The 57,671-nt window shown below is 45.2% G+C and carries 39 protein-coding genes (2 of these 39 cut by a window edge); 19 read left to right on the forward strand and 20 right to left on the reverse strand.

Annotation, left to right across the window (positions count from 1 at the left end; all coding sequences use genetic code 11):
- Window positions 1-76 carry the start of an SGNH/GDSL hydrolase family protein gene (locus P3T48_RS01575; RefSeq protein ID WP_276505365.1) on the reverse strand. The gene continues 1,118 nt to the left of window position 1, outside the view, so 76 of the gene's 1,194 nt are visible here — the first part of the coding sequence; the start codon lies at window positions 74-76; its stop codon lies off the left edge, out of view.
- 499 nt (window positions 77-575) lie between these two features.
- Here P3T48_RS01575 and P3T48_RS01580 point away from each other — a divergent pair, with 499 nt between their 5' ends.
- A complete protein-coding gene (locus P3T48_RS01580) occupies window positions 576-8,474 on the forward strand; it encodes a S8 family serine peptidase (RefSeq protein ID WP_276505366.1) in 7,899 nt (2,632 codons plus the stop codon).
- A 329-nt stretch (window positions 8,475-8,803) separates the two neighbouring features.
- A complete protein-coding gene (locus P3T48_RS01585; RefSeq protein ID WP_276505367.1) occupies window positions 8,804-10,996 on the forward strand; it encodes a M6 family metalloprotease domain-containing protein in 2,193 nt (730 codons plus the stop codon).
- A gap of 154 nt (window positions 10,997-11,150) precedes the next feature.
- Here P3T48_RS01585 and P3T48_RS01590 read toward each other — a convergent pair whose 3' ends face one another.
- Genes P3T48_RS01590 through P3T48_RS01600 form a run of 3 tightly spaced genes read right to left on the reverse strand, consistent with a single transcriptional unit; the run spans window position 11,151 to window position 11,947 of the window.
- On the reverse strand, window positions 11,151-11,435 hold the full coding sequence (locus tag P3T48_RS01590) for a DUF4160 domain-containing protein (RefSeq protein WP_022252858.1): 285 nt from the start codon (window positions 11,433-11,435) through the stop codon (window positions 11,151-11,153).
- The gene (locus P3T48_RS01595) at window positions 11,428-11,667 is read right to left on the reverse strand and encodes a DUF7723 family protein (RefSeq protein ID WP_022252859.1); all 240 of its coding nucleotides are present in this window, start codon (window positions 11,665-11,667) and stop codon (window positions 11,428-11,430) included. The genes P3T48_RS01590 and P3T48_RS01595 overlap by 8 nt, the downstream gene beginning before the upstream one ends.
- Window positions 11,648-11,947 (reverse strand): DUF7724 family protein, encoded by a 300-nt coding sequence (locus P3T48_RS01600; RefSeq protein WP_022252860.1) that lies wholly within the window; start codon window positions 11,945-11,947, stop codon window positions 11,648-11,650. Before P3T48_RS01600 ends, P3T48_RS01595 begins: the two co-directional genes overlap by 20 nt.
- 325 nt (window positions 11,948-12,272) lie before the next feature.
- Here P3T48_RS01600 and P3T48_RS01605 point away from each other — a divergent pair, with 325 nt between their 5' ends.
- Window positions 12,273-12,932 carry an Abi family protein gene (locus P3T48_RS01605; RefSeq protein WP_158464111.1) on the forward strand — a complete coding sequence of 220 codons (660 nt, stop codon included), beginning with the start codon at window positions 12,273-12,275 and terminating at the stop codon, window positions 12,930-12,932.
- 175 nt (window positions 12,933-13,107) lie between these two features.
- Here P3T48_RS01605 and P3T48_RS01610 read toward each other — a convergent pair whose 3' ends face one another.
- From P3T48_RS01610 to P3T48_RS01630, 5 genes are all read right to left on the reverse strand, one after another.
- Window positions 13,108-14,859, reverse strand: a complete 1,752-nt coding sequence (locus P3T48_RS01610) for a C10 family peptidase (RefSeq protein ID WP_276505368.1) — start codon at window positions 14,857-14,859, stop codon at window positions 13,108-13,110.
- 98 nt (window positions 14,860-14,957) lie between these two features.
- Window positions 14,958-15,791 (reverse strand): hypothetical protein, encoded by an 834-nt coding sequence (locus tag P3T48_RS01615; RefSeq protein WP_276505369.1) that lies wholly within the window; start codon window positions 15,789-15,791, stop codon window positions 14,958-14,960.
- 31 nt (window positions 15,792-15,822) lie between these two features.
- Entirely contained in the window at window positions 15,823-17,520 is a 1,698-nt protein-coding gene (locus tag P3T48_RS01620; RefSeq protein WP_276505370.1) for a RagB/SusD family nutrient uptake outer membrane protein, read from the reverse strand.
- Window positions 17,521-17,540: 20 nt separating this feature from the next.
- On the reverse strand, window positions 17,541-20,738 hold the full coding sequence (locus tag P3T48_RS01625) for a SusC/RagA family TonB-linked outer membrane protein (RefSeq protein ID WP_276505371.1): 3,198 nt from the start codon (window positions 20,736-20,738) through the stop codon (window positions 17,541-17,543).
- A 755-nt stretch (window positions 20,739-21,493) separates the two neighbouring features.
- Complete coding sequence (locus tag P3T48_RS01630) at window positions 21,494-22,420, reverse strand: Rpn family recombination-promoting nuclease/putative transposase (protein ID WP_276505372.1); 927 nt, start codon at window positions 22,418-22,420, stop codon at window positions 21,494-21,496.
- A gap of 443 nt (window positions 22,421-22,863) precedes the next feature.
- Here P3T48_RS01630 and P3T48_RS01635 point away from each other — a divergent pair, with 443 nt between their 5' ends.
- The gene (locus P3T48_RS01635; RefSeq protein WP_276505373.1) at window positions 22,864-23,019 is read left to right on the forward strand and encodes a hypothetical protein; all 156 of its coding nucleotides are present in this window, start codon (window positions 22,864-22,866) and stop codon (window positions 23,017-23,019) included.
- Between the two features lie 221 nt (window positions 23,020-23,240).
- Here the strand turns inward: P3T48_RS01635 and P3T48_RS01640 are convergent, their stop codons facing one another.
- The 3 genes from P3T48_RS01640 to P3T48_RS01650 all read right to left on the reverse strand — a co-directional run bounded on the left by P3T48_RS01640 (window position 23,241) and on the right by P3T48_RS01650 (window position 25,576).
- Window positions 23,241-23,495, reverse strand: a complete 255-nt coding sequence (locus tag P3T48_RS01640) for a nucleotidyl transferase AbiEii/AbiGii toxin family protein (protein ID WP_153090270.1) — start codon at window positions 23,493-23,495, stop codon at window positions 23,241-23,243.
- The gene (locus tag P3T48_RS01645) at window positions 23,482-24,246 is read right to left on the reverse strand and encodes a type IV toxin-antitoxin system AbiEi family antitoxin domain-containing protein (RefSeq protein ID WP_276505374.1); all 765 of its coding nucleotides are present in this window, start codon (window positions 24,244-24,246) and stop codon (window positions 23,482-23,484) included. The genes P3T48_RS01640 and P3T48_RS01645 overlap by 14 nt, the downstream gene beginning before the upstream one ends.
- Window positions 24,247-24,592: 346 nt before the next feature.
- A complete protein-coding gene (locus P3T48_RS01650) occupies window positions 24,593-25,576 on the reverse strand; it encodes a tyrosine-type recombinase/integrase (protein ID WP_276505375.1) in 984 nt (327 codons plus the stop codon).
- A 306-nt stretch (window positions 25,577-25,882) separates the two neighbouring features.
- Here P3T48_RS01650 and P3T48_RS01655 point away from each other — a divergent pair, with 306 nt between their 5' ends.
- The 11 genes from P3T48_RS01655 to P3T48_RS01705 all read left to right on the forward strand — a co-directional run bounded on the left by P3T48_RS01655 (window position 25,883) and on the right by P3T48_RS01705 (window position 41,827).
- The gene (locus P3T48_RS01655; protein ID WP_276505376.1) at window positions 25,883-29,116 is read left to right on the forward strand and encodes a SusC/RagA family TonB-linked outer membrane protein; all 3,234 of its coding nucleotides are present in this window, start codon (window positions 25,883-25,885) and stop codon (window positions 29,114-29,116) included.
- Window positions 29,117-29,137: 21 nt separating this feature from the next.
- Window positions 29,138-30,763: a RagB/SusD family nutrient uptake outer membrane protein gene (locus P3T48_RS01660; RefSeq protein ID WP_276505377.1), complete on the forward strand. Its 1,626-nt coding sequence runs from the start codon at window positions 29,138-29,140 to the stop codon at window positions 30,761-30,763.
- 19 nt (window positions 30,764-30,782) lie between these two features.
- Window positions 30,783-32,642, forward strand: a complete 1,860-nt coding sequence (locus P3T48_RS01665) for a hypothetical protein (RefSeq protein WP_276505378.1) — start codon at window positions 30,783-30,785, stop codon at window positions 32,640-32,642.
- A gap of 80 nt (window positions 32,643-32,722) precedes the next feature.
- Complete coding sequence (locus tag P3T48_RS01670) at window positions 32,723-34,456, forward strand: M6 family metalloprotease domain-containing protein (RefSeq protein ID WP_276505379.1); 1,734 nt, start codon at window positions 32,723-32,725, stop codon at window positions 34,454-34,456.
- Window positions 34,457-34,459: 3 nt separating this feature from the next.
- Complete coding sequence (locus P3T48_RS01675; RefSeq protein ID WP_276505380.1) at window positions 34,460-34,924, forward strand: energy transducer TonB; 465 nt, start codon at window positions 34,460-34,462, stop codon at window positions 34,922-34,924.
- Window positions 34,925-35,164: 240 nt separating this feature from the next.
- Window positions 35,165-36,565 (forward strand): hypothetical protein, encoded by a 1,401-nt coding sequence (locus tag P3T48_RS01680; RefSeq protein ID WP_276505381.1) that lies wholly within the window; start codon window positions 35,165-35,167, stop codon window positions 36,563-36,565.
- Window positions 36,566-36,649: 84 nt separating this feature from the next.
- Complete coding sequence (locus P3T48_RS01685) at window positions 36,650-38,740, forward strand: leucine-rich repeat protein (protein WP_276505382.1); 2,091 nt, start codon at window positions 36,650-36,652, stop codon at window positions 38,738-38,740.
- Window positions 38,741-39,019: 279 nt separating this feature from the next.
- Window positions 39,020-39,220, forward strand: coding sequence for a DUF4160 domain-containing protein (locus P3T48_RS01690; RefSeq protein ID WP_228114180.1), 201 nt, complete (start codon window positions 39,020-39,022; stop codon window positions 39,218-39,220).
- Window positions 39,221-39,226: 6 nt separating this feature from the next.
- Window positions 39,227-39,493 (forward strand): DUF2442 domain-containing protein, encoded by a 267-nt coding sequence (locus P3T48_RS01695; RefSeq protein WP_022252574.1) that lies wholly within the window; start codon window positions 39,227-39,229, stop codon window positions 39,491-39,493.
- A 203-nt stretch (window positions 39,494-39,696) separates the two neighbouring features.
- Window positions 39,697-41,085: a DUF5687 family protein gene (locus P3T48_RS01700; protein WP_276505383.1), complete on the forward strand. Its 1,389-nt coding sequence runs from the start codon at window positions 39,697-39,699 to the stop codon at window positions 41,083-41,085.
- A gap of 34 nt (window positions 41,086-41,119) precedes the next feature.
- On the forward strand, window positions 41,120-41,827 hold the full coding sequence (locus tag P3T48_RS01705) for an ABC transporter ATP-binding protein (RefSeq protein ID WP_276505384.1): 708 nt from the start codon (window positions 41,120-41,122) through the stop codon (window positions 41,825-41,827).
- 102 nt (window positions 41,828-41,929) lie between these two features.
- On the opposite strand, the gene P3T48_RS01710 is transcribed toward P3T48_RS01705, so the two are convergent.
- The 4 genes from P3T48_RS01710 to P3T48_RS01725 all read right to left on the reverse strand — a co-directional run bounded on the left by P3T48_RS01710 (window position 41,930) and on the right by P3T48_RS01725 (window position 46,868).
- Window positions 41,930-43,039, reverse strand: a complete 1,110-nt coding sequence (locus tag P3T48_RS01710) for a tetratricopeptide repeat protein (RefSeq protein ID WP_276505385.1) — start codon at window positions 43,037-43,039, stop codon at window positions 41,930-41,932.
- A gap of 14 nt (window positions 43,040-43,053) precedes the next feature.
- Window positions 43,054-44,547 (reverse strand): TlpA family protein disulfide reductase, encoded by a 1,494-nt coding sequence (locus P3T48_RS01715; protein WP_276505386.1) that lies wholly within the window; start codon window positions 44,545-44,547, stop codon window positions 43,054-43,056.
- A 157-nt stretch (window positions 44,548-44,704) separates the two neighbouring features.
- The gene (locus P3T48_RS01720; protein WP_276505387.1) at window positions 44,705-46,318 is read right to left on the reverse strand and encodes a hypothetical protein; all 1,614 of its coding nucleotides are present in this window, start codon (window positions 46,316-46,318) and stop codon (window positions 44,705-44,707) included.
- A 70-nt stretch (window positions 46,319-46,388) separates the two neighbouring features.
- Window positions 46,389-46,868, reverse strand: a complete 480-nt coding sequence (locus tag P3T48_RS01725; protein WP_276505388.1) for a virulence RhuM family protein — start codon at window positions 46,866-46,868, stop codon at window positions 46,389-46,391.
- Window positions 46,869-47,334: 466 nt separating this feature from the next.
- On the opposite strand from P3T48_RS01725, the gene P3T48_RS01730 reads away from it, so the two are divergent.
- Entirely contained in the window at window positions 47,335-49,686 is a 2,352-nt protein-coding gene (locus P3T48_RS01730) for a beta-glucosidase (RefSeq protein ID WP_276505458.1), read from the forward strand.
- A gap of 473 nt (window positions 49,687-50,159) precedes the next feature.
- On the opposite strand, the gene P3T48_RS01735 is transcribed toward P3T48_RS01730, so the two are convergent.
- Window positions 50,160-51,101 (reverse strand): acyltransferase family protein, encoded by a 942-nt coding sequence (locus P3T48_RS01735; protein WP_276505389.1) that lies wholly within the window; start codon window positions 51,099-51,101, stop codon window positions 50,160-50,162.
- A gap of 136 nt (window positions 51,102-51,237) precedes the next feature.
- On the opposite strand from P3T48_RS01735, the gene gpmI reads away from it, so the two are divergent.
- The 3 genes from gpmI to P3T48_RS01750 all read left to right on the forward strand — a co-directional run bounded on the left by gpmI (window position 51,238) and on the right by P3T48_RS01750 (window position 54,202).
- Window positions 51,238-52,761 carry a 2,3-bisphosphoglycerate-independent phosphoglycerate mutase gene (gpmI, locus tag P3T48_RS01740; RefSeq protein WP_276505390.1) on the forward strand — a complete coding sequence of 508 codons (1,524 nt, stop codon included), beginning with the start codon at window positions 51,238-51,240 and terminating at the stop codon, window positions 52,759-52,761.
- Window positions 52,762-52,864: 103 nt separating this feature from the next.
- Complete coding sequence (gene ung, locus P3T48_RS01745; protein WP_276505391.1) at window positions 52,865-53,530, forward strand: uracil-DNA glycosylase; 666 nt, start codon at window positions 52,865-52,867, stop codon at window positions 53,528-53,530.
- A gap of 48 nt (window positions 53,531-53,578) precedes the next feature.
- Window positions 53,579-54,202, forward strand: a complete 624-nt coding sequence (locus P3T48_RS01750) for a DUF3109 family protein (protein WP_276505392.1) — start codon at window positions 53,579-53,581, stop codon at window positions 54,200-54,202.
- Here the strand turns inward: P3T48_RS01750 and P3T48_RS01755 are convergent.
- The 3 genes from P3T48_RS01755 to gyrB all read right to left on the reverse strand — a co-directional run.
- Window positions 54,199-55,131 (reverse strand): alpha-L-rhamnosidase N-terminal domain-containing protein, encoded by a 933-nt coding sequence (locus tag P3T48_RS01755; protein ID WP_276505393.1) that lies wholly within the window; start codon window positions 55,129-55,131, stop codon window positions 54,199-54,201. The two genes, P3T48_RS01750 and P3T48_RS01755, sit on opposite strands and share 4 nt — an antisense overlap.
- Window positions 55,132-55,172: 41 nt before the next feature.
- On the reverse strand, window positions 55,173-57,527 hold the full coding sequence (locus tag P3T48_RS01760; protein WP_276505394.1) for a glycoside hydrolase family 95 protein: 2,355 nt from the start codon (window positions 57,525-57,527) through the stop codon (window positions 55,173-55,175).
- Between the two features lie 71 nt (window positions 57,528-57,598).
- Window positions 57,599-57,671: the final stretch of a DNA topoisomerase (ATP-hydrolyzing) subunit B gene (gene gyrB / locus P3T48_RS01765; protein WP_276505395.1), read on the reverse strand. It continues 1,898 nt past the right edge of the window; the window shows 73 of its 1,971 coding nt (coding positions 1,899-1,971); the start codon falls outside the window, past its right edge; its stop codon occupies window positions 57,599-57,601.

The following is a 57,671-nucleotide window of genomic DNA, read 5'->3' on the forward strand; positions in this document are numbered from 1 at the left end:
TTCCTACCCATGTCTGTGCCGTGGCATTCATGATGAATGCACACAGAAAGCATAATAATGCGAATGTTTTCTTCATAATATTTCTCTCTTTTCTTTTTTCTGCTTTGTTTTTATTTTGCGTGTTATTTTTTGTAAAGGTACGCCTTTTTCTCTTTTCCATGGTGAAGACAACCTATTCTCTAACTTCCTTTAACGAGTTTAACTTCCATTACAGATGATCTTTGTTCGAGGAATTGATTCCTTAATACCTCAGTCATGCGATAACCTCTTAATTTCAGAATAACTAAAAATAATATTTTGTAAGTTAAAGTATGGATAAATGGGGTGGCTGTAAGTTGCAGCCGTAATTAAGTGCAAAATGATGTATTTTTACTGTCTTTTTATACAAAACTGTCAGAAATGCTTGCGTATATCAATTAATTTATTTACTTTTGCACCCGAGAGAAAAAGTTAGTGTCGTACAGACACTCATGAGGGCGTATCAACACTTATCAGATTGTTTCGACACTTATTTACGTATAGCATTATAATATACTATTATTTGTTTTATATTTATTTTTTACAACATTTTCAAGATGACAAGAAGATTACTTTTGTTAGTATGTGCGATGCTGTGTTTAGGCAGTAGCGTACGTATTCAGGCGCAGTCTGTATCTTCTTCTACAGCAACCTCTGCGGATGGTAATTACGTAGAGGGTGTCGTTCGTGTCAAACTCCAGCGCGAGATAGCCGACCGTTTGGTGTCTGCCAAGCTTCCGCTGTCGGTGAAAGGTACGAGCAAGAAGTATGTTCAGACTGGCGTGACCCCGCTCGACAGGGTCAGTCAGAAAGTAAAGGCAGTCTCTATGACCCGTGTTTTCCCTTATGCCGGTAAGGATGAGGCTAAGCACAAGGCAGCAGGACTGGATCTTTGGTACGATGTCCACTACGAGGCATCAGGTATGAAACTGGCACAAGCCCGTAACTTGCTCCGTTCTACAGAGGGTGTGGCTTATGCCCAGCGCATACCGGTTTACAAACCCATAGGCGGTGAGCGTTTCCTGGAGGTTTCGCCAGCTGCAGTGGCAAAGGCAGCCAAGGCTGCTTCTACCATGCCTTTCAACGACCCATTGCTCAATGACCAGTGGCATTACAACAACGATGGTCATATCGCAGGTACCAAGGTGGGTGCCGATGCCAATGTGTTCAAGGCTTGGGAAACTGGTGTTACCGGTTCTAAGGATGTTGTGGTTGCCATCATTGATGGTGGTTTCCAGGTAGATCACCCCGACCTGAAGGACAATGTGTGGATCAACGCAGCCGAGTTGAACGGTGAGCCTGGTGTTGATGATGATAAGGATGGCTTTGTAGATGATATCTACGGCTTCAACTTCGTTATCAATTCAAGCGATATCAACGCTCACTCTCATGGTACTCACGTAGCAGGTACCGTAGGTGCCACCAATAATAATGGTATCGGTGTCTGCGGTGTTGCCGGTGGTAGCGACGGTAAGGGCGGTGTCAAGATGATGGTCTGCCAGGTATTCGACAGCCGTGCCAGCAGTTCTGCAGTAGCTGATTTCGGTCAAGCCATTGTTTATGCAGCCGACCGCGGTGCCAGCATTGCCCAGTGTTCCTGGGGTGCCAGTGTTGCAGACGATGAGGATAAGTCGGTTACCGAAGCTGTTGATTACTTCACCAAGAATGGTGGTGGCGACAAGATGAACGGAGGTCTCTGTATCTTTGCTGCCGGTAACAATGGTGAGGAAGGCAACTATTATCCTGGTTGTCTTGACAAGGTTGTGGCTGTTGGTTCCATGGCTCCTGACGGAAGCGTGGCTTATTATTCCAACCGTGGCAAGTGGGTTGATGTGACAGCCCCTGGTGGTTTGGAAGACAATGGTCAGCAGTATGGCGTATTGAGTACCTTGCCTAACAGTACCTACGGTTATAATGAGGGAACCTCTATGGCATGTCCTCATGTATCTGGTATTGCAGCCTTGATTCTTTCCAAGTATGGTAACAAGCAGTTCTCTAATGAGACTCTCCGCACCTTGCTTACCACTTCTGTAAACGACCTGTATACTCAGAATCCTGAGTACAAGGGCTTGATGGGTTCCGGTTATATCGATGCTTACAAGGCTTTGCAGGGTAAGGAGGGTAGCGTGCCTGAGGCTGTTGCCGACTTCACTGTTACTGCATCTCACGACAATGCTCTCATCGAATGGACGATTCCTGAAACCGAAGAGAAGAGCATCGACCATCATGTGATTTATTATAGCACAGAGGCTTTCACTGCTACAGACGACTTGAACAAGTTGAGCTCAGTATCAGTAGATACCAAGTTTAAGTATTCAGGCGACAAGATGTCTTATGAGTTGGATGGTCTGAAGGCTTCTACCAAGTACTACTTCGCCATTGTGGCTTACAACCGTTGGGGTAAGGCTTCTGCCGTTTCTCCCATCAAGGAGGCTACCACCAATGCAGGTCCTAAGGTTCAGGTAGACCAGAAGAACCTTTCTATGACCGTAGATGCCACCAAGGCTTCCACAGCCGAGGCTTCTTTCAATGTAAAGAATGCAGGTGAGGGCGTGTTGAAGTATCAGCTTACTACTGCTACGACCCGAGCTACTATGTCTACCAGCGGTCGTATCAAGAATCCAAACCCAGGTCAGGTTCTTCCTTTCAGCGGTACAGTCAGCCCAACACTTGTGAAGCGCAATGCTGTGGCTACTTCAAACTATCAGGCTAAGGACTGGCCAGACACTTTGACCTATTCCAACCAGGTGTACAGCTATATCGGTGAAACTGATACCAAGCTGCCAAATGCTTTGGCTCAGTATTTCTATGTAGATAAGGCAACTTATCCTAATGGTTTCAACCTGACCGATCTTCGTATTCAGGGACAGAACGGACAGGATCCTGAGATTGAAATCTACGACGGTTCACGTTCTATCTCTACTGCAAGTTTGATTCAGAAGGTTAATTATGGCTTCTGGGCATACAATTATCCTATTACCCTGAAAGAGCAGATTCACTTTGCTCCTGGTTCAAGCTTCTGGGTAGTGGCTAAGTTCCCTGCTGGCGCCAAGAACCCATTGGCTACAGGCAAGACTTCCCGAACCGATGTTGCCCAGTACAGCTTCTATAGCTCTGATAACGGTACAACCTGGACTCAGTTGAGTGAGGTGCTCAAGGGCACCAGTTTCGAGGCTGTAGCCAGTCAGCTCACATGGGCAGTACAGGCCATCAGCAAGAACCCAGACTGGAGTGAGGTGCTCAACCCTGAGCCTATTAGCGGTGAGGTTCGTCCTAACGAAAGCCAGAAGGTTACTCTGAAGAATGATGGTCAGAAACTGGTGAATGGTACTTACAACTTCAATATCCATGTCAAGAGCAATGAGGCTGTTGATTCCAAGCAGCAGGTTGCTTTGTCTATGACCGTGAAGGGCTATAAGCCTGAACTGCACAGCCAGCAGCTGGTTGACTTCGGTGACTTGCTGGTGGGTCAGACCAAGACCATTGATGTAGAGTTGACCAATAGCGGTTATGGTGTATTTGGTGGTAACTATGGTAGGCTCCAGGCTCCAAAGAACGTGAAGTCTTCATCCGATCAGTTCAATGTGTCAAAGGGTGCCAATAATATTGCAGCCCGCTCTACCGGTACGTTGCCTGTGACGTTCGCTCCTACCACGGAGGGCAACTTCAGCAGTACCATCACCCTGACCGATAAGAATGGTCAGCAGTATTCATTCCTGGTTCGCGGTGTCGCTTCAGTTCCTGCCAAGCAGAGTGTAACTCCTGATGCTTATGATGCAGGCGACCTGAAGGTAGGCGGTGAGGATAAGACTACTACCATCACCATCAGTAACACGGGTAACTATCCTTTGCAGTATGTATTCCCTAAGTTCTCTTCCGAGAAGATAGTAGGTTCTACTGCCAAAGTACATAAGTTTGGTTATACTACCATCTCTAATGTTGCCGGTGATGAATCATTCGAGTACGAGACTGCTCCAGAGTTGGCTGACGAGAAGGACATCACCTCTCAGTTCACTAACGACAACTGGCAGTCGGGTCCTATCAAGGTGGGCTTCAAGTTCCCATTCTATGGCAAGGACTACGAGCAGATTTACGTATCTTCTTATGGTGGTGTCTCCATGCAGCAGATGGATGGCCGTATCTCTTGTATGGTTCCTACTGGCGATTGTGTACAGGGATTGGGCTATATTTCGGCTTATACCAATTCTGGCTGGATGGACATGGGTGCCAACAGTAAGATTACCTATGGTCATAAGAACGGTAAACTCTATATCAAGTTCAAGGATGTGGTAACTCCTGCAACCAATGGTGCCGGCGAGACCACAACCATCAGCTTCCACATGGCTCTTTGCCCTGACGGAAGTGTTGAGGTTTACTACGATGATTATAATCCAGCTGGCGTATTCGGCTCTGGTGGTCACAACTTCGTAGGTGTCAGCGATATTGCTGCTTCCGATCCTTGTATATTTGTTGATGCCAACAAGGTACAGGAGAGCAATGGTGGTCTGGATGCTCCTTATTATGATATCGTTACAGGCAGCGCCATCAAGATTGTGGCTCCTGCCAAGTCTATGATCAAGAGCCTGTCAAGCACTGATGGCTATGTAGGCAATGGTGAAAGCAAGGAAATCAAGGTAACATTGGCAGCCAACGATGAATTGGTGGCAGGACCTCTGACCAACTATCTCACCGTTATCACCAACGATCCAACCAACCCAAGTGCATCTGTCAAGTTGACTGCCAACATCGTTGGCGACAACCTGAAGGCTGAGGCTGCTCTCGATTCTACCAGCGTAGATTTCGGTAAGGTATTCCGCACTTCTGCCCAGCAGCGCACAGTATTGTTGAGCAACAACGGTAAGGATGCTCTCAACGTGACAAGCGTAACTGTCAAGAACGGCAAGTTTACTCTCGCTGAAGAAATGAATGCGGCCTTCTCTGTTCCTGCAGGTCAGGGCAAGGATATCGTTGTGACATTGCCTACTGCCGAGAAGGGTACTGTAGAAGATGTTCTCGTCATCACCTATCAGGATGGTACAACCAAGGAAATCCCATTGAAGGCTGAGGTGATTGGTAATCCTACCTGGAAGAGTAATCCAGAGAGCCTGGAGGTTGAAACTCCTTATGGTACCAATGTAGAAAAGACAATCCAGGTAACCAACGAGGGCGATGAGAATCTTACGTTCTCTGCTGAGCCTGCTTCTTGGTATACAGCTTCCGACCTGGAGGCTACAGGAAAGTCTTCTGTTGATTATGTGTTCAAGTCTAAGCTCGATGGCTTCGATATACCTTATAACTGGGTAGATATCACCAACGACTATACTGAGCACATGCCTTATGCATACTATATTGATAAGACAGACTTCAAGAAGGTGGAACTTCCATTCGAGTTCCCATTCTATGGCAAGAAGTATAAGAGCATGTATATCTACAATACTGGTTTCGTATCTTTCGATGCACCGGTAGAGGATTACAAGCAGTTCCCTGAGCCACCAGCAAGTCTGCCAACAACAGAAACCTTCTATACCAACATCATCTGCCCATTCTGGGGTAACCACTCTATGAATACTCCATCTTCTGATGGTGTATATTATAAGGCAAAGGATGATGAGGTCATTGTAAGCTATAAGAATTATGGCAATACGATGATGCAGGGTATGAACTTTGAGGTGATTCTCCGCAAGGATGGTTCCTTCAAGTTCCAGTACAATGTAGATCCTGATGGATTCCAGTTGGGCGTATTCGGTCTCTGTGGTATCATGGATCATACCGGTACTCGTGGTATTACTCCTGCTGATATGTATATCACCGACGGCAATGCCGTTGAGTTCTCTCCATATAAGAACTATGTAGTGGCTCCAGGTGAGCAGGTTGAAATGCCGGTTGAGCTGAAGGCTAACCAGCTGGCTGATACTTATGATTATGAGTTGAACGTTACAACCAACGATCCTTCTAGTGCAAGCGTTAAGATTCCTGTTAAGCTGAATATCACTGGTGAGGCTCAGGCTGAGTTCCCTGAGATAATCAATGTTGAGCAGCCTGTAGATGAGAACGCAATGGATCCTTCATACTATGAATTCTATGTAGTCAACAAGGGAACCAAGGCATTCACTATCACAGACGTTGCTTCTGAGATGTTTACTGGCTCGGAGTCTGATGACCCTGATGTTGAGGAGCCTTCTGCTCCAGAAGGTAAACTTGAGGTCTATGCTGCACAAAGCAACTATGGCGGTGACGACGGTATCGACCCAGGTCCAATGGCACTTGCTGATGATGCTACAGCCAAGGCATGGATTCCATACCAGAGCGGTATGATGGCTCCTATCGTAGTAGGTACCGACACCGTGAAGTTCAGAATCGCACCTTATATTGTATATGAAGTACATAAGAAGGAATTCCCTCTCATATTTACAGTAGAGGGCTTGAATGAGGAGACACACACCTCTACCATCAAGCTGAATATCACAGAGGCTCCTGTCTTGTCATTCGACCAAGAGGAGTTGCACATTGAGAATGTGGCTTCTGACTATAAGGGCACTTCTACCGTCAATTTGATGAACGAAGGCGAGTATAAGCTTACTTACTCATTGAGTCTCGATCCATCTGGTCGTGATGCAGGCAATGAGTATGAGGACGGCAACGATCCTGCTCCTGCCTATAACGTCATCTCTTATCCTTCACAGGATGCAGCCAAGAACTTCGTGGCTACCTGTGTAGAGAAGATTTCCGGCAAGAAGGGCATGGTGAAGGCTCTTGGCTTGAAGAAGGTGAAGGACGATCAGAAGTTCATCTACGACTTGCCTAAGGGCTATGAGGGTAATGCGCTCTATTATCCAGTACTCAACCCTGTAGAAAATGCTCAGGCTGCCCTGATGGGTACGGGTGCTACTGCTCTGGATGAGAACTTCTATGCAGCAACTCGTTATGAGGCTCCTGCAGAAGGTTTCAATCTTACTCATCTCTACTTCGTCGGTACTGTAGGCGACTTGGAGAATGTGGACATCGAGGCTTCTGTTATTCTGGGCAATGATGTTACTGCTACCGAGAAGACCATCGGCCATGGCAAGATTCATATTGCCAAGGAAGAACCTCGTGATGATGGCAGCTACCAGGGTGCTGCACGTATGTTGGAGTTTGACAACCCTATCTACATCAATCCTGCCGATACCTTCTATGTCGTATTGAAGTATCCTGCCGGCTACAAGTCATCAGCCATGATGGCAACCAAGGATGGCGATATGGAGACCAATCGCTACATGGCACACCTGAAGTCTTTGGGTGGCTGGGTTGACATTGAGACACTCTACGACAATGCTTACAGCTATGGCGCCTTCGGTTACTTCATGACTTGTATCGAGAAGGAGAAGGGTGAACCATGGATTAAGTTGCTCAACGAGAAGAAGGAAGGTGAGATTGCTCCTGGCGAGTCTATTCCTGTACAGTTTGAGGTGAATGCCAAGAGCGCTTACTTCTCTAAGAACAATAAGGCTACTCTCGTAGTGAAGAGCAATGATCCTATGAACAAGCTCTACAACTATCACATCTATCTCGACAAGAATGCAGCTCCTACCATCACCGCTCCTGAAGGTGAGACCACTGTTCCTGAGGCAAGCAAGGCAGCTGTTGATGTAACTGTTGCTGATGCCGAGGGCGAGCCTTTCACTGTAAGTCTGAAAGATGTAGACGACATCGCTGCTGTTGAGAGTTATGAGAATGAGGACGGCACTCAGGAAGGTATTTCTGAAAGCAATGGTACTTATTCTGTTGAGGAAGGCGGCAGCTTAAAGCTCCGTGTCGTTCTTGCTCCTGATTACGGTACAGCTGGCAAGCATACCTTCACCATTAATGCCAAGGACGAGTCTGGCAATGTAAGCTCAGCTGTTGTCAACTACAATGTAGAGCATACCAACCGTGCTCCTGAGTACGTCGGTGCCACAGAGTTGGCTATGAAGGTTGGCGAGACCTCTGGTCAGTACAACTTCGCTGAGCTCTTCAAGGATGTGGATGGCGACAAGATGACCTACACAGCTTCTGTTGAGGATGCCTCTGTAGCTACTGTCTTCAAGTCGGAAGATGGATTCATCGTGGCTGGCAAGGCAGCAGGTAAGACCAAAATCAACGTAGTGGCTACCGATGCCAACGGTGCTTCTTCTACAGGTGTCATCTCTCTGACCGTATCAGAGACCACAGGCATCGACGGTGTTGAGGCCGATGGCAGCAACAAGGGTGATATAACGGTCAACGAGAATGGTGAGGTTACTCTCCATGTCAATGCCGACAAGGCCGTGCTCCGTGTTTACAGCAATGCCGGTCAGCTGATGGCTCAGCAGATAGCCGCTCCTGTACATGCAGGCGATAAGGTTAGCCTTAACCTGTCTGGCTCTATAGCAGGTGTTTATCACCTCGTAGCCGACATCGATGGTAAGGTTTCTGCCATTAAGTTCGCACTCAAGTAAATTCTTTCTTCTATCCATCAGAGAGCCTTTGGGGTTCTCTGTAGGATAGGATAATCCACCCAAAAGTCCCGTGTCATGTTTATGATGCGGGACTTTTTTCTTTTCTCTTTCTATCCCACATTTCTATGTAGTGTCTTTTTGGGGAAAGATAACTTCCTCATTAGCGAAAAGTCGATAGTTTTTCAAGAATTATGCAGAAAATCTTGTGGGGTGAAAATAAAATGCGTAAATTTGCGTCGCTTAACGGATGGTTACACAAATTCTATAACTTCTGAACTTGCTGAAGTTCTATAATATTCAATTACTAAAACACAACGAAAAGACTTACGATGAAAAGATGGTTTACACTATGGGTTGTGCTCTTTGTTGTCTTGTCGGCAATGGCAGTACCCGCCAAGCCAGGAGTCTGGCGCACCATTTCGCTCACTGATGGCACACAGGTCAAGGTACAGTTGGTTGGCGATGAGTTCATGCACTATTACCAGAGTGAGGACGGAACACGTTATCTCTATGATGCTGCTTCAGCAACTTATCAGGTTTATTCTGATAGCCAATTCTCGAATTCTCGTCGCAAGGCTGTGGCACGGAGAGCCAAGGCCAACAATCGTCGCGCAGTGAGGCGAAAGGCTGATGTTACTAATATTTTCCAAGGCACGAAGAAGGGACTGATCATCTTGGCTCAGTTTACCGACTCCAAGTTTCAGAGTGGTCACGACCGTGCTTTGTACAACAAGATAGCCAATGCTGAGAACTATACCGACAATGGATTCAACGGCAGTGTGAAAGATTACTTCAAGGCGCAGAGTGCAGGACAGTTCGAACTCGACTTTGATGTTGTAGGTATCTGTCAGCTGAAGAACCCATGTTCCTATTATGGAGGAAATGATTCTCATGGCAACGACCTTCACGCTGGCGAGATGGTAGCTGAGGCTTGTCAGTGGGCAGCTACTCAGGGCGTTGATTTCTCCAAATACGACTGGGACGGCGATGGCGAAGTAGATCAGGTATTTGTGCTTTATGCTGGAAAGGGAGAGGCTGATGGCGGTGCTGTATCTACGATATGGCCACACGAGTTTGCTCTTTCAGCATCCGATTATGGCAAGTCTCTTTCCTTCAATGGTGTTAAGGTAGACACCTATGCCTGCAGTGCAGAGCTGAATGGTCGTGGCATACTCGATGGTATCGGAACTTTTTGCCATGAGTTCTCCCATTGCATGGGATTCCCTGACTTGTATGATACTGGTTATTCTGGATGGTTCGGAATGGGCGCTTACGATCTGATGTGTGCAGGTAATAATAATGGTGACGGCAAATGTCCTGCAGGTTATTCGGCTTACGAGAAGCATGAGTGTGGCTGGTTGACATATCAGGATGTTACCCATATAGATGAAGCCCTCAACGTCACAGGACTGAAAGCCATCAGCGAGGGTGGCGGTGCCTATGTGCTGAAAAACAAGGCGCACGAGGATGAATATTACATCGTTGAAAATCGTCAAAACACAGGTTGGGATGCTTATCTTCCTTCTGAAGGTGTGATGATTACCCATGTGGACTATGATGCCTATATCTGGTGGAATAATATGCCCAATACAAAGGGGAATTACTATGATGAAAATGAAAATGTTTATTATAACGATCATCAGCGTTTTACCATCTTCCGTGCAGGCAAGTCTACGTCAGATGATGGCGTTACTTCCGACCTTTACCCCTATAACACCAACAACAGTCTTACCGCCGAGTCCAATCCTGCTGCTACCTTATATAATAAGAATAGCGATGGCACCAAGTATATGCACATCGACATCACGGATATCAGTGTGGCATCCGACAGAACAGCCTCGCTCACCTTCAGCAAGGCAGACCGCAGTAGTGGCGGTGGGGGAGAGACCGATCCCGATACTCCTGTCACACCATCTGGCTCAGTCTTGTTGTACGAGTCTTTTGATAAGTGTGGTGGAACAGGAGGCAATGATAATCAGTGGAGTGGCAATGGAGTAGCTGGGTCTGAAGCCCTCAGTATGGAGTTCGACAATAATGGCTGGACCAGTTCTAATAAGATCTTTTCTGGCAATCAATGTGTACGATTGGGCAACAGCAGTACGGCTGGTGTTATCACGACTCCTGCCTTTTCCGTCAATGGCTCTGCTTATCTGTCATTCAAGGCAGGAGGGTGGGACGGCACTCATGATGCCACCTCCCTGACGCTTTCTGTCAACAATGGCACGTTGTCGAAGACTACCGTTGAGATTCCAAAAGGTTTATGGAAACAGTTTGGTGTCAACATCACAGCTACTGGCACAGTAAAGGTTACCTTCAAGGCCGACAAGAAGCGTTTCTTCCTTGATGAGGTGAAGGTAGTAGACCCAACCATCGACTCTGGCATTCATGACATCGTGGCGGGCGAAGAGAATGGCATCGTGGCTTATTACTCGCTCAATGGAACCCGCCTCGATGGTCCTCGCCCCGGAGTCTGCATCGTACGTTACGCCAATGGCGAAGTACGTAAAGTCATCATACGATGATTTGTTCTGCGATATTCCTTAGGGAAAAGTAAAGATGAAAAAAACAACAATGCCCACCCTTGGTACGGTAAGTAACCAAAGGTGGGCATTATAGGTATTGCCGAGCGCAGCTAATATTATGTGAAAAGCACTTGCTCATATCAACCTTCTTATATTAATGTTCTCCACGATAAAATCCATTATTGCTCATTTCCGACCATTTCAAGAACATTTCTTGATAGTTGTCTTTAATGAATTCACGAATTATTCTCATTTCTTTATTGGTCAGAACACCCTGCTCTTTTACGACTGTATCACCATTTCCTAAAACAAACAACTTGGCTGAGCCAGATTCCGTTAAGTGTCGGTCACTCGCATGTACATGCATAGCTTCTACTATACAATGTGAAGTAAAATATAGGTAATACCCACATATCATAAAATCGTAATATTTAGGCATAAGTTTGTTCCATTAAATTCTTGTTTCGTTTCCAATACTTTTGAACAATGCTGATTTCAATATCATCCATATTGGTTTCTATTACATCACCCTCTCTTGTCATCACAAGAGCATGATATGGCGGGTGTAGATATACTACACGTATAAAGCCTTCTTCACTTTGCGAAAATGCATATCCGCAAACAATCATTATTGCTTTTTCAGCTACGGCTTTAATTTCTTCTTCCTTCATGATAATCTATTTTAACTGACTTGATTGGTTTGAGAAATGTCGTAGGATTTATATAAAGATTCTTCAATATGGGCAAAAGGTCAATATACTCTTCTGTTTCACCAATGCCCTCATAATCAGCCATGACAACAATATATCCATTATCCCATTCCTTAACCTCTGTGAATCGTTTGAGGCGTTTTGGAGTACGAAATCGGATATTACTATTGCCATATCTAAAAGAAGTCATATCTCCATCATTGGAGAGAAATGCTTCTGATGAAATATTCTTGTTGTCCATACTTAACCTCCTTGTTTTTATGATTCTTCTTTTCTCGATTGCAAAGATTATGCCAGTGAGCGCAATGAAAGCTTGCTTTCAAATTGCCGAGCGCAGCTAATCTTATGCAAAATTACACTTTTCTTCCGAAAGATGCAAGAAATTTACGGGAAAATGTTTAAGGGTGAAGGAATAACAGAAAAAAGCAAAGAAAACAGGCTTTATTGTTGTCACTATCAAAATATTTATATACTTTTGCAAAAATAAAAAACCCGGGGTCATCACCAGCATCGAATAATCTGGGAGAGGGCCTTACCGGGACTGCGCTGCAAAGATAAGAATTAAAATGGAATATACCAAAGATTTTTTCGAAAAAGTTTTCTCGACAGATAGAATGAAGAAATATTTCTTGCTCTATCCTGGGGATGAAGTAAAGGCAATTAAGCATTATCAATGTAACATAATGCTTTCCGAAGCTATGTACCCATGTCTTTCTGTCTTTGAGGTAGAACTCCGTAATTCCGTAGTTCGGGAACTTGTGGCATTTGCCAAAAGAGAAGATTGGTATGTCGTATTCTCTACAACTCCAGGCTTAATGGAGCTGAATAAATATATAAGCACAGCTAAGAAACAAATTGCTGCACGAGGAGAAGATATTACCACAGCAAAGATTACAGCAGAATTGACCTGGGGCTTCTGGACATCCCTTTTTAATAGAAACTACGAACGTATCCTTTGGAAAGATTTAAGGAGAGCTTTCCCCTTTATGAAGAAAGCTAATCGGCAAAGAAAGATAGTTGCTAGCTTCTTAAACAAATTCCGTCGCTTGCGCAATAGGATAGATCATAATGAAGCAATTTGTTGGAATCTCGATGAAGTTGAGATGATACACGATGAAATGAAGAATGTTATGGGATGGATGAATAAGGAGGTACCAGCTTGGTTGTCTCAGTTTGATAGATTTGGCTCTGTAAGCTTTGATATACGCAAAATTATGGATTGGTAAAGCCATATCTAAAAAAGTTATATCTCCATGATTGGAGATTATCGCTTCTTCTGAAAGAAGCAAGGAATTTATTGGAAAATATTTGAGGCAGAGGAAGATAAGAAGAAATGCCCACCCTTGGTACGGTAAGTAACCAAAGGTGGGCAATGTATTTGATAGGTGATAGAAGAATTTTTTACTTCACAACTTTTCTTGTCGTGTCGCCTTGCTTCACGATCAATACGCCATGAGCAGGAACATCATCGAGACAGAAGTCCTGTGTCTTCGACTTATACACCTCCTGACCTTGCATATTATATATATAGGTGTAAGGAGCAGAGATGTTGTGCTTAACAGCAACGGCAGAGATAGCAGAAGTGCCATCCTGTGATAAAGTCATCGTGCCATCGGAAGCAACGGTAAGTGTGTACATGATGGTGCCACCTACGCTACGCAAGCATTGATAGGCTTTTTCTTTTGTCGACTTTGAGCCAAGAAACAGTTTGTAGGTGCCTGCAGAAATATTCTTTAATTCAGGCTCCTGACTCAGATTGTAGTCAACTTCAGGATGATCTTTGTCACCGTAATTAAAACCACTCAACATATCAACATAAGGTGTTTCTGTATCCGTCTCGAAAATCGGTTCGGTATAGAGTTTACTATTATTGTCACCCATGCCTTGTAGCACGATGTCTAATCTACCCTCGAACACGCGATGACTGTAATTGTAGGCGTTAGTCAGTTTGACGTGCAACTCGTTATTGCTGATATAAAAACTATATCCGTCAGTTACCCATTGCGAAATGTTTTCTTCGTCAGCGCTCGGAGTCTCCTGTTTCTTGAAGCCTAAAACCATACTCTGTCCGATGTTAAAACCCTCTCCGGTAAACCCAGTGATATTAGGTCTCAGAACATCAATATCAAACCATCCGTCTCCAGACTTTCCCCATCCCCAGTTGACATGTACTTTACCATCGCTCTGTATGCCATCGAGCAAGAAGGCATGACCTCCTTCTATCTCATCGCTACCGCAGTAGAGAACAGGCTGTTTAGCTTCCATTTCTTTGCGTACCATCTCCATCCATTCCGCATCGGTATAGAAGTCGCGCTGCAGACAACTGATAGCCAAAGAATCATATCTGAAGTTCTCGGCAAATCCCTTGGCAGCATACCATTCTATAGTACCACTGCTATTAGCCTGATAATTCATTTGACTGGCAGCACCGGCATCAGCCATCAGTGTGGCTACGGCATCATTCTCGTCTTCTGACATCATTCCATAGCTTGACAGCATAGCTGTCCATTGATAAGTATGTCCCAGTTCTCGCTTATACCACTTAGTGGTGCCCTCTTTGTCATTTTTATCTTTATACGTAGTTACGGAATATATGCCTGTACCCTTACTTGTAGCAGGATATTGATAGTGCTTCATAATCTGTGCCATAGCTGTAGCTATACAACCCGTTGGGGCGGCGCTGCCATTAATCCGAGGACAAAGATTGTTGAAGGGTGTGTCCTGATTCCAGTAGGTCTTGATAAAATAGGTGGGGCGTCCACTTGCTGCCATTGGGTTAGCACTATAAGTAATACCTTTGGCTTTCATCCTTTCAAGTGATTTGTTGGCTGTATTCAGCCACCACTTCATGCCACAAGGCATATTATTTACATCAAAGTCTTCATCAGAAATTCCAAGCACAGGCTCTATGTCGTCGTCTTTGCTGATGAACACCACCCCTTTGCCCTTGATTCCATAGACATTGACCATATCTAATGACTGATATTTCTCAACGGCAATATTGGCTGCTGCCTTCTTGGCTCCAGCTGCCTGAAGATTTGAGGAGCAGAGAGCCTGCAGTGCTATTGTCTGCATTTCCTGTTCGCTTCGGTCTTCAGCGAAGTTTGGCATAGCGAGCAGAGAAGCAATAAAAAGTGTAAGAGTCTTTCTCATATTATATAAATTTATTTGGGGGTAAAACTGACTCTAAACAAGAATGGCGAAGCACTTGTGGCTTCGCCATTCTCTATAGAATATAATAAACTTTTTGTTTACTCGTTGGGTTCGAATGTATCGTAGTCCGTAATCTGACCCAAGTTACTTGCACTTACATACCACTGCATTAAAATCTTGCAGTAATAATCATCGTACATGAAGCTGGGTGAGTTTACCGACTTGCGAGTGAGACCATCTGCATAATAGATTGTTCCGTAGTCAGGATAAGTATATGGAGTAGCCTGCTCAGGAACTACAAGCTGGGTGATGGTAAGTCCATTTTGGTCTGTTCCCTTATTGTCTGTAAGATTAAAGGTCATGTGCTTACCTGTTCCCCAGAAGTTCTTGAAGCGGAAGAGTTTCGGATTGGCATCATTTACCTGCAAGATGGCTGGTTTGGAAGCACCAAACAACTGGGCACCGGCACCACTGAAGTTGTAAGTACCCTCGGCAACGGTAGTCCAACTGTTGGCAGTAAACTGTACTGTAGCCAAGGACTTTCCACCGCCTACAGCTACCACGGCGATAGTGTTGTCACCACTAAGGCTCTTGATGGTCTTGTCTATATTGGCAGCACCTTCTGCGCCTTCAATCTTCTCACCATTCTCAACCACATAGTCCTTATAGCCTTCCTCGCCCAGTTGAGTTAGGCGACTTTCATAATCAGCAGTTTTCTCTACCAGCAGATAAGCGCTCTGTGTAGCGCTGTTGGTTGCGATACGAATCTGTGTATCAATATCAGCATCATTAGGCTCTGTGGCTGTGTACTGATAAAGAGTTGCTTTAGCTTGGCTGTCAGAACCGATGTCGGAACCTTCATCCTCAGAGCAGGCGGTAAACATAGCTACCGAAACGAGGGCAAAGAACAGTCCATAAATATATTTTTTCATATTCTTTTCTTTTATCTGTTAAACTAAAGTTTTACCATGCATACTCTGGTGAGTCGCTTGTAGGAGTTGTTACCATCGGGTTCTGAGTACAATCGGCATTGTATGCACCCTCACTCTCCACAATCATCAAGGTCATCCATTGTGGCACACCAGTTGTGTTCCAACGAGATTCCTCGCAGTGGTTAGTACCGGCATAGCTGCGAATCACACTCTTGCCAAAGCGTTTGATGTCGAGAGTAGCGAAGCCCTCGCCCCAAAGCTCTACACGACGCTGCCACCAAATCTCGTTCTGGAAGCCGGAGTTGCTGCTGTTGCCATACTTGTCGTTGACGTGCTTGCCATATACGAATTGTGGGTCACGTGCCTTGGCAAAAGCCTCAAGCAACTGCTTGCCACGAGCCTCGTCCTGCATACCTGCAGCCTCTGCCTCGATAAGCTTCATTTCCTCAACACGCATCAATGGAACAGACTGGAGGAAGCCCTTGGCTGTATTGTTGTGTCCTTCCACGCCATTGGCTGTACGGAACTTCAAGCTCAGACCACCTGTTCCTGGCCACTTGGCCATTTCGGCAGAATACTCAAGCCATGTAGGATAGTCAGAATATTCCTTCAACTTATTCTCGAGTTCCGTACCTTCCATGTCGTTGGTAGAGAAGTCAACAAAGCACTTCTTGCGACAGTCGGTAGCAGGAATGGTCTCATAGAGGTGACGGTCTATCAACTTGGCATCACCATAATTGGCAGCATAGCCACAGGCAGAGACATCCTTGTCTGGGTTGATCTCAAGCGACATCTGAGATCCCCAAGAAGTATCAGCATCGTTGTACTTGATACATGGGTCTGTATCCTTGTAAGTCATGCAGAACATCCATGCCTCGTTAGGAGTATTGAAACCAGTCTCACGATCGGTATATTCTGCAGAAGACATCACAGAATATCCTGCTTGTGCCTTTTTGGCATATTCTTCAGCCTTGTCCCATTTGCCCATTACGAGGTAGGCACGAGCCTTCAGACCATAAACGACAGAAACATCAGGAGTAGTCTTGTCCGGACGCTCATAGCCAGCAAGATATTCCTCTGCCTTGTCGAGGTCGGAGATGATGAAGTTCCACATCTTCTCGTTGGTAGCACGAGGGTTGTGGTTCATGTCGATGCTCTCGTCATCAGAAACGATAGGCACGGTCTCTGCCTCTGGATTCTTGGTATAAGTCTCGTTGGCATACATCTGTGCCATATCCTCATAGAAGAAGGCGCGCATGGCGTATGCGATACCCACGCCACTCTTCTGCTCTTCTGTAGGATTGCCTGCACCCATTTTGATGACAGTATTACAGTTTTTAATCCACGCATAATATACAGACCATGGAATTTGACACATCAAATATTGTGGTGTCAACACATCGAAATAATTGTACCAGACTGTGAAAAATCCTGGTGCGACAGTGGCAGGATAAGCGATGTCCTGACCCATAAGGTCACGCTGAATCATCTGTGAAGGATAGCCAAAATCGTAGTTGTTTGCACTCAATTCGGATTCACTGTTCATCATTGGGCGACCATTCATATCGGCTGTTATAGCCGATACGAACTTGTTGAACGAGTTGGGAGCCGAAGCTGCCTGGTCTATGGTTACGGTGCTGCTCTGTGGGTCAATTTCTTCGATACAACTGGTGAACGAAGTAGCTGCCAATGCAAGAGCAACACATGTTGTTTTATTTATTTTCATCATTGTTTCGTCTTTTAATGTTTTTAGAACGTCAATTGAATACCACCAGAGATATTACGTGTAGGTGAGTAACTTGTGCCAGTCACACCGTCATAAGAGTAGCGTGGATCCAAGCCCTTGCGAGCTGAGATGAAACCAAGGTTCTCGCCAGAGCAGTAAATGCGAATCTTAGAGAAGTATGGTATCAAGTTCTTTGGGAAGGTGTAACCTACTGTGAATGACTGGAAGTTGAAGTAACTTGCGTTGGTCAAGAAACGGTCAGATGTCTGACTGTTGTCATCACCATACTGCCAGCGAGGAATGTTGCTGCTGGTATTGTTAGGACTCCATGACTTGATATAGTCTTTATGAATAGCCAAACCACCTGTAGAGTTGCTTGTCAGAGGATTCATCAAACTAGCATACTTCATATCGTACACCTTGCCTCCAATCTGGTAGTCGAAGCTGAATGTAGCATCAAATCCCTTATAAGAAACAGTAGTGCTAAGACCGCCAGATACCTTTGGCAACAAAGAACCTGTCTCATAGTTGCTGGCCTTGCTGACGTCAGTTGTAGTGTAAGATAACTTCTTACCAGGGCGACCTGTTATTTCACTATCTGAGACATCCTCGTCTACCCAATAGAGCGCCTCACCCTTATCGTTGACACCAGCATACTTGGGCAGGAAACCATTGTAGAGAGGTCCACCCTCCTTGTACCAATACATGGTGTAGCTCATGTCACTTGCCTGTGAGAAGCCGCCATATTGGTTCTTTGAAGTAGAATCAAGCTTCAAAATCTTGGTCTTGTTGTGTGCCAAGTTGGCTGTAACTGACCAGTCGAAATCCTTAGTGCGGAAAATGTGACCTGTCAAGGTCAGCTCAACACCCGTATTGCGAAGGTCACCCACATTGCTGTAGTAGCCACGAGTACCCTGTGACTCTGGTACACGCAACCAGAAGAGCAAGTCGGTAGTCTTCTTGGTATAGAAGTCGAAGCTACCACTCAGTCGACCTTTGAAGAAACTGAACTCTGTACCAATGTTGAAGTTGGTAGTAGTCTCCCAAGTAATCTTAGGATTACCCAAGCGTGCGAAAGATGCAGACATCTCTGTATCTGAAACCTGAGACAAGGTATAGAGGTCGGTGTAAGCCCAGTTGCCGATGTTATCGTTACCTTGCTGACCGATAGAAGCCTTCAACTTCAACTCGTCTACCCAAGGTGCTTTAAACCATGCCTCCTTGTTGATCAGCCAAGCAGCGCCTACTGACCAGAAGCTACCCCAACGGTTCTCCTTGGCAAAGCGTGAAGAAGCATCACGACGATAAGAGAAAGAGCCGAAATACTTGTTGTCGTAGTTGTACTGAGCATTGCCGAAGAAACCCTCTACATTGTAAGCTGACTCATAGCCGCTTGCATCCTTCTTGTTGGCAAAGGCACTAATCTGCAGAATACTTGGAGAGAAACCACCCTCAGCCAAGGCATCAAGATAGGTACTATTAATCTTGTAGTATTCGTGACCAAGCATCACGGTAACACCATGCTTGCCAAAGTTATCGAAATAGGTAAGAGTCTGTACGTGGTTCTGACGCCAGCTTTCTGTAGAAGACTTAGAAAGCGAACCGTTCACACCCGCCTTAGAACCGAAGAATGGATTGGCATAGCCTGTCGCATTGGTCTGTCCCCAGATAATGGTGCTGGTCAAGTTGGCCTTCAAGAAGTCTGTAATCTGGATGTCTGCAGTAAATGTACCATTCAACTGATGACCCTTGTTCTCACTCTTGTCATAGTTGTTGGAAGCAATAGGGTTGTAGTTGTTGTTGAATGGACGGTTGATACCTAATGTAGAAGAACCCAAGTCGTACAAAGGCAAGCCTCTCTCATCGGTTGGGATATATACGTTGCCATTTTCGTCAATCTGACGGAGATACAATGGATAAATAGGAGCCATACTGGATGTGAAGCTCAAACTGGTACCTAAGTTGGCATTAGCTTCCTGTGTAGAGTTTACAAATGCAATATTAGCGCCCAACTTCAACCACTTCTTGATCTGATAGTCGGCCTTCAATCGAGCAGTGATACGCTCGAAACTTGAGTTCTTGATGATACCCTCATCATTCAAGTAACCTAAGCTGGCATAATAAGAAGAGCGGTCAGAACCACCACTTGCGTTTACGTTATATTCCTGACGCAAAGAGTTCTGGAACACAGCATCAGTCCAGTCGTCAGGTGTAACATAGTATGACTTTCCGCCAGCACCAGTGATCGTGCGGCCTAAAGTTGCATTAGGATTCAACTTGCCGTCCAAACCAATGAGCTGCTCTGTGTCAGGATAACTGTACACATTGTATGCCAATTTGTTCAGCATAGCGGAGTTTGCCTTTACATTGGCTGCGCTGGCACTCAAGCCATCACCATAGTAATATTTGTTGTAATATTCTGAGTACACAGCCTCGTAATACCGACCTGGGTCTGTGATAACATCATACTCAGGAACGGCACGAGAGTTGGAACCCCACTTCATGTCGACATTAATCTTTCCTTCAGAATTGTTAGCACCCTTCTTGGTTGTTACAATGATAACACCAGCAGCACCACGTGCACCATAAAGAGCAGCAGAAGCTGCATCCTTCAATACAGTAACCGACTCGATATCATCTGTAGGAATATTAGAAAGACTTGCAGAATAAGGAGCACCATCGACAATTACCAATGGGTCTGTAGCAGCATACATAGAAGCGATACCACGAATGTTGATGCTACCCTGGCTTGCACCTGGCTGGCCAGAGCTACCACGCATCTGCAAACCAGATACAGAACCAACCAAAGCATCAGCTACGTTAGTGGTAACCTTCTTGGAAAGTTCCTCAGAACCTACTACAGCTGCCGAACCTGTGAAGGCGCTCTTCTTGGCAGTACCATAGGCAACAACCATTACCTCATCCAAAGATTGGTTGTCTGGATCCAATACAATCTTCATGTTCTTTGCGGCTTTGACGGTCTTTGTGACCATGCCGATGTACGATACCTCCAACTTCGCGTTGGCTGATACGTTCAGTGAGAAGTTACCATCGATGTTGGTAACAGTACCGGTATTGGTGCCTACCACCTTGATGCTGGCGCCGATAACTGGCGAGCCATCTTCGGAAGAGGTGACCGTTCCGGAAACTTGAGTTTGTGCCAAAGCCATTCCTATGCTAAGGAACAGGCAGGCGATAAACGTCATGAGTCTTTTTTCCATAAATCTCTCTCTTTTTTAAAAAATGAATGTATAAAGTTTATTCTTTTCTCATATCTTTGTATCCACCTCGTGCCCCGAGGTGGAAAAAACTATGCTATTTTATATATAAAATCTCTCTCTTTATAGTACAATATTTAACAATTGAATTGTAACGGCTGCAAAATTATATAAAATTTAGTTATTCACCAAATATTTCTTGCAAAAAGTTGCATTTTTAACCATTAAACTCACAAAAGTCTTTAAAAATAGCATTTTTACTTATTATTTATAAGCACATTTTGTCGTTTCTGTGGTTTTAGATAGCATTCTTTAACTTATTATGTCGGGATAAGCCTCGCTCGGCTCATAACTTCTATTCATGATGTTCTTAACTTAAGTTTGTTAGTTCCGCACGCCCTGAAGGGAGCTTTTGAGTCGCCCATACTTGATCCACATGCGAAACTTGAACTGTTCATAATTGGATTACGCAAATACCCTTCATCTTTTCCTTGAAATCCCCTGTGTTTATCGGGGGTTCAGAGGGTGAAGGGTGCAAGTCAACCCTTCATCACCCTTCATTACCCTTCAACTTTTTGCCATTTTCAGATTTCGGTTTACAACTGATAGAGTCGTGCTCATGCTTCTATTAAGCCCAGCCTGAGTCGTCTATTATGACCAATCCGAGCCTTCTATTATGCCCAGTCCAGGTCTTCTATTAAGCCCCAGTTTAGGCTTCTATGATGCTTGCTATGGTTTCTATGGTTCCGCGCATTAATCTATACTTTCGTTTTCAGCAGTTTCATCTCCTCTGCCGTAAGCCCCGTCACATCCATGACTGTTGCTTCATCCATTCCCTTTGCCAGCATCTTCTTAGCAATCTCAAGACTTCGCAGGTTCATACCTTCTGCTCTTCCTTCTGCTCTTCCTTCTGCTCTTCCTTCTGCTCTTCCTTCTGCTCTTCCTTCTTCCATACCCTCTTCTTTACCTTTCTGGTATCTGTCATCCAAAAGGGTTCTTTCAACGCTTACGGAATCCCAGAATTTGTCGTAGGCACGGAGCTCGGCATCTGTGAAGCCAGAAATCTCCAACTCCTCTACGGCTTTTCCTATCTCAGGATCATTAAGCAGGTCGGCAGGAATCTCCTTCGTGTTGGCATTGATTTCCGTGAGGAAACGGAGCCACAAGACCATCATGCGCTTGTCGGCAATGGAATGAGGAGTGAACTTAGGGAGTTCAATGAAGGTAAAATGCAAGCCTTTAATTACCTTATTGCTGTCCTTGTCGTGCACGATACGATAGTTGTGGATAAAATCCGGAGTGTCATGTGCGAAGATATCATTCACAAGATTCAGAGAATATACGGGTTGCAGTTCGCTGTATTTTCCTCCCTTTTTAGCCTGACTCACATAGAGCTTGGATGCATTGAAAAGTACTCGCTGCTGGAATGCGTCAGACCATTCCATTTGCATCTCCACGCAGAACTTTCTGCCTTTAGAATCTGTGCAGAGTACATCCACGATGGTGTTCTTGCCCCCTTCGAGCTGGGGCACAAGTTCTGTTGGCAGATACTCTATCTTGTGTATCTGCTCCTCGTCGCTGAGTGGCAACAGGGCGTTCAGAAGGCTGATCAGTCTTGCAGGATGATTGCCGAATATCTTCTTGAACGTAAGGTCTGCCTTAGGGTCTAAGTACTTCATAACCATTAGTTTTAAAATCTATAACGCAAAGTTACGACTTTATCTTCATATCTGCAAGAAATTTTTGAAAATTATGAAGGGTGATGAAGGGTTGACTTGCACCCTTCACCCTCTGGAACCCCGATAAACACAGGGGATTTCAAGGAAAAGATGAAGGGTGAAGGGTATTTGCGTAATTGATTCTTTTTAAAAACGGATACAGACAAAATGCCTACTTGTGGCACAATAGTGCCCCTTCGAAGGGCACAAAAGTGTCCTTTGAATAGAATCCGTCGCTCCCACGTTGCTCAGTTACGCTCCCACGTTTCCCGCTTTCGCTCCCACGATTTTCTGTTTCGCTCCCACAAACGTCAGATGCGCTCAGAGAAAGCTACTCTGCTGCCCGGGACTAAGAGCTTTTGGGCCTTCAGCCCGTACTCAAACCATTTACGAAAGTTGAGTATAATATATTGAAACTGATTTGCATGGCGGCAGTCTTGGCCTCGTTTCCGACTTCTTTCACATCAAACGCCTTTGGTAAACGTCTTCAGGAGTTGATGGTTGGCATCAGCAAGTTGTGGGTCGAAGAGGCTCTTTATGTAGATTATGGTGGTCTATACAGTTGAGCCAAGCAAAAAACTAAGCAAAACAATAACTTTTTTCAAAATTTACAGAAAAAACATTCAACGACTCCTTGTCTTCCACAAAGCCATAGGATGAAATTTGATTCTATTGACCATCTCATTATCCTCGAACAGCAATTCTGGAATATACTTCTTGTCATTGAATTCCCGCACATATTCTTTCTCTGATTCTGTCAGAACCAATAGCTTTGAGAGAAAGTCTTTCACTTCTGTCTTGGCTTTTTCAAAGTCAAAATGCTCACTGCGCCTAAGCACAGGCAAGAGTTGCGAACGAATCTGCGGAAAACGGTGAGATTGATGGCTGTGCCACCTTTCAGCACAAGAGATTTAGACAGCAAAGGACTGTCATGGAAATAGTTGAGTATCTCCACCAGTCGCATCACCTTTTCGAGGTTGTCGCGAATAAAGCCTTGCTCCTTGGCGATGATGTCAAGAGCTTGTTTGTTATATGAGTTCATATTCTTCCTTTGATGTTAGTTCTTGTGGCACATACATGCGCCATTTATTTACAAATGTATCCGACTCTTCGTTGTTAGTCAACCACTTGACGCTTTTGGTTCCCTTGGCTCGGCACAGCTCCAAGAGGGATTCTGAGATGTTGGCTTGTTCCTTGATTCGCTCCAACAGATAGCCTGTCTTCTGGTACAGGAATGCCTTGTCGTACCTTGCGAGATAATCGATGAGCCTTTCCTCATTGAGCAAGACGATACCCTCCATGCAATGCAGCAATTCCTCAATACCACCAGCTCGGTCGATGCGGTCAAAGCAATCCAACAACGTACTCTCCACATCCGTTATTCGCACATAAGGGTTTCCCTTGGGTGTCATCATACCAACGATTTCCTTTGTTTGTCGGCAATAGGTATAATCCACATCGTCGAAAGAAAAGGAATTGAAGCGAGTCATGCTTTTCACTAAAACCTCATTGAAGGGTTGATGAGCCAATCCATGAAATTCCAATGCTGTGTGATAACTGATGCAAGCTGTAGGTGACAAGTGGCTTCCTATCTCATACTTGTCGCAAACAGGTAAGCCAGATGCAATATCCTTCATGCAATAGGTATTGCGCCGTATAGCCACAATCCACCCTTGTTGCTTGTACCGAGCGAGCAACGCTTCCACCGATTTCACCTTGCCTTTCAGAGCCTCAGAAAGTTCATCCAAAGTGAATATCCGCAGCTTATATAATATACTCAATAGTTCTGTCATTGTTTCTAATTTTGCACAAAAATATAAAATCCAAATTGTCTATGAGAAAAATCAGAAACTTTTTATGCTTTTTTATATGTTCTTTCCATCTTAATACCCCAGTTCGGGATAACAGAACGTCTTCTTCAATAAATGCTGTATGAAAATTCCTCTTCACCACGCCTTTAGGAGTGAGTTACAACAGAGAAATGAAATGAGTGGATTTGCCATTAGAACAATGAACGTTGCTTGGTGTCTTCGATGCAGTATCCTTGCAATGCCTTTGGCTTGTTGTCAAACTGTCATTGCACGCAAGGTGGAGCTTAAAGCCATGGCTGCGTTCCCACCTTTTTCAATGTTATTTACATCAAACATCTTTGGCAAACGTTTTCAGGAGTTGATGGTTGGCATCGGCAAGTTGTGGATCGAAGAGGCTCTTTATGTAGATCATGGTGGTGGAGGTGCTGGTGTGTCCCAAAGCCTTGGAAATAAGTCGTACATCGAGGTCGTGCTGATAGGCAATGCTCGCCCAAGTGTGTCTCACCACATAGGAGGAAAGGGGCTGGCTGGCAGAGATGCGCTTCGACAGGCACGACAGGTTGTAGTTGTAGCGACGAAGCTGGTTTTGGTATTGCCCATGTGCCAATACTGCATCGGGAGAATTGATGATGGGAAAAACATACGGAGTATTGCTGTAAGCCTCATACTTTCTGATGATCTCGTTCATACACGGTTCTATCGCCACCACTATCTCTTGTCCTGTTTTGTGGCGGGCATAGTGAAATCTTCCGTTTCTGATTTGTTCCTTTCGCAGATAGGCAATATCTACGAAAGGCATTCCCATGGCATAAAAACTGAAGAGGAATATGTCGCGGGCAAAAGCAAGCGATGGCTTGTTTTCGAGATTGAGGTGGCTCAGCCGCAGAATGTCCTCTTCTTGTGCACTGCGTTTGCGAGTATGTTCCTTCCCAGTGAACACTTTGCGGAAAGGTTGCGTGTCGGCAGTCATCTGCAAGGCTACACCTCTATTATATAAGGTACGCAAGGAACGCATGTAGCACGAAATGGTGTTCATGCACAATCCCCGGTCTATAAGCCATCGTTGATAACGTTCCATTTCTTGCGGCAAAATGTCAGCCAGCGTCCAGTCGTCTCTTTGCCAGAAAAGCGTCAGCGAGTTGGCTGCGGTACGATAGTTGGCTGCGGTCTTGTAGCACTTTCGTGCCTCGGCGCTCTCTACCTCCTTACTGATGAAGTCCCAAGCAGGCTGTGCTTTGGAATTTGTTTTGGTCTCTGCACGATGCTTTCTACCTGGCAGGTGAAAGCCAAATTCTAACTTAAAATATACCATACTATAAAATCATTTAGGGTTTATCTTTTGTCACTCAACTTTTACCGCTTCAGAAGTTGGCGGAGTTAAAGGAAGTGATCGTTTCTTTCGGTCGTTTGGGAAGTTAAGGGACAACAGCCTTGGAGGGAATGATTAATGGTTAATGTTGTGTCCACAAAAGCTGTTGTCTTAACTCCTTAACTCCCTTAACTCCTTTAACTTCCCGATTAGCACATCGTTTTTTCCACCTCGGGGCACGAGGTGGATACAAAGATATGAGAAAAGAATAAACTTTATACATTCATTTTTAAAAAAAGAGAGAGATTTATGGAAAAAAGACTCATGACGTTTATCGCCTGCCTGTTCCTTAGCATAGGAATGGCTTTGGCACAAACTCAAGTTTCCGGAACGGTCACCTCTTCCGAAGATGGCTCGCCAGTTATCGGCGCCAGCATCAAGGTGGTAGGCACCAATACCGGTACTGTTACCAACATTGATGGTAACTTCTCACTGAACGTATCAGCCAACGCGAAGTTGGAGGTATCGTACATCGGCATGGTCTCTAAGACCGTCAAAGCCGCAAAGAACATGAAGATTGTATTGGATACTGACAGCAAATCACTTGACGAAGTGATGGTTGTTGCTTATGGTACTGAAAAGAAATCTGCCTTTACTGGTTCTGCTGCTGTTGTAGGCGCAAGTGAAATCAGTAAGGTTCAGGTAACCAACGTTGTTGATGCTTTGAAAGGTAAGGCCGCTGGTGTGCAGATGATAAAAGCTTCTGGTGCTCCTGGTTCTACTTCTACTATCCGTATACGTGGTATCAGCTCTATCAATGCTGGTAACGATCCTCTTATCGTAGTTGACGGTTCTCCATACGATGGCGATATCAACTCGATTAACCCTTCTGATATTGAAAGTATGACAGTATTGAAGGATGCTTCTTCTTCTGCTCTTTATGGTGCCCGTGGTGCTAATGGTGTTATCCTCATCACTACTAAGTCGGGTAAGGTAGGCGAAGGTATCATTACAGTGGATGCCAAGTGGGGTTCCAACTCTCGTGCTATTCCAGACTATGAGTTCGTGACAAGTCCTGCCAAATATTACGAAATGTGGTATGCCGGACTTAAGAACTATGCCATGGCTGATGCTAAAGGCAAGGATAAAGGAACTGCTATGACCAATGGTCTCGGATATAGTGAGACTGCTGCACATGAGTGGGCTAACAGTCAGGTGGCTGCTGCCGGCAACTATGGCTTGGGCTATCAGGTGTTCAGCGTTCCTGAGGGTCAGGAGTTCATCGGTACCAATGGTCGTGTCAATCCTAATGCCACATTGGGTAACCTGGTGAATGGTTATTATCTGATTCCTGATGATTGGGTAGATGCTACTTTCAGCAACAGCCTGCGTCAGGAGTATACTGTTACAGCCAATGGTGCAAACGACCGTGGTTCTTTCTATACGTCAGTAAACTATCTTAGCTTTGATGGTCTTACTCCATCTTCAGACTATGAGCGTCTTGCTGCTCGTTTCAAGGCAGACTATAAGATTAAGAATTGGTTGAAGGTGGGTGCCAATGTAAGCTATACCCATTACGACATGAATGGTACAAACGATGAGGGTGAAGCAAGTTCAAGCGGAAACGTGTTTGCTTTGACCAATATGGCACCTATCTATCCTTTGTATAACCGCGATGCCAATGGCAACATCATTTTCGACAACAACAGTGGTATCAATAGCTATGACTATGGTGACGGTAAGGTAAACGGACAGAAGCGTCCTTATATGTCTCAATCAAACCCATTGTCTGATAACCAGTTGAACGTCCTCAACACCAATGGCAACACCTTGAATGCTACAGGTACCGTAGAAATCAGCCTGCCATACGACTTCAAGGTAACCTCTATCAACAGTGTTTATAATGACGAATATCGTGCCACACAGACCACCAACCCATACTATGGTCAGTATGCTTCTTCTAATGGTGTTGTTTACAAGAGTCATGGTCGTTCTACATCCTATAACTTGGAGCAGCGTTTGAACTGGGTTCATTCTTATGGCAACAATAACATTTCGGCTCAGTTGGGACATACCTATTATGATTATCGTGTTTACTCTTTGTCGGCTTCACGCAAGAATCAGTTCAGCCCAGACAATACCGAGTTGAACGGTGCGGTAGCTTCCAATGGTACACCTTCTTCTTCTATGACCCGTTACAACACAGAGAGCTATATGGCTCGTGCTTTGTACAACTGGAGCGAGAAATATTTTGGTCAGGTATCTTATGTTCGCCAGGCATCTTCTCGTTTTGCAAAGAATAACCGTTGGGGTAGCTTCTGGTCACTTGGTGGCGCATGGCTTATCTCTAAGGAAAACTGGTTCAAGGCTAAGTGGATTGACGAGTTGCGACTGAAGGCTTCTTATGGTCAGGTAGGTAACGATAATATTGGTGAATACCTTTACACCCAGCGTTATTCTATCAAGTCTTCAAGCGACAATGCCAGTTTGATACCATCTTCAGTGTTGAAGAATGAGGATATCAGCTGGGAGACAGGTGGTATGTTCAATGCTGGCGTAGAGTTCTCTATGTTTGGACGCCGTTTGAATGGTAATGTAGAGTTCTTCTCTCGCAAGACTTCTGATATGTTGTTTGCATTCTCTTTGCCAACCAGCTATGGTTATACCTCACAGTGGAGAAACATCGGCGATATGATGAACAATGGTATCGAGGTTTCTCTCGATGGTGATGTCATCCGTACCAAGGACTTAGTATGGTCATTGAACGTGAACTTCTCTTACGACCACAACTATGTAAGCAAGTTGCCTGATGAGAACAAGACTTTGGTAAAGGATGGTCATGCAGGTTACTCTAATGGTTCTTACTTCGTGGGTGAGGACTTGCCACTTAACACACTGTATCTGCACAAGTATGCAGGTGTTGACCCAGAAACAGGTATAGCTATGTACTGGAAAGACAAGACCGTGACAGATGAGAATGGTAAAGAAACTACTGAGATGGTAAAGGTTATGGATCCATCAGAGGCAAGCTTCTATCTCTGTGGCAGTACTCGTCCTGAGGTATTCGGTGGCTTCGGTACTTCTGTATCTTACAAGGGCTTCGATTTCTCAGCTCAGTTCTCTTATCAGCTTGGTGGCCAGATTTTGGACAGCAACTATCAGCAGGCTATGTCTTATAACCGTGGTCAGGCTTTCCATGTTGACTTGCTCAACGCCTGGACTCCAGAGAACAAGAATACCGATGTGCCTCGTCTGAACTTCATGGATGCCAAGAGTGGTTACGAAGCTGCTACTTCAGACCGCTTCCTGATTTCCGCATCATGTTTGTCACTCGACAATATCCAGTTGGGTTACACATTCCCAAAGACCTGGATGCAGAAACTTGGCTTGCAGAGCTTGCGTGTATATGCTACTGCTGACAATGTTTGGGTATGGTCAAAGCGTCAGGGACTGGATCCTCGTCAGAGCCTTTCTGGTGGTGCCAACTCTACTTACGCTCCATCTATCAGAACCATTTCTGGTGGTTTGACAGTTACATTCTAATAATATAAAATAGAGATTACAATGAACAAGATAAATAAGTATATAGCAGGTATGGGAGTGGCTGTCATGTCGCTTGCCACATTTAATAGCTGTATCGAAGAGGTTGATCCACAATCTTCTACTGTAATAGAAAGTCAGGTCAATCAGTCCTCTTCTGCTGTGAAAGCTTTGGTATGGGGCCTTCCTTATTATTTCAACGCTTGCGCAAGAGACTATCACTTCGAGTTTGGATATGGTGCGATGTTGCACATGCGCGATGTGATGACAGGCGACCTTCCCGTAAGCCCATCTCCTTCTGGATATGACTGGTTTGCTGAATATGAGCAGACAACTTTATTGAATCAGGACGCTCCTACGATATGGTATGTTTGGGCATATTACAATAAGTTTATTCAGAACACCAATGTTGCCCTCTCTGCGATCGCCAATGCCAACAAGACTGGTATGGAGGACAAGTATGCAGGCTATGAGGCTGTAGCCAAGGCTTTCCGTGCCATTGCTTACCTTGAGATGGCACAGATGTATGAGTTCAAGACCAATGATAAGTTTACTACTGGTGTAAATGCCGATGGTAACAACGTAGAAGGCTTGACAGTACCTATTGTTACCGAGAAGACTACATTGGAAGAGGCTCGCAACAACCCTCGTGCTACAAAAGAGGTAATGCAGCAGTTTATTCTTGATGACTTGACTTATGCTTTGGAGAACATCGACAAGTTCGATGATTCAGACAAGGTGTTCCCACATAAGGCTGAGGTTTATGGTCTGTTGGCCCGCTTCTATATGTGGAAAGAGGATTATCCCAAGGCTCAGGAGGCTGCCCGTAATGCCATCAACAACTATAGTGGCAGTCCGATGACACAGAGTGAGGCGCTGAGCAAGACTTCTGGTTTCAACGACTTGTCTAAGTTTATGTGGGGCGCTGAGCAGACCGATGCCAACGAAACTGTAAAGACTGGTATCATCAACTGGACTTCATGGATGAGCAATGAGACTTCTTTCGGTTATACGGGTGCAGAGCCTTATATTATGATTGATGCCAACATGTACGACCGTATCGGTAATTCTGACTGGCGTAAGCTGATGTGGAAGGCTCCAGAGGGTAGTCCTTTGGAAGGCAAGACCGAATGGATTAACTCAAAGACAGCTGAGAGCTATCCTGACTATGCGTCAGCCAAGTTCCGCCCAGTCAATGGCGACGGTGACAACTATACCGTAGGTGCAGCATCTGCTTATCCTGTGATGCGTGTTGAGGAAATGTATTTCATCGAGGCTGAGGCTGCAGCTCACCAGAATGCAGAGAAAGGCAAGGAACTTTTGGAGAAATTCATGAAGACTTATCGCAATAAGACTTATAGCTGCAGCAAGACCGATCAGGATGATGTCATCGAGGAAATCGTATTCCAGAAGCGTGTAGAGCTCTGGGGTGAGGGATTGACCTTCTTTGATATTAAGCGTTTGAACTATTCTGTAGAAAGAGGTTACCTTGGAACAAACTTTGGTCCTGGTACCAGATTCAATACTCAGGGTCGCCCAGCATGGATGAACTTTACCATCTACCGTACAGAAGCAGAGGACAATCCTGCATTGGAAGGTTGGAACAACCCTAACCCAACTTCTGCATATTCAGAGTGGACAGGAAAATAACACTTAAAAAGTAAAAATCATGAATAAGATATTTAGATATGCAAAAATCGCAGTTGCTGCTCTGGTTACTGTTGCCATGGGTGCATGTACAAGCGATTACGAATATGATACACCTGAGGCTCTGAAGGGAGCCCAGGTATATTTCAGCAACACGCTCCCAAGTAAGATTGAGGTGAACAAAGAGTCTGGAAACTTCGATGTCACCTTGAGTCGACAGAACACAGAGGGAGAGCTTACCGTGCCACTGATGTTTACTGCAGATGAGGGCAACATCTATACGGTGCCTTCAACAGTGACTTTTGCTGATGGTGAGGCTACTGCAAATATCCACATTACTTTCAACCCTGACGAGTTGGTTTATGGTAACTACGTGGGTGGTACTATCAGTTTCGATGCTGACAACTTCTCTACTCCATATGGTGCAACTTCTTACCAATTCAAAGCAGGTGCTTCTGCTTATGTAGATGTTGCCGGTGGCAAGGGTAATTTCCGTGATGGTATTATGTCTTCTCTTTATGGTATTGAGATGCTTGATTGGGATGTACAAATCCAGCAAGATGCCCATAACCCTGGTATCTACAGAGTGGTAGCTCCTTATGGTCAAAAGGGATGGAGTGGTGCAAACCCTTGGTACACAGCATTCGATGAGAACGAGAGCAATACCGATATGATTATCGACGCAACCGACCCTGACTTCGTATACATCAAGGGCACTTTCAATACAGGTGTAACCCTAAACAGTTCTGATGGAGTTATTTCTTACCTCTCGTTCGTACAATCCAATTTGGACAATGGCGTTTCTTTGGACGTTATCAAGGCGAAGAAACCAGAATGGTTTGGTACTTTCAAGGATGGAGTATTTACATTCCCTGCTGGCAAGACCGCATATGCTTGCCTGAATGGAGAACCAGTTGCTTTTGCCAATGCCGATGGCATGTTGCGTGTCGCAATGCCTGGTGTTGAACTCAAGGATTACAGTGTTGGAGTTGAGTATCTCGGCCGTATGACTGATACAAACGATAAGGACAACGCTGTCTTCAACTTGACCTTTGGTGCTGATGTGACTACTGTCAAGTATGCCCTGGTAAAAGAGGGTGAAGACCTGAATAAAACTGAGAGCGGTATTATCGATGGTTCGGTAGAAGCTACAGAGATATCAGAGGCTGGCAGAGTGGAAGTTCCATTTGAGGAGTCTGGCAACTACTACTTGGTGACTGTATCTTATGAGAACGGTGAGGCCAAAGGTGCTGATGCAACTCCTATAACTCTCAAGTCAAGCAAGGATGCAGAAGAGCAGTTTGAAGAAGTGGCTTATGGCGTGTTTACTCTTGGCGTAGAGGACATCAGTGGTCCATTCTTCCCAAATGAAGGACCTATGGGTTGTTTCCTTGAGAAGGTGGGTGGTACATCTCCATATCCTTCTGAAGCAACCTTACTTCAGAGCAAGAGTGATCCTACACATTTCCGTATCACACCATGGTTAAATGATGGATATGACTTTGATTTTACCTGGAACAAAGAAACAGGTGTCATCTCTGTCAGCAACAATAATTCTGGTGTCAAAGGTAATCAGGCTGGCGACCAGGTAATTGTTGATGATGTTGCGACTATGATAGGAGACGCTAATGCTTCTGCTGCTGGTGTGCTTAATTCTTATCAGGAGAATGTCTTCACCTTCAATTTGGTTTATCACTTAGGTGATGGTATTTTCGCAATGGAAAAGGAGACTTTCGAGATTACCGCTACTGCTGAAAATGCAGCTAAGAAGGGTGTCAACAGAGTGGCTGCTTCGCACCGTTCATTCAACAAACTCTTTACAGGTAAATCTTATCAGATGAACAAGAAACTTGTCAACAGCAAGAAGGTTCATCTCAGATAATACGATTTTGAAATAAAACAGTAAGACTCTATACCTTGTGTCTTGGTATAGAGTCTTTTCTTTCTTAATAATAATTTTGTATGAAATATAAACTTTATCTTACGGCTTGCTTATTTGTCTTGGGATTGTCGTGTGCTCATGCTGTTCCAGCTAAGAAAGGAGTGAAGCGGACTATAAAACTTGCAGACGGAACTTCTGTAGTAGCAGAGCTTAAAGGTGATGAGTTCGCCTCTTATTGGCAGGCGGATGATGGTAAATGCTATGTGCAGGATATTGATTCCCGCACATTTAAGATTACAGATAAAGCACAGGTTGTGAACCGAGGTTTGGCAAAACGTCAAAAAGCCAATGATGAACGCATCAAACGCTTTGCCAAACGAGGACCGAAAAGAGAAATAACAGGTGCTTTCTCTCATTTTACAGGAACAAAGAAAGGACTCATCATTCTTGTCAATTTCAAGGATGTAAAGTTCGGCAGGACTCACACCCTCACTATGTTCGATAATATTGCCAACAAAAAAGGCTTTACCAATAGTTTGGGATTCAAAGGCAGTGTGAAAGATTATTTCTTGGCACAAAGTAACGGACAGTTTGAATTGGATTTCGACGTGGTTGGTCCCTATACTTTGTCGCAAAACATGGCTTATTATGGCGCACATACCAAGGATGGTGATGTGGATGCAAAGGCAGGGCACATGGTATTGGAGGCTTGCCAGATGGCTGATAAAGACGTAAACTATAAAGACTACGACTGGGATGGTGACGGCGAAGTGGACCAAGTATTTGTTATTTACGCAGGTTTCGGCGAGGCTGATGGTGGTTCCGAAGATACTATTTGGCCTCATGAGAGTATGTTGTCGGCTTCGACGGTTGGTAAACGTTATGAAACCAAAGATGGTGTTAATGTAAATACCTATGCCTGTGGTAATGAGAATACGTATGACATGTTGGGACGAAGCCGTATCAATGGTATTGGCACCATCTGTCATGAGTTCTCTCATTGCTTGGGTTATCCAGACCTGTATGATACCAATTATGGTGGAAATTTCGGAATGGGTTCCTTCGACCTGATGTGCTCTGGCAGCTATAATGGTGAGAGCTTCTGTCCTCCCAACTATTCAGCCTATGAGAAATGGATTGCTGGCTGGATAACTCCCATAGTCCTTGATAAACCAGCATCTGTAAAAGGTATGCAGGCGCAGGATGTGAAGTATGGACAGGCATTTGTTGTCTATAATGACAACAACAAGAACGAGTATTATCTCATTGAGAACAGACAGCAGAGCGTGGGTATCTGGGACAAGCTGTTGCCAGCCAGTGGCATGATGATAACCCATGTGGACTATGACAAGAATATCTGGGAGCTCAACAATGTCAACACCATTGTCAATTATAGCAACCAGTATGGCCCAGGATATGCTTATCTTGACAACGATCATCAGCGCCTTACAATCTTCCATGCTGACAACGAAGAAGGTGCTTCTACAAAATCGCAGGCTGGTGACCTGTATCCCTTTAATGGCAACAACAGTCTTACCGACACCTCTTCGCCTGCAGCAACCATCTATCAGGGCGGATCGACCATGGGCAAGCCTATCACCAACATTACTCAGAATGAGGATGGAAGCATCGACTTCGACTTCATGGGCGGCAGTAACGACAACATCATCTCGGGTATTCACTTCATAGAGAATGATGAGATGTCTTCCTTCGGTCAGGGTGTTTACTCTTTGGACGGTCGTTATATGGGCACTTCAGTCAACAGTCTTGACAAAGGCATATATATCGTGAACGGCAAGAAGATTGTCAAATAAAGTATGAAACAGAGAAATTTTATATTGCTTTTCTGTGCAGTCCTGTTGGTGGCAGGCTGTACGGAAAAGAAACATAATCACATGAAATCATCCGACTTTGAAGCGAGTCAAGTACTTAAGGACTCCATGTCGGAGCCTGTTAAGTTGGATAGCGACCTGCTCTCTGATGCAGGTACCGTCGTTCCTTACTTCCCAGGAGGTCTGAAAGCCATGCGTGCTTTCATAGCCAAACATGTGCGTTATCCTGAAGCTGCCCGCACGTTGAAAAAGGAAGGCAGGGTTATCATTTCTGCTCAAGTAGACACCAAGGGCAATCTCTCTCAATACAAGGTGATGATGAGCGACGACCCTCTTTTCGACAAGGAGGCTTTGAGAGTGGTAAAGCTGATGCCTCGCTTTGTGCCTGAGGGGAAAGGCAAGGTCGTTGCCGGCACGGTAAAGATTCCCGTCATGTTCAGATTGAAATAAAGCTGCCGCTTCCTTATCCTATCAAATCCGTATTGCCCACCCATGGTTACTTACCGTACCAAGGGGCAGATATAAACACTTCGCCTTGTCTTTTGAAGAGTTACTTGATTTTTATTGCAACACTGAGTTAAGTGAGTCTTCTGATTTGGCAATCTCCTGGCAAACTTATTTTTGCTTCAGGTACTTATTCTTAAAAATAATTTTTAGTGTTGCAGAATTTATTAGTATTAATCAAACATTATGGGACACTTAATGAAGCAGTTTGGTATCGGCTTGCTGACCATGACTCTTGGTGCTGTTGGTACAACAGGGAGTCGTGCACAGGAGGTTTCTTACATTATTCCTACACCCAAAGCCGAGTTGTTGCAAACAGCGTCTAAAGCAAAATTATTAGCTGCTGCTAATAATGGTTTGAAGGCAAACTATAAGACGCCTGTACCTTTAGCTAACCTTGGAACCATTTCGCAAGGAGACAACGCCAGTTGTAATTACCTGTTCAAGCACAAGGACATCAATGGGGGAGCATGGCTGTTGGCTTCTTCCGACAAGAAAGCAAGTTATGTAAATCAATCGACAGGAAATGTTACCTCGTACCAATGGACTGTGCCAGGAAGCAGTGTGTCTTCTTTCACAAGTAGTGATATTCAGGTAAGCTATTCCAAGCCCGGTATCTATGCTATGCCTACCCTTACGGTGGGAAACGGCACTGAAACCAACAGTTATACTGCTCCTTATACTATAAAGGTGGGAGGCACTTCGGAGATAACAACCATCGACTGTCGCGAATGGGGCTCCACATATATGCTTTCTGCATTGGCGTATGGCAATGGTCAAGGATATGTAGGAGGAACCAATTCGGTAGATATTGTTGGTTGGGGTAATCTCTTTATGCTTGGAACTGATGAAGCCTTCCTTGACGGCATCAATGTTTATCTGCTTAAAAAGCCTACAAAGTATAAGGATGGTGCCAAATTGATAATTAAGGTATGGATGACCAATATTACAGATAAAGAAGCAAAGTTGATTTATCTACCTGTAGAGGCGGAAACTGTTTACATGAAGGATATCAAGGCAGATGGAGAAGATGGCGCTTGGTGTCCTGTTTATGATGGCGCCCTTGCTCAGGTTAAGTTCTCTGAACCTCTTTCCATGTATGGTAAAACCACATTCTTTGTAAGTGTTGAGGGTTTCAGCAACGATCCTTCTACAGAAGACTTCGTCTTGCTAAAAGATATGGTGGGCAAGCAACTTGATGAGACACAGGTTTACTCATTGCTTAGTCACAATTCTTTTGCACGTCAGAAAGGTGAGACCGACTATTTGCGTCCTATTAATATGTATGGTGGCGGTACGGGCAGCTTTGCCATTTGTCCTATCATTCGTATTCCAGAAACAGCCACAGGCATAAATACAGCAACCACAGCGAATAGCGAACGTCTCATTGCTCGTTTCTCAGACAGCAATACTATCGAGGTTACTTCTCCTGCTGATGGTCGTGTTACTATTGTCGATGCTGGCGGCGCAACGCTTGCCAATGGTCGTATATCCAACGGAAAGGCTCAAATCAATGTGCCAAATGCTGGTCATGGACTCTACATCGTTTCAGGTCCTAACGGTCAGACAGCAAAAATCCTTAGATAGAGCTAAAAGCTATTATAATTATTTTTTAGGCTCTATTCAGTTATTTAGAAAATAATATATAGGTAAACATAAAAATTATAAACAATGAAGAATTTTACACGCAAAATGGCCAGCACCGCCTTGGTGGCTGTGCTTGGAGTATGTGGTGTCAATGCACAGACACATACATGGAAGAGTGTGAACACAGGAGACGGAACAACGTATGCCATTGACAAAGATGGATCTCTATGGTCTTTCGGATGGAACGAATCTGGTCAGATGGGTATTGACGACAAGACCGTAAAGATTTCTGTACCAACACAGGTAGGAACTGATAAAGACTGGGCGATGACCAGTGCTGGACAGGCTTATGGTTTCTTTATCAAGAACGATGGTACATTGTGGGCTGTAGGTGACAATACAAATGGTGTGTCTGGTGTAGGCGATGGAGCTACCAGTCATAAAGTCCCCACACAGGTAGGTAAAGACAGCAACTGGAAAACAGTTAGCTGTGCACGCTTTTTCGGTCATACAGCTGCAGCCATCAAGACAGATGGTACTCTTTGGACATGGGGTGATGGTCGCTCAGGACAACTTGGCTTAGGTTCGTATATTAGCAAGACCACACCTACACAGGTTGGAACTGACAACAATTGGGCTCAGGTAAGCCTTGGTAATGATTTTACCATTGCTCTGAAAACCGACGGAACACTTTGGGGATGGGGTGTTAACCAGCAGAAACCCCTTATGAACAATGCGAAATATTGTAAAAGCCCTGTTCAGTTGGGTACAGACAACGACTGGGCATATATCTTTGCTGTTGTTGAAACCGCTTATGCCATCAAGAAAGATGGCTCATTATGGGTATGGGGCGACAATAGCAATAATATGGCTGGCATAAAAGATGCGGATATAGAAGTGACTTCTACTCCTGCAAAAATCACATTCGGTACTGGCGAGAAGGTCATTGCCATCACTGGCTGCGACAATAACCGTTATGTGGGTGTTGGAGGTGAAGCTGGTATTATCACCAAGATTTACTCATGGGGCTCTAATGTAGACGGTGCTCTCGGAGATGGAAGTGGTGTTCCTGTTGATGCCACAGAAGGTCAGGAAACCATTGTAGAACCAGTTGTCGTAAAGATTCCAGAAGGTGTTAAGGGCACTCAACTGGCAAGCGGTAATGGTTATTGTGTGCTTCTGTCTACCGATGGTAAGATTTATGGTTGGGGTAAAAACCGTGCCGGACAGCTTGGTAACTATTGCTCAGAAGACCAGATGACCTACATTGCTCTTCCTACAGAATGTGCCGTTGAGCAGGCTACAGAAGAAAAGGTGTATACAATCGATGCTGAAGAGATTCCTGCACAGCTCAGTGATGCCAAGAAGCTCATTCTTACAGGCACATGGTCACAAGCTAAACTGCAGGCTCTGTCTCTTGCCATTGGCAACAACACCGGCTTCCCACCTGTAGGTAACTCTACCATAGAGGAAATTGATATGAGTCAGGCCAAGATTGAAGCTAATACGTATGCTTATCTTTCTTCAGGTTATGGCGCATTCCGTGGTCTCAACGCTCTTGTTACAGTTAAGATGCCAGCTGCGGAAGAGGCTGCTCATTTCAAAAGTTTGCGCTCTGCTTTCCAGAACTGCACAAGTCTGAAGAACATAGACATTTCTGACTGTGTAAACGTGACTAACCTCACCGATGCTTTCTTTGGTTCTGCGATTACAGAAGTAGACCTTTCTAAGTTTAATAATATCACAAGTTGTGAAAGCGCATTTGACAAATGCGAGAAACTCATTTCCGTAAAGTTGCCTGCTAAGATTACACTCGGCAAGTATCTCTTCGGCAGCAATTACTCTCTTGCCACTATCGACTGGAGTGCATATTCTGGCACAGAAGCTCCAAAGATGCCAAGTGGTTTGTTCCAGTATGTTGACGAGCAGAAAGATCTTAAGAATATTACTCTTATCGTTCCTGATGCTTTGGTTGAGTCGTTCAAGGCAAATGCCGATTGGGCTAAGCTCAATGTGGTAGGTACTACCCCAACAGGTATTAGCGAGATTGTAACTAATAGAGCATCAAGCAACACCATTTATACAATAGAAGGTGTGAAGATAGCTACCTCTAAGGCAAATTCTCTGTCTAAGGGTCTTTATATCATTAACGGAAAGAAGGTAATGGTTAAGTAAATCACAAGATTTATCTTAATTGCTTAAAAATAAAAGGAGAAATCCGTATTGCCCACCCATGGTTACTTACCGTACCAAGGGTGGGCATTGTTGTTTATCTTCCTCACTCTCAAACATTTTCCCTTAAATTTCTTGCATCTTTCGGAAGAAAAGTGTAATTTTACATAAGATTAGCTGCGCTCGGCAATTTGAAAGCAAGCTTTCATTGCGCTCACTGGCATAATCTTTGCAAAAAAAGAAACGATGCCAACAATATTCATATTTTTTTGATTTAGGTTCATGTTTTATTCAAATGATCATGAACCGATTCATGTTCATGTAATCAAAGATGGAAATGAAGCAAAATATAATGTTTCTCCTCTGATCCAGATTTACAATCATGGGTTCAAAAAGCATGATATTGCCTTGATAGAATCTATTATTTCTGAGAACGAAGCAGTTATTATAGATAGATGGAAAGAGTATTTTAATCAAAAATAAGATATTATGGAGCAATATAGAATAAACCGCGTTTGGGTAGACGATACCCATATTTGGGCAGAAACCCAAAATGGCTGGAAGGCAAACTATCCTTTTAGCCGGTGGAGCCGTCTTGCTAACGCCACACCTGCTCAACGTAAAGCATTCGTATTGAGTAGATATGGTATTCATTGGCCTGAACTGGATGAAGATTTATGTTTTGAAGGCCTGTTTGCAGATGCTGGTATTTACAAACCGTCAGATGCAGAAAATGCTATTTATTATCAAGCATAATTAAATAGTGCTTTTCACATAAGCTTAGCTGCGCTCGGCAATACCTATAATGCCCACCCATGGTTACTTACCGTACCAAGGGTGGGCATTGATGTTATCACAATCTTTTGATGGTTATTTTTAGGTTATTTCTGTCAAAAAGAAATGACTTTTGGCACTTTTTGCTTATCTTTGTGCCCGTAAACCATTAATAAGACAGATTTATGTTACGATTATTGTTTAGACTATGGTGGCTTCAGCAACGTCGCTCCTTCACCTGGAAGGATGCCGTTGTGGGTGGTTATCTCATCTTCGTTTATGTGATGGTGGGCTTGGGCTTCTACTTTGGAGCTACCCTCGATGGCGAGGAACTCTTCGAGGACGGAACTCCTGATGCTCTTTGTGCCATTTTGGTGTTGACAATGCTGGTGCCCGATATCATCCTGAAGGTGGTGATGAAGCACGACAGCACGGCCATGGACGATTATCTCAAGTCGCGACCTGTGCCCGAGAAGGTTTGGAACCGTTTCCTGCTGCTCACCAACCTTGCCAATTTCTGGAATTACGTCATGCCTGTGCTCATGCTCCCCATGCTTTTCTGGATGCTCAGCGTGCCTCAGGCCATTGTGGGCTATCTGCTGATGCAGGCTTTCTCTTTCATCAATGGCATTTATGTCACTTGCTATTATAAAACTACCGACTGGATGCTGCGCTGGCCCTTGCTGTTGGGCTGGATAGGTATGGGAGCCATCCTTACTGCCTATCTTGTATGTTTCGCTTGGATGCCGGGATTCTTGATCAACATCGGTATGGCTGTATGGGCTGTGCTCATCATCACCGGCTTGCTTTTCTATCTCTATAACCTGAAGATTTATAATGAGCACAAGCAGAAGACGTCCCGTTTCAGAAGTTTTGGCAAAACAACGCTTTACAAGCTGCAGTACATCGGACTGCTTCGTGCCAAACGTGTGCGCAACATGGTGCTTGTCATGGTGATCATCTTCTTCCTCGATGCCCTGCTGATGGTATTCCTGCCCGATAGTGGTCCTGGCAATCAGGTTTCCTTGATCATGTATGTGGTGGGAGATGTATTGCTGCCTTCGGTAGTCTTGTCGCAGTGGACTTTTGGTATAGAGGCCAACTTCTTCCAGGGATTGATGACAAAACCTGTCAAGGTGGAACAACTCTTGCGCAACTGCTTCTACTTCTATCTGAGTATCAGCGGTGTGATGACGGTTCTCAGTTTGGTCTTCGTCTTCCTTTCTCCCGAAATAAAGGTATTCACCTTGTTGGGCGCCATGGGTATGGCTGTGTTTGTCAACCTTTCCAATCTGCCTACCTGTCTCTTTTCGTCACGGTTGGAAATCTTCTCCAACTCGATGTTCAACATGCAGGGAGCCAACATGAAGATCAATCTCTATGGTATTGTCTTCTTGGTGCCTTTAGGTCTTATGGCAGGTGTCTATTATCTGTGGGGAGCTGAGGTGTGGTGCATCGTCAGCGTGATTATGGCTGTCGTGTGCTTGTTGATTCATCGCAAGGTAATAGCACGCGTGGCAGCTATATACGATCGCAGACGCTATGAGCGCATGGAGAAATATATGGAGAATTAAGTTTTATGTTCAACGAATTAAAATGTACAGCAAAATGATTAAGATACAGAATCTCAAGAAAATATATAATGGCACAATCGTGCTGGATATAGAAAGCCTCGATATTGCCCAGGGCGAGTTGGTAGGATTGGTAGGAAACAACGGAGCAGGAAAGACCACCTTGCTGCGTCTTGTCCTCGACCTGATAAAGGCTGACGATGGTTTTGTGGAGAGCGATGGCAAGAAGGTCAACGAGTCGGAAGACTGGAAAACCTATACGGGCAGCTATATTGACGGACGCTTCTTGGTTGACTTCTTGACTCCGGAGGAGTATTTCTCGTTTATAGGTGATGTCTATGGTATTGACGAAGAGACGATGAAGGAACGTCTGGCTCCTTTTGAGACGTTTATGCACGATGAAATCATGGGAACCAAGAAGTATCTGCGTGATTTCTCGCAGGGCAACCGCCAGAAGATAGGTATCATTGGCGCAATGATCATTAACCCCAAGGTTCTCTTGCTCGACGAGCCTTTTAACTATCTCGACCCTTCTTCGCAGATGAACATTGCCCGACTGATTCATCAGGTGTGCAAGGAGCATGGCACTACGGTCATCATCTCCAGCCATAACCTCAACTTTGTGGCTGATATCTCTTCCCGCATCCTTTTGTTGGAAAAGGGCAGACTCATTAAGGATCTGCAAAATACGGATGGTGCCGCCATTGCCGAGCTTAACGAGTATTTCGGTATTCAGGCGGAGTAAATGTTCTGTTTTAAAGTTCTGGTTAAGATCATATAAAATCCTCAACTTCCGCATGTATGGAAGTTATAGAACTTCTGAACTTGCGAAAGTTGAGGATTTTAATTATTTTGTTTTCAACTGTGTCTTTGCTTTGGTGATGAGTTTCTCCTTCTCTGCTCCCTCTTTCATTTTCGGTGCTTTCTGCAGGAAAATTCGAAGGTACAGGCGTGCCTTCAGTTCGTCACCATCGGCCATATACATTTGTGCGGCATTGTAGTAGTTGAGTGGGTTGTCGCTATCGTCGTATTCGATACATTGGGCGAAAGCATGTCCCGCTTTTCCGAACTTTCCTTTATCGTAGTAGAGTTCTGCCAGTTGCTGGTTGATGTAGAGTGCGCGTTCTCGTGGGTAGGCAACTTCTATAGAACGGTTCAGATTCTGAATGGCTAACTCCCGATATTCTTCCTTTTTTGCTTCCTGATCAGCCTTGCAGGCGTCAGCCAGCTTCTTGTAGTCCATTCCCAAGAAGTATAGGCTGTTCATGGGTGGGTCGTCTTTTAGGTCTACAGCTCTTTTCAGATAAGGTAGTGCCAGTTGGTATTTCTCTGTGTTGTAGTAGCATAGTCCTAACACAAAGTTTGATTCATAATTGTCGAATCCATCGGCTATAAGCTTCTTGTAATAGGGTATTGCCTGTTTGTATCTGAATTGCAGAAACAGCGAGTAGGCAAGCTCTTTATTGATGAGGATGTTGGTGGAATCCTGTTTCTCTACATACGATAAGGCGAAGGCCGAAACGTTTTCGGGCTCGTTGGAGTTGTTCCAGTGTGAAAGGAGTGTGGTAAACACCTCGCTGTCGTTGGGATACATTAGCCTGATACGAAGTCCCCAGTTGTCTATTGCAGATTTGTTGCCAAGGTTCAGATTAGTAAAGAAGAGCATTCTCATGTCCTCGTGGTTGAGGCTGTCTTTGGGTATGCTGTCCATACAGGCGATGGCTTTCTTGTTGTCGCCGCGCATTCGGTAGCAAGAAGCCAACTTGCGTAATACAGGCAAGTCGCCAGGATGTGTGTTGAGATGTTGTTGATAAAACCCGATGGCATGCTGAGAGTCGTGCTCGGCCATGCAACTGTCGCCCTGGCTCACGAGTGCTGAACGTACAGGATGCTCGTTCTTGCCCTGCATTGTGAGGGCCAGAACGAGAATGTATGTTATTAATAATGTTTTTCTCATATTTTTCTCATATTTTATTTATTAGCATTGGTTAGTGCTTCCTTCAAGGCTTCTATACCAGGGAAGCCTGTGTGCTGGTAGATTTTGTGCCCCTGCTTGTCGATAATTACGTAGGTAGGAATGGCATTAAAATTGTACTGCTTGCCCAACTCGGCGCTTTGGGGATTGCTGATACGAGTGTGAATGCCATGAATGTCGGGTATCATCTCGTTCCACTTGTCGATAGGCGAGGTGGCATCGGCAATGTATATGTAAACTATGTCTTTCATTTCTTCTTTGATAGGCTTGATGGATTTCATGGCAGCACGGCATGGCATGCACCATGTGTTCCAGAAGTCGATGAGGATGGTCTTGCCCTTGTAGGGAGCGATGAGGGTTTCGATAATCTTTCCGGCGGCCATCTTCTCGGGTATGTCGACGATGGAGAATGTGCCCTTGGCGGCAGCTTCTTCCCTCAACTTCTTCGAGGCTTCGGCATCGGCTTTCGCTTTTTGAGCTACTTGTTCATTCTTGGCCAGCAACAATTGTAATACGGGCTTGCAGGTAATCTCGGCTTTGGCGGCCTGGAGTTCTTCCTCGCTGAGCGGTGTGTTGGGGGCTGGCATGAAGGGATTGCTGCTGGTAAGTTTCTTGCCGTACTTGTCGGCCTTGATCAGGTTGTCGCTCAGCTCGTCATTGATAATGTGTATGCCGAGAGGCTTATTGTCCAGTTCGCAGTAATAGGGATAGTAACGCTGATTGACTGAGCGAAGGATGGACATTTTGGACAGTCCCTTAAAATAGGACGCCGAGTCGATGGGTGTTTCTAAGTTCTTTTGGGCTGTGCTGTCTTTGCTTATCATATTGCTCATGCTAAGGTATGTCTTGTAGCTCAAGAGGTGGCCTATGTAGTTGATGTCGAGTTGCACACGGGCATAAGTTTTGCAGGCTTTGCTCACCGCAGCCTTGTCGATGGCCTTCTTGTTGGCTTGATAAGTATCGACGATGAACTGCTTGTATTGCAGGGGTGTCATGCCTCTTATGTCATCGAAAAATGTTCGACCACTCGTCTCCAGATTGTCTTTGACGGTTTGCAACTCGGTGCAGAGGGCGGCATAGTCGCCATCAAATTTCACATTTGTAGAGTCGAGAGTGATGGTCAGCTTTCCTTCTGGAACCATGATGATGGGGATTGCTCGCTTGCCTATCTTCAGGTCTGCCTGGGTAGGCAGCACCAGATTTTCTGTGATGGCGAAGCCCTGTGTGCCATCGGCGTTCTTTCGCAGTTTGGTGTCGTAGGGACCGCCACTAAACGCTCCGTTGTATAAAATTATGCGCACGCGTTCCCTGGATCCAGGAGTGTAGTGGTCGAAGATGACATTTATTTGCGATGGACCGAAGTGGGGTGAAGTCGGTGGCAAAGTAATGGTGTTGTCCTTGGCCTGTGCGGTGAAACCGAATGAAAGAGCCAAGACCAGAAACAAGAGATGGCGACAGATGGTCGTCTTGCAGTAGTTGAATTGTGTCATACGAAATGTTGTTTTATGTAATAATTTGCAGCTACAAAAATAAGTATAATCTTGCAATCTTGCAAACGAATATTACAACAATGAGTGTTAGTATGTCTTGGTTATCAGGTGCTTAAACGTGATGTGTAACTATACAATTCTCTTTTTTGTAATCGACTTACACTTCACGGCTTATCACAGCCTCGAAGGAATATACCTCGCAGTCACTCTTGATGCGCGACTTCCTAACCCTTATATTAGCCATCGAATATTGCAGTATCTGCATTACTTCCTCGTCGGTCTTTCCGATGTGGTAGAGTATGCAGAAGAGGCAATGTGAGGGATTCAGATCGTAGCAGGCAAGCCGTTTGCTGTATTTTTCGTCTATCATCCTGTAGCTGGCAAGTAGCTGCAGGATTCCCTGTTTGCCGATTTGACTGATGTTCTTGTTCTGTACTGCTTGCGAGTAGTATATGAGTCCCTGACTTATATCGGTCAGTTCGCCGATTTGTGTCTTGTACAATTCTATATCCTTGTCACGTCTTTTCAGTTTGCGTACTTGTGTGGTGATGTCATGATTCAGTTGCTCGCATCGTTCTGCAAGTGTTGCGTTCTCTACGTCTTTTAGCTGATGTAGCGAACTTTGTAGAGCGGCAATGGTGCTTTGGGCTTTTCGTATGCGTGAAACAGAAAGGTATGTCATTGTCAGCAATATGGCAAGCACGATGATGATGGCTACAAGAATCCAGTTCTTCGCTTGCGCATATCGGTAGTTGCTGTAACCTCCTTCATACATTAGTTTCACCTTTTGTTCCTTGTCTGCATTGCCTTGTCTTTCAATGAAGGGTTCTGACTGATGTATTAGTTTGACGATGTTGTCGGCAGTCGTTGTGTCACCCAGGTGTAAGTACACAAAGTAAAACGGTATGAGATATTCATACGAACCCAGGTACATGTAATTGGATAATTCCTCTATTTCCGGTTTATGGGCATTGAGAAATTTCTCTCCTTTGGGTGTCTTGCCGTATCTCCATAGAAAACGATACAGATCCACTGCAGTTTTGTGTTTTATACCACCATAGTTATCTGCCAGATTGATGTAATCCATGATGACGGAGTCGGGAGTGTTTCCTTGTTCTATCAGTTTTTGAAAATAATAGTTGTACATAGGCCCTAATGTACTGTCCTTGTTCTCGGGAATGGAGTAAGCGATGTCGAAAGCTTCTTCTGCCAACTGACGGTCTTGATTGTTCACGGCACGGTAGAGCGTCGCCCAGGCACGATGGGATATGTTGTGGCTTTGTCGTGCCTCGTCCTCGAGTTTTACGGTGTAGGAGTTGTCGTGAGTGATGCGGCACATTAGGTCGTAGAGGTCGAGCTTCTCCTTTTGACGCATGATGGAGCTATATCTGCAGGCTTTCTTCAGTATTTGCAGCGTTTGTGTTGTGTCGTGAGTTGTGTTGAAAGTCATGGCGCCCTTATAATATAATGCACGCGCAAGCATAGGCTCATTGTTTTCTTTGGTAAAGATCTGTATGGCATCCTCAATGTCGGAATCTCGGCGCAATATATATACGCCTAAGATTTGGTATCTTATCTTGCAAGCCAGTAGTTTGTAGTACCCTTTGTTGTCGTTGCTGTCTGTTCTTTCCAAAAATACCTTGGCTTGGGCGGGATAATAGTCAGCCATATCGTCTATTTCTTCGAACGAAAGACGATAGTGCGATGGAGTACAGCCAACAACGAAGGTCAGCAACAGGGAAAATAGAAATAATATGACCGTTTTCTTCATTCTGCCTGCAAAGGTAAACATTCTTTCTGAAAATCATATACAGATAGAGAAGAAATTTGTGCTGTGATTATCAGTTATATTCGCCCTCGGATACTTGATCTTGCAATGTAATCGCACGTGACATCAAACGAACCACTTCTTTCAGTTCATTGTAATTGTCTAAGCGCTTCTGGTTGATGGCATAACCCTTGATGATGTATTGTTTCAAGATAGAGGTTGCCCAACGGCGAAAAGAGGTCGCATTCTTGCTGTTTACTCTGTACCCTACCGAAATAATCATGTCAAGATTGTAATAAGGGATGTCACGAACGATTTGTCTCTTACCCTCAAAGCGAACTTGTGCATTTTTTGCACAAGTTGACTTTTCGTCTAATTCTTGACTCTTGTAAATGTTGCGAATGTGTCGTGTAACAGATGTTCTGTCAACAGCAAACAACTCTGCCATTTGGCTTTGTGTAAGCCAAACGGTATCATTCTCTAATTTTACATTCAGCTCTATGTTGCCCTCTGGGGAACGATAGATTTCAATGGAAGAATTTCTCTGCTCCATACCTTTCATTAATTAAATGTCCTAATTCTGGTATCCAATTTTTGGATAATTCAGCAAAGATACGATAATTATCTGATTCCTACAAGGTTTTCAAGTATTTTTCCTGCTTTTTTGATGAAACATGTAAAAGATAGAAATGGTTTTGTCTTAATGAAAGCATTCGTTCTTGAGGCTTTTTCTACCTATACCTATATTTAAATGAGATTGCTGCGTTTTTTTGGAATTTATGGTATCTGCGTAACATCAGCTTTTCATCAAACTGCATGAAAAGGGATAGGAATGCTGTGTCATGATACTGAACAATATGTTAATCATATATGCTTAATCGGTTAAAATATGACGAAAAGATAGATTTTTGAGGAATAAAAGATAGAAAAAAGTTGGCTTTTCGTCCCGATTTTATTAAATTTGCAGACGATAAGACAGCATATTGCTAAGCTAATAACTAAACACTATAACGTAAATGATGAAGTATAAGAAAATGGTTCTTACAGTGGCAGTTGGAGCCTTGTCGGTAACAATGACGGCACAGACTGCGCCACAACTCAATGCCAACAACATTGAGGAAGTAATCAAGGCAATGACCTTGGAAGAGAAAGCACAGCTCTTAGTGGGAGGTGGCAACGATGGATTCGTAGGAAGCGGAGCCATGTTGGGACACCAGAAGAAGTTTGTTCCTGGTGCTGCAGGAACGACAGTGGCTATTCCGCGTTTGGGAATTCCTGCTACGGTGCAGTGTGATGGTCCGGCAGGAGTGCATATAGATGCACATCGCGAGGGCGACAGCCGTAACTATTATGCCACAGGTTTCCCCGTAGGAACCTGTCTGGCCTCTACCTGGAACACCGATTTGGTGCGCAAAGTGGGCGAAGCCATCGGTAATGAGACCTTGGAGTATGGCTGTGATGTGGTTTTAGGACCAGGTATGAACCTGCATCGTAATCCGCTTTGTGGCAGAAACTTTGAGTATTACTCAGAAGACCCTGTTGTGACAGGTCTTATGGGAACTGCCTTTGTGCTCGGTGTGCAGAGTCAGGGTGTGGGCGTGAGTGCCAAGCATTTTGCTGTGAACTCACAGGAAAGTGACCGTACCCGTGTGGATGAGCGTCTGAGTCAGCGTGCTTTGCGTGAACTTTATCTCAAGGGCTTTGAGATGATGGTGCGCAAGAGCAATCCTTGGACCATCATGTCGGCGTATAATAAGATAAACGGCATCTATGCACAGGGCAACAAAGATCTCTTGACCAACATCCTGCGTAACGACTGGGGATATAAGGGAATCGTCGAGACCGACTGGATTGGTAAGCGTGAAGACCTGCCTGTAGAACAGGAGGTGGCTGCTGGCAACGACCTGATGATGCCGGGCTATCCTGCACAGGTAAAAGATATAGTAAACGCGGTGAAATCGGGCAAATTGGACGTAAATGACGTTGACCGCAACGTGCGCCGTATGTTGGAATACATCGTGAAGACTCCACGTTTCAAGGGGTATAAATATAGTGGCGAGCCCGACCTCAAGGCTCATGCTGCCATTACCCGCCAGAGCAGCACCGAGGGTATGGTGCTCTTGAAGAACAATGCAGCTCTCCCTATCCGTGGCTTGAAGACGGTGGCTCTCTTCGGTGTCAACTCCTACGACTTTATGTCGGGTGGACTTGGTAGTGGAGCTGTCAATGTAGGTTATTCTGTAGATATGGTTACTGGACTGAAGAACATCGGTGTGGCTACTACTCCGCAGCTCACAGAAATCTATCAGAACTATGTGAAATATGCCAAGGCAAAGCTCAAGGCAGACAAGAATCCAATGATGTGGTTCCTGGATCAAGGACAACCAAAGCTCGATGAAATCGATATAACTGAGCGCTGTGTGGCCAATGAGGAGCCTAAGGCTGATGCCGCCATCATCACCATCGGACGTCAGGCTGGTGAGGGTATGGACCGTCAGATCAATGGTGAGTTCAACCTCAGTAAGACGGAACAGGATATGATTTTCCGTGTTTCTGATGCCTTCCATGCTAAAGGCAAGAAGGTGATTGTCATCATCAACTCAGGATCTGTCATGGAAACAGCAAGCTGGCGCGACCGTGTGGATGCCATCCTCGTGGCATGGCAACCCGGTATTGAAGGCGGTAACTCTGTGGCCGACATCCTGACAGGAAAGGTGAATCCATCGGGCAAACTGACCATGACTTGGCCTATTGCAGCGACAGATCATCCTTCTACTGCCAACTTCGCCAAGGAGTATGATATGTACACCTATAAGAATATGGAAGGCTGGGGAAAGGGCAATATCCCTGGCGTAGACTTCAGCAATCATGAAGAAGACATCTACGTGGGCTATCGCTACTTCGATACTTTCAAGAAGGATGTGGCTTATCCTTTCGGTTACGGTCTGAGTTATACTACTTTCGAGATGGGCAAGCCTTCTGTCAAGGCTAACGGCAAGAACATAGAGGTAAGTGTAACCGTCAAGAATACTGGCAAGGTTGCTGGCAAGCAAGTGGCACAGGTTTATGTCACCGCTCCTAAGGGTGCTTATGAGAAGCCTGCCAAGGAGTTGAAAACTTTTGGCAAGACCCATGAGTTGAAGCCAGGCGAAAGCCAGACTTTGAAGATGACTCTCGAGAAGCGCGACTTGGCAAGCTTTGATGAAGCCAACAGTCAGTGGAAGGTTGATGCTGGCAATTATCTGTTCCAGGTGGGAACCGATGTGGAGAGCATCAAGGGAATTGCTACATTAAAAGTGGCTGAATACACCGAGAAAACAAGCAGAGCCTGCGCTCCTAATGTTCAGTTGAATTATCTGAAGCAGAAGTAACTTTAATCGTGTAAGCAGAAGTATCTCTTCTCGTGTAAGAAGTAATACTTCATCACGTACAACTATGTACTCTGCCCAACGTTATGGGCAACTTTGCCCATAACGTTGGGCAGAGTTGTTCAATACGATGGGCAAAAATGCCCATAACGATGGGCAGATACTAATAAAGCCTTTCGCAGACTTTGTTCTCCTCTTCTTTTAGCCCTCCTGCATGATTGTCTTGACAGTTTATAGTTCTCAGTTTCTATAGAAAAGAACAGCTTTTCTGGTTGTTTTTTAGGAAAAGTGTAGTTTTTCTTATTGTTATTTATAGGAAAAGTGTAGTTTTTGCTTGGTTGTTTCGTAGGAAAAGTGTAAATATGCTCTATAGAAAGATTGAAAAATATATTATAAGTCACTTACAATCAGGGTCTGACAAGATTTTGATTATAGATGGTGCACGCCAAATAGGTTCCTGTGCATGCTCATAAGAGCTACTTGCGACAGAAGAAATGATCCTTTCCGCAGAAATAAGGAGAAATCCTGAGATAATCCATGACCTTTGCCGTCAGCAAACAACCGCAGACGGTGAAGGCCACAGCTGTTATTGTGAAGAGGATGAGCGTAGGGTCGAAAGTGAACAAAGGCACAAAGAGCTTGGTGATGATGGTGAAAGCCGGCGAGAACAACAGGATGGGGAGGGTGTTCTTTCCGATGACGAACGCTCCTTTCCTGAAGAGCTGGGGCATGAATCTATATACCGTCAGCCAGAATACTGTCATCACGTAGGTGAGCCACAGGCTGCGGACCAGGACAGGATAAGAACTCTGCCAGGAAGTAATGCCCACGATGGTGACGATGATGGCAAACAATGACGGACGGAAGACACTCAGGAACGGCACGCGAAGGAGCTTGATGCCCACACCAATGGTGAAGAAGATGCAGCAATGCCAGGAGATGATGTCCAACCAAACCACAAAAATACCGATGAAGGCAACCGTGAGCAGCAGGGCTCCTATCTTGATTTTGTTGCGGTAAAGCCATGAAACGGCATAATAGGCCACATAGCCGATGATGAGGTTGTGGATGTACCAGTATGGCCCCAGTGGCTCCATGGCGAGTTTACGCAGAAAGACGAGTATGTCGAGCCTGTCGATATGCTCATTGATGGGCAGTATCGAAGCCAGGATGATGTAGAGGCCCTCCATGACGATGTAGGGCACAAACCACCATTTCACCTTTTGGCAGAATTCGGTAAATGGCTTGTCGACATGAGCCAGGAAACCCGAGATGACAAAGAAGACAGGCGTAGTATAGAGCAGAAAGAACTCCTTGAGCCAGGGGTAGGTCTGTCCCAAATAAACCAAGTGTATCATGATGACGTGCAGGATGAACACACACTTCAGAAAGTCTAATTGTACGATTCTATTCTTCATTGATAAACGACATTGTTCTGAAGATATAACGCAACAAGTCTTTTTTTATTATTTTTCATGAGCCTTGCTTTGCCGTTTCGGTGAAATTGCTTAACTTTGCACGCAGAATTCGAATTTTTATATCTTTAATGTAATTATGGCAAAAAAAGCTCTTTTGATGATTCTCGATGGATGGGGAATCGGACAGCATGGCAAGGGTGACGTAATCTATAATACGCCAACTCCTTACCTGGATTATTTGACAGCAGTTTCAGCACACTCTCAGCTCCAGGCTTGCGGTGAAAACGTAGGCTTGCCTGAAGGACAGATGGGTAACTCAGAGGTAGGTCACCTCAATATCGGCGCAGGTCGTGTGGTATATCAGGACCTCGTTAAGATCAACAAGGCTTGCGAAAGCGGTGATATTCTGAAGAATCAGGAAATCATCAACGCTTACAGCTATGCTCAGAAGACAGGCAAGAAGCTCCACCTGATGGGTCTTACCTCTACTGGCGGCGTGCACTCTTCTCTCGACCACCTCTACAAGTTGATTGAGATTTCTAAGGAATATGGTTTGAAGAATACATACGTTCACTGTTTCATGGACGGCCGTGATACCGACCCAAAGAGCGGTAAGGGCTTCATCGAGCAGGTTCAGGCTTGTTGCGAGAAGAACGATGCTCATATCGCAAGCATCGTAGGTCGTTTCTATGCTATGGACCGTGACAAACGCTGGAACCGTGTGAAAGAGGCTTACGACCTGCTCGTAGAGGGCAAGGGCAAGCAGGCAGACGATATGGTAAAGGCTATGCAGGAAAGCTACGATGAGGACGTGACCGACGAGTTCATCAAGCCAATCTGCAACTCTACCGTTGACGGCACCATACAGGAAGGTGATGTCATTATCTTCATCAACTACCGTAACGACCGTGCCAAGGAGCTGACCCAGGTGTTGACTCAGCAGGATATGCCAGAGGAAGGCATGCACACCATCAAGGACCTGCAGTACTACTGCATGACTCCATACGATGCAAGCTTCAAGGGTGTACACATCCTCTTCCCTAAGGAAAATGTAATGGATACTCTTGGTGAGTACCTGAGCAAGCAGGGCAAGAAGCAGCTCCATACAGCTGAGACAGAGAAGTATGCGCACGTGACATTCTTCTTCAATGGTGGCCGTGAGACACCTTATGAGGGTGAGGACCGTATCCTCGTGCCTTCTCCAAAGGTTGCTACCTACGACTTGAAGCCAGAGATGAGCGCTTACGAGGTGAAGGACAAGTTGGTGGGTGCCATCAATACACAGGAGTATGACTTCATCGTTGTCAACTTCGCCAATGGTGATATGGTAGGCCACACCGGTATCTACAATGCTATTGCCAAGGCTGTTCATGCTGTAGACAACTGCGTAAAGGATGTTATCGAGGCAGCTAAGGCCAACGATTATGAGGCTATCATCATCGCTGACCACGGAAATGCTGATCATGCCATCAATGCTGACGGTACTCCAAACACCGCCCACTCGCTGAACCCAGTGCCATTCATCTATGTAACAGACAACAACTCAGCTACTGTTAAGGATGGTCGTCTGGCCGACGTGGCTCCTTCTATCCTCCATATCATGGGCTTGGAGCAGCCTGCTGACATGACAGGTGAGAACTTGATTTCTGACAATAAGTAAAATACGATTTTATATACCTATAAAAAGTATCCTAAGATACTTGACCAAGTAATATAAGATACTTGCGCAAGTATCTTGAGATACTTTTAAATTTATATTAAGCATGAACGTAAAGATAGAAGACAGCTGGAGACAGCACATAGGTGACGAGTTCGAGAAGCAGTATTTTGTCGATCTCAGCAACTTTGTACGAGAGGAATATCTGCATACGCCTTGTTATCCTCCCGGACGCCTGATATTCAATGCCTTCAATCTTTGCCCTTTTGATGATGTGAAGGTGGTGATTATCGGTCAGGATCCTTACCATGAGCCAGGACAGGCTATGGGACTGAGTTTCTCTGTACCCGAAGGAGTCACTTTTCCACCATCGTTGGTGAATATCTTTAAGGAAATACAGATGGATCTTGGTATTCCGATGCCTGCTACAGGTGATCTGACCCGCTGGGCCAAACAGGGAGTGTTATTGCTCAATGCCACCCTGACAGTTAGAGCCCATCAGGCTGCGAGCCATCAGCGCAAGGGATGGGAACAGTTTACGGATGCTGCTATCAAGGCTCTCAGCAGGGACAAGGAGCATCTGGTATTTATTCTTTGGGGAGGCTATGCCCGCAGCAAGGCTTCACTCATCGACTCTTCGCGCCATCTGATATTGCAGAGCGTGCATCCTTCGCCATTATCTGCCAACCGCGGCGGATGGTTTGGCAATCATCATTTCTCCCGCTGTAACGAATATCTCAGACAGAATGGGATAGAACCGATACAATGGTAGAGGCAGCAGAAAAGAGGTTATACATATTTATATATACAGGAAACATTTATGAACAAAGACGAACTGCGTATTCTTCAGGTGGGTGATGTGCTGGTATCACCTAATATTCTTACTGAAAAATTCTGTTGCGACCTTGATGCCTGCAAGGGAGAGTGCTGTATCGAAGGCGATGCCGGTGCTCCTGTAAGTCTCGACGAGATTATGGAGATAGAGAATATGCTCGATGTCGTTTGGGAAGACCTGTCGGCTTCGGCACAGGCTGTCATAGATAAGCAGGGTGTGGCGTATACGGATATAGAAGGCGACTTGGTGACGAGCATCGTCAATGGCAAGGACTGCGTGTTTACCTGCTATCAGGACCTGAAAGACATGAACGACGGGCACACCATACAGAACTGCTGTCTTTGTGCCTTGGAGCGTGCCTATCGTGAGGGAAAGTCTAAGTTCATGAAACCCATCTCATGTGCCTTGTATCCCATTCGTGCCAAACACTTTGGCAACGGGGTGTATGGCTTGAACTATAATCAATGGAAGATCTGTAAGGCAGCCGTGAAGAAGGGCGAGGAGTTGAACCTGCCCGTATATAAGTTCCTCGAAGGCCCTCTTGTCAAACGATTTGGACAAGAGTGGTATGACGAACTGTGTGCTGTAGCCCGTGAGTTGGGCTATTAGTAGATTTCCAATCCTTCTATTTTCTGTATCTGACTCTTGCGGAAATGGCGGTCGCCCTTGATGGTGATGGATTTTTGCCGGCTCATGCTGAGACGGCGGAAGGCTTGTTCGTCCATTTCGCCACTGCAGATATATACCAGTCCGTTTATCTCAAGTCTTTCTCCCTTCTTGGCCTCGCGCAGTGTGATGCGTACGGAGCCTTGGAAGAAACGGCCGAAGTCGTAGTGGAGGCCTAAAGAATCTTCGTGTTCGGCAATAGGCGACAATACATGTCTTAGCCTGTTGACATAGGCAGGGTAAGTGGGTAGTGTGGTGTAGATGCCCTTGGTCTCTTTCAAAAGTCTGTGCACGGGCTTTTCGGATTCTTGGAAGAAGAAGTCGGAGGCTTTCCAGTTGTTGTCATATTGTCTGTTGTCGAAAACCTCTATGGTGTTTCCTATGCTGTCTTGCGTTATCCGGTTGCCTTCAGACAGGCTGCAGCTCCAGGATTCGTCGGCTTGTTGATAGAACGCCGAGCCGTTATGGCTTGTTCCATAATAATCCAATGTTAGTTGTTTGCTGGCAGCATTCTGTGAATATGCTGTAGCCTGAGGGCATGGCGCATACCATACGGCTATGGTATTGGAGTCTGGTCGCAGATAACGAGTCACATCGTAGGTATGCAGAAGGATTCCCTGTGGAGTTGTGTTTCTGTAGTAGACTTCTCTCGATACATTTCTCTCGTTGATATATACCTTGCAGCTGCCCATACTGGCAAAGGTGATATATGCCTGTTGGGGACGGTGCTTGGTGATATAAGTATGGCGGAACATCACCTCGGTGCTGTCGTCGGGAAAGGGATAAGAAATCCAGTGGGTACCGAACTCTTGACTATACGAGTTCAGTACCCAGAGGATGGAGAATATGATACAAATGATTTTGCGTATCATTTATTTGAAAGTTATTATTATCGTCACTTGGTCGCAGCCTTTTATTTGACCGTCTTGGTCTCACCAGCCTTGAAATGCAGTTTTTTCTGCTTGCCGTTGTAGCAAACGGTGAGCACGCCAGCCTGATGGCTGGTAATCTTGGCTTTGGCAACCTTCCGATTCTTCCAACTGAGGTCGATCTTGTAGTTGCCACGCGCCTTGATACCGTTTATCTCGCCAGTATTCCATGCTTCAGGGAGTGATGGCAGCAGTTCTATCGTGTCGCCATCACACTGCATCAGCATCTCACAGATACCAGCAGTTCCACCAAAGTTTCCATCAATCTGGAAGGGTGGGTGAGCATCAAAGAGGTTGGGATAAGTGCCTCCGGAAGAATGGTTCTTTAACGTGTTGGGACTGACATAGTTGAGCAGTTTGCGCAGAATGGCGTACGACTTGTCGGCTCTGTGCAGACGAGCCCACAGACAGATGCGCCATCCTGTACTCCAACCAGTAGAGTTGTCGCCCTTGATCTCCAACGATTTGGATGCGGCTGCAGCAATTTCAGGAGTCTTGGCTAATGTGATATGGTTGAAAGGATACAGACCTAAGAGATGAGACTGATGGCGATGTTGCCAATCCCGGTCGTCCCAGTCGTAGTACCATTCTTGCAGATTACCCCTCTTGCCTATCTGATAAGGATGCAAACGATTGATGGCATCTTGCAGAGTAGCCTGATATGCAAGGTCGGTATTGAGTGCCTTTGCTCCCTTGATGGTATTCCTGAAGAGCTCGTGAATGATGGCAAGATCGGCAGTTCCTCCATATAGGGTGCTTCCCTTGTAGCCTTTGTCTGTTATATATTGTGCCTCAGGTGAGGTGGAAGGGGCTGTGATGAGTTCGCCCGGCTTCTTGGGGTTGTCGATAAGCCACTTCAGCATGAAGTCGGAAGCACCTTTCATCAGTGGGTAAGCTGTCTGGCGCAGGAAGTCGAGATCGCGTGTGTAGTCATAGTGATCCCAAAGAGTCTGTACGAGCCAGGCTCCACCCATGTTCCAGTTGCTCCACTTGGGGCTTTCTTTTTTGGTGCCTACAGGATTACTCATGGCCCATGCATCGGTATTATGTCCGGCACACCAGCCTTCCTCTATACCATAAAAATGCTTGGCGGTGTACTTTCCTGTTGCGGCAAGGGCCTTTACCAGTCCTTCTACAGGCATGGTGAGTTCTGAGAGGTTGGCTACTTCTGCAGGCCAGTAGTTCTCTTCCAGATTGATGTTGGTGGTATAGTTTCCTCGCCATGGCGACAGACGGGCTGGTGCCCACAGGCCTTGCAGGTTGGCAGGAACACCCGGAGTGCGTGAGCAACTGATGAGCAGGTATCTGCCAAACTGGAAATAGAGCATCTCGAGATATGGGTTTTGTTCCTGCTTCTTTGTATAGTCGAGGAGTTGTTGCTCCGTGTTGCGCTGAGTGTCGTATCGGGCTCCTTTCAGTATGAAACGGGTGCGGTCGAAAAATTGTTTGTAGTCGTTTACATGACGTTGGCGTAGCTCGGGATAAGTATAGTTGACCAGATGCCAGGCGTCATCTGCCACCTTTTCTATATATGGAGCTCCTTCGGTCACGGGATGCTTGTCGAAACCATTATAGCTGGTCTCGTTTACGAAGTATATGATGGCCTCGCTCACGCCCTGTAGGTGCAGGGTAGAGTCGGTAGGCGTGATACTTCCATCTGTGTTTCGTATGCTCAGTATGGAGCAGAAATGCGTGCTGTTCTCTGGCTCTCCTATGGCATGACCTGTAAGTGTGAGCTGGTTGCCTGAAGCTTTTACCTGATGAGGGATAAGCGATGTAAGCGAGATGTCGCAGTTGATGGCTTGTTTCTGTGATGCGGTGAGCCTGATGGCTATCACTTTATCTGGATGTGATGCGAAGTACTCCCTGGTGTAGTTAACCCCTTCACGGCTATAGCGAAGTGTGGCTATGGCGCTGTCGAGACTGAGCTGACGGTAGTACTGGGTGGCTTGTCCTGGGTTCTGGTCCTTGATGTTGATGATGGCAAGAGGCTGGTAATACTCCGAATTGTGCCCTTGCACATGCAGCTGAAGTGAGTCGGCAGCCTTGTAATCTTCTCTGAAGAGTGCTTCCCTTATCTTAGGAATCCACTTGTAGGCTTCGCCTCCTTCCTGCCTGTCAACAGGTTTCCCCGTCCACAGGGTGATGTCGTTGAGGTAAATAGAATCGTTGTTGGCGCCTCCATATATGAGGGCTCCCAACTTGCCGTTGCCTATAGGCAAGGACTCTTCGAAGACTGTTGCAGGCTTGGTGTACCATAAGTTGAATGGCAACTTGTCCTGTGCAAGTCCTGGTAAACTGTTGGCTAAGAGTAGCGCTGAGAAAACAAACTTTCTCATGGTTTTGGGATTTAAGTACTAAAAGGGCGGACATTCTTGATAAGAAGTCCGCCCTGGTATAAATGGTTTAATTAAGCGTCAATATTAGCGTAGGTTGCGTTCTGCTCGATAAACTCACGGCGTGGCTCTACATCGTCTCCCATC

The organism is Segatella intestinalis (assembly GCF_029348455.1).
Taxonomy (GTDB): domain Bacteria; phylum Bacteroidota; class Bacteroidia; order Bacteroidales; family Bacteroidaceae; genus Prevotella.

Excerpts from the sequence above, each read along its gene's own strand:
- P3T48_RS01580 (WP_276505366.1), top strand. The coding sequence starts at position 576 with ATGACAAGAAGATTACTTTTGTTAGTATGTGCGATGCTGTGTTTAGGC.
- P3T48_RS01585 (WP_276505367.1), top strand. The coding sequence starts at position 8,804 with ATGAAAAGATGGTTTACACTATGGGTTGTGCTCTTTGTTGTCTTGTCG.
- P3T48_RS01590 (WP_022252858.1), bottom strand. The coding sequence starts at position 11,435 with ATGCCTAAATATTACGATTTTATGATATGTGGGTATTACCTATATTTT.
- P3T48_RS01595 (WP_022252859.1), bottom strand. The coding sequence starts at position 11,667 with ATGAAGGAAGAAGAAATTAAAGCCGTAGCTGAAAAAGCAATAATGATT.
- P3T48_RS01600 (WP_022252860.1), bottom strand. The coding sequence starts at position 11,947 with ATGGACAACAAGAATATTTCATCAGAAGCATTTCTCTCCAATGATGGA.
- P3T48_RS01605 (WP_158464111.1), top strand. The coding sequence starts at position 12,273 with ATGGAATATACCAAAGATTTTTTCGAAAAAGTTTTCTCGACAGATAGA.
- P3T48_RS01610 (WP_276505368.1), bottom strand. The coding sequence starts at position 14,859 with ATGAGAAAGACTCTTACACTTTTTATTGCTTCTCTGCTCGCTATGCCA.
- P3T48_RS01615 (WP_276505369.1), bottom strand. The coding sequence starts at position 15,791 with ATGAAAAAATATATTTATGGACTGTTCTTTGCCCTCGTTTCGGTAGCT.
- P3T48_RS01620 (WP_276505370.1), bottom strand. The coding sequence starts at position 17,520 with ATGATGAAAATAAATAAAACAACATGTGTTGCTCTTGCATTGGCAGCT.
- P3T48_RS01625 (WP_276505371.1), bottom strand. The coding sequence starts at position 20,738 with ATGGAAAAAAGACTCATGACGTTTATCGCCTGCCTGTTCCTTAGCATA.
- P3T48_RS01630 (WP_276505372.1), bottom strand. The coding sequence starts at position 22,420 with ATGGTTATGAAGTACTTAGACCCTAAGGCAGACCTTACGTTCAAGAAG.
- P3T48_RS01640 (WP_153090270.1), bottom strand. The coding sequence starts at position 23,495 with ATGAACTCATATAACAAACAAGCTCTTGACATCATCGCCAAGGAGCAA.
- P3T48_RS01645 (WP_276505374.1), bottom strand. The coding sequence starts at position 24,246 with ATGACAGAACTATTGAGTATATTATATAAGCTGCGGATATTCACTTTG.
- P3T48_RS01650 (WP_276505375.1), bottom strand. The coding sequence starts at position 25,576 with ATGGTATATTTTAAGTTAGAATTTGGCTTTCACCTGCCAGGTAGAAAG.
- P3T48_RS01655 (WP_276505376.1), top strand. The coding sequence starts at position 25,883 with ATGGAAAAAAGACTCATGACGTTTATCGCCTGCCTGTTCCTTAGCATA.
- P3T48_RS01660 (WP_276505377.1), top strand. The coding sequence starts at position 29,138 with ATGAACAAGATAAATAAGTATATAGCAGGTATGGGAGTGGCTGTCATG.
- P3T48_RS01665 (WP_276505378.1), top strand. The coding sequence starts at position 30,783 with ATGAATAAGATATTTAGATATGCAAAAATCGCAGTTGCTGCTCTGGTT.
- P3T48_RS01670 (WP_276505379.1), top strand. The coding sequence starts at position 32,723 with ATGAAATATAAACTTTATCTTACGGCTTGCTTATTTGTCTTGGGATTG.
- P3T48_RS01675 (WP_276505380.1), top strand. The coding sequence starts at position 34,460 with ATGAAACAGAGAAATTTTATATTGCTTTTCTGTGCAGTCCTGTTGGTG.
- P3T48_RS01680 (WP_276505381.1), top strand. The coding sequence starts at position 35,165 with ATGGGACACTTAATGAAGCAGTTTGGTATCGGCTTGCTGACCATGACT.
- P3T48_RS01685 (WP_276505382.1), top strand. The coding sequence starts at position 36,650 with ATGAAGAATTTTACACGCAAAATGGCCAGCACCGCCTTGGTGGCTGTG.
- P3T48_RS01690 (WP_228114180.1), top strand. The coding sequence starts at position 39,020 with ATGTTTTATTCAAATGATCATGAACCGATTCATGTTCATGTAATCAAA.
- P3T48_RS01695 (WP_022252574.1), top strand. The coding sequence starts at position 39,227 with ATGGAGCAATATAGAATAAACCGCGTTTGGGTAGACGATACCCATATT.
- P3T48_RS01700 (WP_276505383.1), top strand. The coding sequence starts at position 39,697 with ATGTTACGATTATTGTTTAGACTATGGTGGCTTCAGCAACGTCGCTCC.
- P3T48_RS01705 (WP_276505384.1), top strand. The coding sequence starts at position 41,120 with ATGATTAAGATACAGAATCTCAAGAAAATATATAATGGCACAATCGTG.
- P3T48_RS01710 (WP_276505385.1), bottom strand. The coding sequence starts at position 43,039 with ATGAGAAAAACATTATTAATAACATACATTCTCGTTCTGGCCCTCACA.
- P3T48_RS01715 (WP_276505386.1), bottom strand. The coding sequence starts at position 44,547 with ATGACACAATTCAACTACTGCAAGACGACCATCTGTCGCCATCTCTTG.
- P3T48_RS01720 (WP_276505387.1), bottom strand. The coding sequence starts at position 46,318 with ATGAAGAAAACGGTCATATTATTTCTATTTTCCCTGTTGCTGACCTTC.
- P3T48_RS01725 (WP_276505388.1), bottom strand. The coding sequence starts at position 46,868 with ATGGAGCAGAGAAATTCTTCCATTGAAATCTATCGTTCCCCAGAGGGC.
- P3T48_RS01730 (WP_276505458.1), top strand. The coding sequence starts at position 47,335 with ATGAAGTATAAGAAAATGGTTCTTACAGTGGCAGTTGGAGCCTTGTCG.
- P3T48_RS01735 (WP_276505389.1), bottom strand. The coding sequence starts at position 51,101 with ATGAAGAATAGAATCGTACAATTAGACTTTCTGAAGTGTGTGTTCATC.
- gpmI (WP_276505390.1), top strand. The coding sequence starts at position 51,238 with ATGGCAAAAAAAGCTCTTTTGATGATTCTCGATGGATGGGGAATCGGA.
- ung (WP_276505391.1), top strand. The coding sequence starts at position 52,865 with ATGAACGTAAAGATAGAAGACAGCTGGAGACAGCACATAGGTGACGAG.
- P3T48_RS01750 (WP_276505392.1), top strand. The coding sequence starts at position 53,579 with ATGAACAAAGACGAACTGCGTATTCTTCAGGTGGGTGATGTGCTGGTA.
- P3T48_RS01755 (WP_276505393.1), bottom strand. The coding sequence starts at position 55,131 with ATGATACGCAAAATCATTTGTATCATATTCTCCATCCTCTGGGTACTG.
- P3T48_RS01760 (WP_276505394.1), bottom strand. The coding sequence starts at position 57,527 with ATGAGAAAGTTTGTTTTCTCAGCGCTACTCTTAGCCAACAGTTTACCA.